Source organism: Amycolatopsis sp. NPDC059235, assembly GCF_042754125.1.
GTDB classification, from domain to species: Bacteria; Actinomycetota; Actinomycetes; order Mycobacteriales; family Pseudonocardiaceae; genus Amycolatopsis; species Amycolatopsis albidoflava.
Window position 1 is genome coordinate 1 of the sequence record NZ_JBHZAG010000035.1, and the last position, 56,228, is coordinate 56,228.

The 56,228-nt window shown below is 67.8% G+C and carries 52 protein-coding genes and 1 tRNA gene (1 of these 53 running past the window's edge); 29 read left to right on the forward strand and 24 right to left on the reverse strand.

From position 1 onward, the window contains the following. Nucleotides 1-167 precede the first annotated feature (167 nt). From ACFXI3_RS22825 to ACFXI3_RS22835, 3 genes are all read right to left on the reverse strand, one after another. Complete coding sequence (locus tag ACFXI3_RS22825; protein WP_344282305.1) at nucleotides 168-554, reverse strand: SCO5389 family protein; 387 nt, start codon at nucleotides 552-554, stop codon at nucleotides 168-170. Between the two features lie 92 nt (nucleotides 555-646). Then, the gene (locus ACFXI3_RS22830) at nucleotides 647-1,372 is read right to left on the reverse strand and encodes an ABC transporter permease (protein WP_378401945.1); all 726 of its coding nucleotides are present in this window, start codon (nucleotides 1,370-1,372) and stop codon (nucleotides 647-649) included. 12 nt (nucleotides 1,373-1,384) lie between these two features. Continuing rightward, complete coding sequence (locus tag ACFXI3_RS22835) at nucleotides 1,385-2,092, reverse strand: ABC transporter ATP-binding protein (RefSeq protein ID WP_378401947.1); 708 nt, start codon at nucleotides 2,090-2,092, stop codon at nucleotides 1,385-1,387. Between the two features lie 168 nt (nucleotides 2,093-2,260). On the opposite strand from ACFXI3_RS22835, the gene ACFXI3_RS22840 reads away from it, so the two are divergent. Both ACFXI3_RS22840 and ACFXI3_RS22845 read left to right on the forward strand, forming a co-directional pair. Then, nucleotides 2,261-4,063, forward strand: coding sequence for a sensor histidine kinase (locus tag ACFXI3_RS22840; protein WP_378401949.1), 1,803 nt, complete (start codon nucleotides 2,261-2,263; stop codon nucleotides 4,061-4,063). Next, nucleotides 4,003-4,659: a response regulator gene (locus ACFXI3_RS22845; RefSeq protein WP_378401951.1), complete on the forward strand. Its 657-nt coding sequence runs from the start codon at nucleotides 4,003-4,005 to the stop codon at nucleotides 4,657-4,659. The genes ACFXI3_RS22840 and ACFXI3_RS22845 overlap by 61 nt, the downstream gene beginning before the upstream one ends. Here the strand turns inward: ACFXI3_RS22845 and ACFXI3_RS22850 are convergent. Further along, nucleotides 4,652-5,245, reverse strand: coding sequence for a TetR/AcrR family transcriptional regulator (locus ACFXI3_RS22850; protein ID WP_378401953.1), 594 nt, complete (start codon nucleotides 5,243-5,245; stop codon nucleotides 4,652-4,654). The two genes, ACFXI3_RS22845 and ACFXI3_RS22850, sit on opposite strands and share 8 nt — an antisense overlap. 62 nt (nucleotides 5,246-5,307) lie before the next feature. On the opposite strand from ACFXI3_RS22850, the gene ACFXI3_RS22855 reads away from it, so the two are divergent. Then, entirely contained in the window at nucleotides 5,308-6,201 is an 894-nt protein-coding gene (locus ACFXI3_RS22855) for an NADP-dependent oxidoreductase (RefSeq protein ID WP_378401955.1), read from the forward strand. 1 nt (nucleotide 6,202) lies between these two features. Here ACFXI3_RS22855 and ACFXI3_RS22860 read toward each other — a convergent pair whose 3' ends face one another. Next, nucleotides 6,203-7,519, reverse strand: a complete 1,317-nt coding sequence (locus ACFXI3_RS22860; protein ID WP_378402043.1) for an FAD-dependent oxidoreductase — start codon at nucleotides 7,517-7,519, stop codon at nucleotides 6,203-6,205. A gap of 110 nt (nucleotides 7,520-7,629) precedes the next feature. On the opposite strand from ACFXI3_RS22860, the gene ACFXI3_RS22865 reads away from it, so the two are divergent. The 6 genes from ACFXI3_RS22865 to ACFXI3_RS22890 all read left to right on the forward strand — a co-directional run bounded on the left by ACFXI3_RS22865 (nucleotide 7,630) and on the right by ACFXI3_RS22890 (nucleotide 12,062). After that, nucleotides 7,630-8,274, forward strand: coding sequence for an aminodeoxychorismate/anthranilate synthase component II (locus ACFXI3_RS22865; protein ID WP_344282282.1), 645 nt, complete (start codon nucleotides 7,630-7,632; stop codon nucleotides 8,272-8,274). A 14-nt stretch (nucleotides 8,275-8,288) separates the two neighbouring features. Next, nucleotides 8,289-9,092, forward strand: a complete 804-nt coding sequence (locus tag ACFXI3_RS22870; RefSeq protein ID WP_378402045.1) for an ATP-binding cassette domain-containing protein — start codon at nucleotides 8,289-8,291, stop codon at nucleotides 9,090-9,092. Then, nucleotides 9,080-9,724, forward strand: a complete 645-nt coding sequence (locus ACFXI3_RS22875; protein WP_378401957.1) for a hypothetical protein — start codon at nucleotides 9,080-9,082, stop codon at nucleotides 9,722-9,724. Before ACFXI3_RS22870 ends, ACFXI3_RS22875 begins: the two co-directional genes overlap by 13 nt. Nucleotides 9,725-9,839: 115 nt before the next feature. After that, nucleotides 9,840-10,199, forward strand: a complete 360-nt coding sequence (locus tag ACFXI3_RS22880) for a hypothetical protein (RefSeq protein ID WP_378401959.1) — start codon at nucleotides 9,840-9,842, stop codon at nucleotides 10,197-10,199. Between the two features lie 5 nt (nucleotides 10,200-10,204). Further along, nucleotides 10,205-11,632, forward strand: a complete 1,428-nt coding sequence (locus tag ACFXI3_RS22885) for a caspase family protein (protein ID WP_378401961.1) — start codon at nucleotides 10,205-10,207, stop codon at nucleotides 11,630-11,632. Nucleotides 11,633-11,732: 100 nt separating this feature from the next. After that, on the forward strand, nucleotides 11,733-12,062 hold the full coding sequence (locus ACFXI3_RS22890) for a hypothetical protein (RefSeq protein ID WP_344282270.1): 330 nt from the start codon (nucleotides 11,733-11,735) through the stop codon (nucleotides 12,060-12,062). Nucleotides 12,063-12,124: 62 nt separating this feature from the next. Here the strand turns inward: ACFXI3_RS22890 and pknB are convergent, their stop codons facing one another. The 7 genes from pknB to ACFXI3_RS22925 form a co-directional block, all read right to left on the reverse strand. After that, nucleotides 12,125-14,107, reverse strand: coding sequence for a Stk1 family PASTA domain-containing Ser/Thr kinase (gene pknB / locus ACFXI3_RS22895; protein ID WP_378401963.1), 1,983 nt, complete (start codon nucleotides 14,105-14,107; stop codon nucleotides 12,125-12,127). Continuing rightward, nucleotides 14,104-15,357 carry a serine/threonine-protein kinase gene (locus ACFXI3_RS22900; protein WP_344282264.1) on the reverse strand — a complete coding sequence of 418 codons (1,254 nt, stop codon included), beginning with the start codon at nucleotides 15,355-15,357 and terminating at the stop codon, nucleotides 14,104-14,106. Before ACFXI3_RS22900 ends, pknB begins: the two co-directional genes overlap by 4 nt. Nucleotides 15,358-15,360: 3 nt before the next feature. Then, complete coding sequence (locus ACFXI3_RS22905) at nucleotides 15,361-16,824, reverse strand: peptidoglycan D,D-transpeptidase FtsI family protein (RefSeq protein WP_370932718.1); 1,464 nt, start codon at nucleotides 16,822-16,824, stop codon at nucleotides 15,361-15,363. After that, nucleotides 16,821-18,308, reverse strand: a complete 1,488-nt coding sequence (locus ACFXI3_RS22910; RefSeq protein ID WP_344282258.1) for an FtsW/RodA/SpoVE family cell cycle protein — start codon at nucleotides 18,306-18,308, stop codon at nucleotides 16,821-16,823. The genes ACFXI3_RS22905 and ACFXI3_RS22910 overlap by 4 nt, the downstream gene beginning before the upstream one ends. Further along, nucleotides 18,308-19,684: a PP2C family serine/threonine-protein phosphatase gene (locus ACFXI3_RS22915; protein ID WP_344282255.1), complete on the reverse strand. Its 1,377-nt coding sequence runs from the start codon at nucleotides 19,682-19,684 to the stop codon at nucleotides 18,308-18,310. The genes ACFXI3_RS22910 and ACFXI3_RS22915 overlap by 1 nt, the downstream gene beginning before the upstream one ends. Then, nucleotides 19,681-20,142 carry an FHA domain-containing protein gene (locus ACFXI3_RS22920; protein ID WP_037718919.1) on the reverse strand — a complete coding sequence of 154 codons (462 nt, stop codon included), beginning with the start codon at nucleotides 20,140-20,142 and terminating at the stop codon, nucleotides 19,681-19,683. The genes ACFXI3_RS22915 and ACFXI3_RS22920 overlap by 4 nt, the downstream gene beginning before the upstream one ends. A 102-nt stretch (nucleotides 20,143-20,244) precedes the next feature. Beyond that, the gene (locus tag ACFXI3_RS22925; protein WP_344282244.1) at nucleotides 20,245-21,480 is read right to left on the reverse strand and encodes an FhaA domain-containing protein; all 1,236 of its coding nucleotides are present in this window, start codon (nucleotides 21,478-21,480) and stop codon (nucleotides 20,245-20,247) included. A 130-nt stretch (nucleotides 21,481-21,610) separates the two neighbouring features. Between ACFXI3_RS22925 and ACFXI3_RS22930 the strand changes: the two genes are divergently transcribed. The 4 genes from ACFXI3_RS22930 to ACFXI3_RS22945 all read left to right on the forward strand — a co-directional run bounded on the left by ACFXI3_RS22930 (nucleotide 21,611) and on the right by ACFXI3_RS22945 (nucleotide 25,035). Beyond that, nucleotides 21,611-21,696, forward strand: a tRNA-Leu gene (locus ACFXI3_RS22930). A gap of 267 nt (nucleotides 21,697-21,963) precedes the next feature. Then, on the forward strand, nucleotides 21,964-22,506 hold the full coding sequence (locus tag ACFXI3_RS22935; protein ID WP_378401966.1) for a hypothetical protein: 543 nt from the start codon (nucleotides 21,964-21,966) through the stop codon (nucleotides 22,504-22,506). Continuing rightward, entirely contained in the window at nucleotides 22,506-22,946 is a 441-nt protein-coding gene (locus ACFXI3_RS22940) for a hypothetical protein (RefSeq protein WP_378401968.1), read from the forward strand. The genes ACFXI3_RS22935 and ACFXI3_RS22940 overlap by 1 nt, the downstream gene beginning before the upstream one ends. 40 nt (nucleotides 22,947-22,986) lie before the next feature. Beyond that, nucleotides 22,987-25,035, forward strand: a complete 2,049-nt coding sequence (locus tag ACFXI3_RS22945; protein ID WP_378401970.1) for a hypothetical protein — start codon at nucleotides 22,987-22,989, stop codon at nucleotides 25,033-25,035. Here the strand turns inward: ACFXI3_RS22945 and ACFXI3_RS22950 are convergent. Continuing rightward, nucleotides 24,997-26,757 (reverse strand): hypothetical protein, encoded by a 1,761-nt coding sequence (locus ACFXI3_RS22950; protein ID WP_378401972.1) that lies wholly within the window; start codon nucleotides 26,755-26,757, stop codon nucleotides 24,997-24,999. The genes ACFXI3_RS22945 and ACFXI3_RS22950 overlap by 39 nt on opposite strands. Nucleotides 26,758-26,795: 38 nt before the next feature. Here ACFXI3_RS22950 and ACFXI3_RS22955 point away from each other — a divergent pair, with 38 nt between their 5' ends. Then, a complete protein-coding gene (locus tag ACFXI3_RS22955) occupies nucleotides 26,796-28,811 on the forward strand; it encodes an NB-ARC domain-containing protein (RefSeq protein ID WP_378402047.1) in 2,016 nt (671 codons plus the stop codon). Here ACFXI3_RS22955 and ACFXI3_RS22960 read toward each other — a convergent pair whose 3' ends face one another. The 5 genes from ACFXI3_RS22960 to ACFXI3_RS22980 form a co-directional block, all read right to left on the reverse strand. Further along, nucleotides 28,812-30,350 (reverse strand): hypothetical protein, encoded by a 1,539-nt coding sequence (locus tag ACFXI3_RS22960; RefSeq protein ID WP_378401974.1) that lies wholly within the window; start codon nucleotides 30,348-30,350, stop codon nucleotides 28,812-28,814. It abuts the gene before it with no gap. Between the two features lie 120 nt (nucleotides 30,351-30,470). Beyond that, nucleotides 30,471-30,806 carry a hypothetical protein gene (locus ACFXI3_RS22965; RefSeq protein ID WP_378401976.1) on the reverse strand — a complete coding sequence of 112 codons (336 nt, stop codon included), beginning with the start codon at nucleotides 30,804-30,806 and terminating at the stop codon, nucleotides 30,471-30,473. Nucleotides 30,807-30,842: 36 nt separating this feature from the next. Beyond that, nucleotides 30,843-31,577, reverse strand: coding sequence for a S1 family peptidase (locus tag ACFXI3_RS22970; protein WP_378401978.1), 735 nt, complete (start codon nucleotides 31,575-31,577; stop codon nucleotides 30,843-30,845). Between the two features lie 125 nt (nucleotides 31,578-31,702). Beyond that, complete coding sequence (locus tag ACFXI3_RS22975; protein WP_344282211.1) at nucleotides 31,703-32,461, reverse strand: trypsin-like serine protease; 759 nt, start codon at nucleotides 32,459-32,461, stop codon at nucleotides 31,703-31,705. 119 nt (nucleotides 32,462-32,580) lie between these two features. Beyond that, nucleotides 32,581-32,955 (reverse strand): FKBP-type peptidyl-prolyl cis-trans isomerase, encoded by a 375-nt coding sequence (locus ACFXI3_RS22980; protein WP_344282208.1) that lies wholly within the window; start codon nucleotides 32,953-32,955, stop codon nucleotides 32,581-32,583. Nucleotides 32,956-33,119: 164 nt separating this feature from the next. Between ACFXI3_RS22980 and ACFXI3_RS22985 the strand changes: the two genes are divergently transcribed. Then, nucleotides 33,120-36,335 carry a penicillin acylase family protein gene (locus ACFXI3_RS22985; protein ID WP_378401980.1) on the forward strand — a complete coding sequence of 1,072 codons (3,216 nt, stop codon included), beginning with the start codon at nucleotides 33,120-33,122 and terminating at the stop codon, nucleotides 36,333-36,335. Here ACFXI3_RS22985 and ACFXI3_RS22990 read toward each other — a convergent pair. Continuing rightward, entirely contained in the window at nucleotides 36,289-37,155 is an 867-nt protein-coding gene (locus tag ACFXI3_RS22990) for an EamA family transporter (protein ID WP_378401982.1), read from the reverse strand. The two genes, ACFXI3_RS22985 and ACFXI3_RS22990, sit on opposite strands and share 47 nt — an antisense overlap. Nucleotides 37,156-37,222: 67 nt before the next feature. Here ACFXI3_RS22990 and ACFXI3_RS22995 point away from each other — a divergent pair, with 67 nt between their 5' ends. The 4 genes from ACFXI3_RS22995 to ACFXI3_RS23010 all read left to right on the forward strand — a co-directional run bounded on the left by ACFXI3_RS22995 (nucleotide 37,223) and on the right by ACFXI3_RS23010 (nucleotide 40,687). Further along, nucleotides 37,223-38,059 carry a LysR substrate-binding domain-containing protein gene (locus ACFXI3_RS22995; RefSeq protein ID WP_378401984.1) on the forward strand — a complete coding sequence of 279 codons (837 nt, stop codon included), beginning with the start codon at nucleotides 37,223-37,225 and terminating at the stop codon, nucleotides 38,057-38,059. A 46-nt stretch (nucleotides 38,060-38,105) separates the two neighbouring features. After that, nucleotides 38,106-39,137, forward strand: coding sequence for a PLP-dependent transferase (locus ACFXI3_RS23000; RefSeq protein WP_344282196.1), 1,032 nt, complete (start codon nucleotides 38,106-38,108; stop codon nucleotides 39,135-39,137). Nucleotides 39,138-39,374: 237 nt separating this feature from the next. Next, nucleotides 39,375-40,091, forward strand: coding sequence for a hypothetical protein (locus ACFXI3_RS23005; RefSeq protein WP_344282193.1), 717 nt, complete (start codon nucleotides 39,375-39,377; stop codon nucleotides 40,089-40,091). Next, entirely contained in the window at nucleotides 40,091-40,687 is a 597-nt protein-coding gene (locus ACFXI3_RS23010; protein ID WP_344282190.1) for a class F sortase, read from the forward strand. Before ACFXI3_RS23005 ends, ACFXI3_RS23010 begins: the two co-directional genes overlap by 1 nt. Before the next feature lies 1 nt (nucleotide 40,688). On the opposite strand, the gene ACFXI3_RS23015 is transcribed toward ACFXI3_RS23010, so the two are convergent. After that, a complete protein-coding gene (locus ACFXI3_RS23015; RefSeq protein ID WP_378401987.1) occupies nucleotides 40,689-41,426 on the reverse strand; it encodes a FadR/GntR family transcriptional regulator in 738 nt (245 codons plus the stop codon). Between the two features lie 77 nt (nucleotides 41,427-41,503). On the opposite strand from ACFXI3_RS23015, the gene ACFXI3_RS23020 reads away from it, so the two are divergent. The 8 genes from ACFXI3_RS23020 to ACFXI3_RS23055 are packed head-to-tail and all read left to right on the forward strand — an operon-like array spanning nucleotide 41,504 to nucleotide 49,818. Next, complete coding sequence (locus ACFXI3_RS23020; RefSeq protein WP_378401989.1) at nucleotides 41,504-42,994, forward strand: ABC transporter substrate-binding protein; 1,491 nt, start codon at nucleotides 41,504-41,506, stop codon at nucleotides 42,992-42,994. Further along, entirely contained in the window at nucleotides 42,991-43,935 is a 945-nt protein-coding gene (locus tag ACFXI3_RS23025; protein ID WP_378401991.1) for an ABC transporter permease, read from the forward strand. Before ACFXI3_RS23020 ends, ACFXI3_RS23025 begins: the two co-directional genes overlap by 4 nt. Beyond that, entirely contained in the window at nucleotides 43,935-44,750 is an 816-nt protein-coding gene (locus ACFXI3_RS23030; protein WP_378401993.1) for an ABC transporter permease, read from the forward strand. Before ACFXI3_RS23025 ends, ACFXI3_RS23030 begins: the two co-directional genes overlap by 1 nt. Further along, a complete protein-coding gene (locus tag ACFXI3_RS23035) occupies nucleotides 44,747-45,481 on the forward strand; it encodes an ABC transporter ATP-binding protein (RefSeq protein WP_378401995.1) in 735 nt (244 codons plus the stop codon). The genes ACFXI3_RS23030 and ACFXI3_RS23035 overlap by 4 nt, the downstream gene beginning before the upstream one ends. Beyond that, nucleotides 45,478-46,245 carry an ATP-binding cassette domain-containing protein gene (locus tag ACFXI3_RS23040; RefSeq protein WP_378401996.1) on the forward strand — a complete coding sequence of 256 codons (768 nt, stop codon included), beginning with the start codon at nucleotides 45,478-45,480 and terminating at the stop codon, nucleotides 46,243-46,245. The genes ACFXI3_RS23035 and ACFXI3_RS23040 overlap by 4 nt, the downstream gene beginning before the upstream one ends. After that, nucleotides 46,238-47,662: an aldehyde dehydrogenase family protein gene (locus ACFXI3_RS23045; protein WP_378401998.1), complete on the forward strand. Its 1,425-nt coding sequence runs from the start codon at nucleotides 46,238-46,240 to the stop codon at nucleotides 47,660-47,662. Before ACFXI3_RS23040 ends, ACFXI3_RS23045 begins: the two co-directional genes overlap by 8 nt. Continuing rightward, nucleotides 47,659-48,417, forward strand: coding sequence for an SDR family NAD(P)-dependent oxidoreductase (locus ACFXI3_RS23050; RefSeq protein ID WP_378402000.1), 759 nt, complete (start codon nucleotides 47,659-47,661; stop codon nucleotides 48,415-48,417). The genes ACFXI3_RS23045 and ACFXI3_RS23050 overlap by 4 nt, the downstream gene beginning before the upstream one ends. A gap of 15 nt (nucleotides 48,418-48,432) precedes the next feature. Beyond that, nucleotides 48,433-49,818 (forward strand): amidase, encoded by a 1,386-nt coding sequence (locus tag ACFXI3_RS23055; RefSeq protein ID WP_378402002.1) that lies wholly within the window; start codon nucleotides 48,433-48,435, stop codon nucleotides 49,816-49,818. Here the strand turns inward: ACFXI3_RS23055 and ACFXI3_RS23060 are convergent. The 4 genes from ACFXI3_RS23060 to ACFXI3_RS23075 form a co-directional block, all read right to left on the reverse strand. Continuing rightward, nucleotides 49,811-51,529: a toll/interleukin-1 receptor domain-containing protein gene (locus ACFXI3_RS23060; protein WP_378402004.1), complete on the reverse strand. Its 1,719-nt coding sequence runs from the start codon at nucleotides 51,527-51,529 to the stop codon at nucleotides 49,811-49,813. The two genes, ACFXI3_RS23055 and ACFXI3_RS23060, sit on opposite strands and share 8 nt — an antisense overlap. 283 nt (nucleotides 51,530-51,812) lie before the next feature. Next, entirely contained in the window at nucleotides 51,813-52,436 is a 624-nt protein-coding gene (locus tag ACFXI3_RS23065; protein ID WP_378402006.1) for a hypothetical protein, read from the reverse strand. Between the two features lie 96 nt (nucleotides 52,437-52,532). Beyond that, nucleotides 52,533-53,393, reverse strand: a complete 861-nt coding sequence (locus ACFXI3_RS23070) for an HpcH/HpaI aldolase/citrate lyase family protein (protein WP_378402008.1) — start codon at nucleotides 53,391-53,393, stop codon at nucleotides 52,533-52,535. After that, nucleotides 53,390-54,460 carry an HpcH/HpaI aldolase/citrate lyase family protein gene (locus tag ACFXI3_RS23075; protein ID WP_378402010.1) on the reverse strand — a complete coding sequence of 357 codons (1,071 nt, stop codon included), beginning with the start codon at nucleotides 54,458-54,460 and terminating at the stop codon, nucleotides 53,390-53,392. Before ACFXI3_RS23075 ends, ACFXI3_RS23070 begins: the two co-directional genes overlap by 4 nt. Nucleotides 54,461-54,880: 420 nt before the next feature. Here ACFXI3_RS23075 and ACFXI3_RS23080 point away from each other — a divergent pair, with 420 nt between their 5' ends. Together ACFXI3_RS23080 and ACFXI3_RS23085 are read left to right on the forward strand one after the other, a co-directional pair. Continuing rightward, the gene (locus ACFXI3_RS23080; protein WP_037718927.1) at nucleotides 54,881-55,543 is read left to right on the forward strand and encodes a hypothetical protein; all 663 of its coding nucleotides are present in this window, start codon (nucleotides 54,881-54,883) and stop codon (nucleotides 55,541-55,543) included. A gap of 41 nt (nucleotides 55,544-55,584) precedes the next feature. Next, on the forward strand, nucleotides 55,585-56,228 hold the 5' portion of the coding sequence (locus ACFXI3_RS23085) for an SDR family oxidoreductase (RefSeq protein WP_378402012.1). It continues 7 nt past the right edge of the window; only the first 644 of its 651 coding nucleotides appear in the window; its start codon is at nucleotides 55,585-55,587; its stop codon lies off the right edge, out of view.

The following is a 56,228-nucleotide window of genomic DNA, read 5'->3' on the forward strand; positions in this document are numbered from 1 at the left end:
CGCAGAAGCGAACAGCGCAGATGACGACCAGTATCAACCATCCACAGTAGACAGTGATCAACGCTGCTTCAGAATCTCTAGGTCGCAGGTTCGAGCCCTGTCGGCGACCAAAGCGGCCTGGTCAGAGAAACTCCCTGACCAGGCCGCACCCAAGGCCGAAACCGGAGTCAGCAGTCCCGCAATTCCGGGCTCTGGTTCAGCAACTGCCCCCGCGGCGAGACAAACGCCCGGTACCGATCCCCGTCCGTCTCGCGGAACACTGCTACCCGGTGGCAGTTCTGGAATGCCAGTTTCACCCCGAAATGCCGCTCCAGCCCGCCGCGGATCGCGTCTGAGGCCAGGGCTCGCAGGAGCTGGCCGCGGGCGGCCTCGCTCGGCGGCGGGGTTTCGTTGTCCGCGAATCCGTCCGCGGCGGTGTCCGCTTCCGCGATCACTCCGGTGATGACCTCCCACGCGTACGGCAGCGATTCCCGCACGCAGGCCACGAACTCGGCGTCGGAGACCTCCCCGCGTTCGGCTTTTTCCAGCAGCGCGGGCGATACGTCCAAGGACAAGACAACCTCCATGGTCAGCGGTACCCCTCAGAGCTACCGGCCCGCCGGACCCGGCCACAAGAGAAAACGAGTTTCATCACCACTTTGGTGGATCACTCCCACCGGAACAGCCGCACGGCGAGCGCCGTTCCGCCCAGCGCGAAGGCGGCCAACGCGACGAACTGCAGTGGCTGCCCGCCGTCGCCGATCCAGGCGTCTTGCAGCGGTTGGGTGCCGGGCGGGAGGTAGCCGCCGATTTTCTGGATCACCGCTGGCAGCAGCGGTCGCGGCAGGTAGACGCCGCCGACGAACATGATGGGGAAGAACGCGATCATGGCCAGTCCGCCGGCGGCTTTGCCGGTGCGGGCGAGGGACGCGGCGATCAGGCCCAGCGCGAACACCGAGACCAGGCCTAGCAGCAGGGCCAGCAGGAAGAGTCCGGGATGGCGGGGGATCGGCACGTCGAAGGCGATGCGGGCGGTCACGAGCATCAGCAGAACTCCGGCCAGTGCGACGGCGGCGTGGATCAGCACCTGGGCGAGCAGGAGATATGGGGGCGGCACGGGGGTGGTGGCTAGGCGGCGGAGAATTCCCTGTTCGCGGTAGGTGGCGACGGCGGCGGGGATGACCTGCAGACCCAGCATCGCCAGCGCGATGACGATCAGCGAAGGCACCCACAGGTCGACAAATCGATATTCACCGGTGACGGGGCTCGGTTCTCGCATGCCGGGGATCGAGCCGACACCCAGCAGGACCGCGGTCGGCAGGAAAACGCCCAGGAGTGCCCACAGCGGCGTGCGCAGGAACAGTTTTGCTTCGGTGATCAGCAAAGTACGCATCGGAAAAGCTCCTTAGCCGCGAGTGAGCGCGACGAACGCGTCGTGCAGGGTGGGTTGGCCGGTGGCGGCGAGCAGGTCGGCGGGGGTGCCGGTGGCGATGACGCGGCCCTGATCGAGCAGCACCAGGCGGTCGCACAGTCGTTGCGCCTCGTCCATGAAGTGGGTGACCAGCACGATCGTCACGCCGGAATCGCGAACGGTCTCGACCAGTTGCCAGGTTTCTTGCCGGGCGTGCGGGTCGAGGCCGGTGGTCAACTCGTCGAGGATGGCCAGTTCGGGGTTGCCGACCAGGGCGAGTGCGATGGACAGCCGTTGCCGGAGGCCGCCGGAGAGCTTGCCGAAGGCGATGTCGCGGTGGGCGTCGAGGCCGAGTCGGGTCAGCAGCGTGTCGATGTCGGCTGGGTTCGGATAGAAGGACGCGAACAGCGAAAGCGCTTCCCGGACCCGCAGTTTGTCCGGCAGGCGCGCGTCTTGCAGCTGGGTGCCGACGCGGCGGCGCAGTTCGGCGGTGTCGCGTCCCGGGTCCAGGCCCAGTACGGAAATCGTGCCGGAATCCGGCGAACGCAGGCCCTGCAGACATTCGACCGTGGTGGTCTTCCCGGCTCCGTTCGTGCCGAGGACGCCGAAGATCTCGCCGCGTTCGACGGAGAACGAGACCCCGCCGACCGCGACCCGGCCCGCATAGGCCTTGCAGAGTTCGGAAACTTCGATGAGTCGCATGCGAACGACGCTAGAAGCGCTCGCGGTCCGGCAGAATGAGTCGGAAACCCCAGTTGAGGTGGGGTTTCGCGGGTGTCGGGGGTGGGGCTGGGGCCACCCTGATCCGGGAGCTGGGGCCAGGGTCCGGGACGGCCGCAACGGCGAGACTGGGACGCGAAAGGGGGTGCCATGACGTCGGTGCGGCGCGCGTGGGCACTTGCCGGTCTCGCGGTGGTGAGCTGGGTCGACGTTCTGCTTGAACTGATCGCGTTCGCGCTGTTGTGCGTCGGTCTCGTGCTTTTCTTCTCCCCGGCGGTCGAAATCGCGCGCGTCCGGTCGCGGCGCACGCGGGAGCTGGTCGGCCGGTGGACCGGGCGGGAGATTCCGAGCCCGTACCGGCCAGCGCCGCCGGAGCCGGAGCGCGAGCGCGACGGCTGGTATCGCGACGGCACCCAGCTCTACCGGCGCGCCTGGTGGATCCGCTGGAATCGACGTTTCACGTGGATCATGGAGGATCCGGCGACCGGCCGGGAGTTCGGCTGGCAGCTGCTGAACCCGCTGGTCGCGCTGGCTTTCGCGGTGTTTTCGCTGGTCGCCGGCCCGGTCGCGCTGCGCGGGTACGCCCGGTGGACCGGGTACTGGCTTGGCCCGCACGCACCGCGGGGGAAGAGCTGGCTTGGTCGCAGGTTCGAGACGCTCGGGTATCAGCTCGGGCTGTGGGCGATCTCGGTGGCGCAGCTGGGCCTGGCAGTCGCCCAGATCATCGTGCTGACCGGCGCGGTGCCGGTGTTCCCGACGGTCACGCGGGCCAGCCGCGCGGTCGCTGACACCTTCCGCCGCGAGGCCGAGCGCTGGACCGGGGTTCGGATCGCCCAGCCGTACGTTCCGCCGCCCGCGCTGCCGGTTCCGCGCGGCGACGGGCTGTACCAGTTCGGCAAGCAGTTGTACGAGGAACCGTGGTGGCCGATGCTGCGCGCCCGGATCCACTGGGTGCTCCACGACCGCGCGACCTGGCGGGACCTGGCCGCCGCGGTGCTGCTGCCGGTGCTGACGCCGGTGTTGTGGATGCCGTCGGCGGCTCTGGTCTTCTGGGGGATTTACGGTCTGGTCGCGCTGTGGATCACCGGCCAGCACAGCTGGTTCGAGATGGTCGGGCTGCCCGCGGTGACCAGCACCGGCGGCGCATTCGCGATGACGCCGGTGGCATTGGCGGCGGTGTTCGCCGGGCTGCTGCCGACGCCGTGGCTCGCTAGGCGGCAGGCGAAATTCGGGCGCTGGCTGCTCGGCCCGACCGAGGCGTCCCGGCTCGCGCAGCGCGTCCACCGGCTGGACCAGACGCGGGTCGAGGTCAACGTCGCACAGGCCGCTGAGCTGCGGCGGATCGAGCGCGACCTGCACGACGGCATCCAGTCGCGGCTGGTCGCGATGGGGATGAAGCTCGGTGCGGTGGAGGCTTTGATCGACCACGATCCGGATAAGGCGAAACAGCTGGCCGCGGAGTTGCGGGAAGCGTCGTCGGAAGCGCTCACCGAGCTGCGGTCGCTGGTTCGGGGCATCCATCCGCCGGTGTTGTCGGAGCGCGGATTGGTCGACGCGGTGCGCGCGGCGGCGTTGGACAGTCCGTTGAAAGCCGAGGTCACGGCTACGGTGCCGGGTCGGCTCGAACAGCCGGCGGAGGCGTGCGCGTACTTCGCGGTGTGCGAATTGCTGGGCAACGCGGCAAAACACGGCGAGGCCCGGCGCGCGACCGTGGTGCTGGAATACCTCGACGGGTTGCTGCGCGCGACCGTCACCGACGACGGCAAGGGCGGTGCCGACGCCGCTCGCGGAACGGGTTTGCGCGGGATCGAGCGGAGGCTGTCCGGATTCGCCGGTAGGTTGGCGCTGACCAGCCCGCCGGGCGGCCCGACGGAGGCGATTGTGGAGGTGCCGTGCCAGCTCGACCCCGGACCGTCGTCGCCGAAGACCAGTACCTCCTCCGAGACGGCCTGACCCACCTGCTCGCCGCGCACGGGTTCGACGTCGTCGCGGCGGTCGGTTCCGGACCCGAACTCGCCGCCGCGCTAAGGGAACACCGGCCTGATGTGTCCATTGTGGACGTCAGAATGCCGCCGACCAACACCGACGAAGGACTGCAGGTCGCCCTCGCCGCTCGGCGGGAGACGCCGGGGCTGCCGATTCTCGTGCTGTCGCAACACGTCGAGCAGCTGTATGCGCGCGAACTCCTGGCGGACGGCACCGGCGCGGTCGGCTATCTGTTGAAAGACCGGGTGTTCAACGCGGAACAGTTCATCGACGCCGTCCGCCGGGTGGCCGCGGGCGGGACCGCCATGGATCCGGAAGTGATCGCGAAACTGGTGGCGGGCAACTCTTCCGATCCGTTGGCGGCCTTGACGCCACGGGAACGTGAAGTGCTCGGCTTGATGGCGGAAGGCTGTTCGAACGCCGCGATCGCCAGCCGGTTGCACTTCAGCGAAGGCGCGGTCGGCAAACACACCGCGAATATCTTCGCCAAACTCGGGATTTCCGCCTCGGACGACACGAATCGCCGGGTGCTGGCCGTGCTGAAGTTCCTCGGTTCTAGCTGAGCGGCACCCGCACGGCGGGCGGAAGCGGTCCGGCGGCCGGATGCGCCCGGAACGACTGGAGCAGCAACGCCGTGAACCGCCGCACCGCTGCGACACGTGCGGCAGCCGGTTCCACCCGGATGCCTTCGTTGGCGACCAATGCCAGCACGAGGTCCTCTAGCACGAAATCCGGGCGCAGATCGCCGCTTTCCTTGGCCCGGTGGATGAGTTCGAGCAGCAGCCGCAGTGTCCGGGCGCGGTCGGCGGCGAAGTCGAGTCGTCGCGGCAGTTGCGCGACGAACGCGCGAAACCCCTGCTCACGAGCGTGCGCCTCGGTGAGCTTCTCCACCGCCAGGACGAAGCCCTGCCACGGATCAGCCGCGGCAAGGCCCTCCTCGACGATCGACGAGCACAACGCCAGTTCCTCGGCGAAGGCTTCGGCGATCAGCGCGTCTTTGGTCGGGAAATGCCGGTAAACCGTCGCGACGCTGACCTCGGCTTGCCGCGCGATCTCCCGCATCGGCACGCGGTATCCGCGGATGGTGAAGGCCGCCCGGGCGGTAGCGAGAATGCGCACGCGGTTGTGCGCGGCGTCGGTCCGTCTCACTTCGGCCGTCACCCCTCTCACTTCCACCTGAACCGCTGACCTGCCGGAATACCTTCGGACGCATGAAAGCCGTCCAGTTTTCCCAGTATGGCCCGCCCAGCGTCGTGCACGTCGCCGATGTCGCCGAACCGCACGCCGGCCCCGGGGAGATCCGCATTTCCGTGTGCGCTTCCGGCTTTTCCGCGGGCGAAACCGCCATTCGGTCCGGTGCGCGCAAAGGTATGTGGCTCCCGTTCCGGACGGGATATGACGCCGCTGGTGTGGTGGACGAAGTCGGCGAAGGAGTAACCGGGGTCGAACTCGGCGCGCATGTCTTCGGCATGACAGCCGCGGATCGTCGCGGGGCCAACGCCGAGTACGCCGTTCTCGTTCACTGGGCAGCCAAACCGGCCGCGTGGAGCTGGGCCGAGGCAGGCGGTGCCGCGGGCGCGATCGAAACCGCCACCCGGGTGTTGGATCAGCTGACTGGCGAAACGCTCCTGGTGCACGGCGCGGCGGGCGGGGTCGGCACGGTCGCGGTTCAGTTGGCAGTAGCGCGCGGTGCCACTGTTATCGGCACCGCGAGCCCGCGAAACCACGATTTCCTGCGTTCACTCGGTGCCGAACCGACGACTTACGGCCCAGGTCTGGTCGACCGGGTCGGCAGTGTTGACGCGGTCTTCGACTGCGCCGGGGGAGCGCTGCCAGACCTGATCAAGATCGCCGGAGATCCCGCGCGAGTCGTGACGATCACCGATGCCGCAGCACCCCAGCATGGCGTGCATTTCTCGCACAGCGCCGCGATCCCCGGTGCCGATCCGCTAGCAGTACACGGCCTTGCCGCAGCGGTAAAACTCGCCGAGGAAGGGCGCTTAAAGATCCCCGTCGCAGCGACCTTCCCGCTGAGCGAAGCCGCCGCCGCGCATGAGCTGAGCGAGAGCAGGCACGCCCGCGGGAAGATCGTCTACGTGAACTGACTCAGGCGCGCGAAACCCGCACCATCTCGTCCCGCTCCACGACCTTCACCCGCTCGCGTCCCTCGGGCTCGCCGAGCGACTTCTCGTGCGCGTCGAGCTTGCCCCACCCTTCCCAGGTGGTGAACGAAATCCCGCGCGCGGCAAGGAAGTCCAGGATCGCGTCCGGCGAGGAATGCCGCGGCGCGGCGAGCGTGTCGGCGTCGGCCAGCAGGTTCGCGACGGTCTCGGCCGCGTCGCCCTTCGTGTGGCCGATCAGGCCGACCGGGCCGCGTTTGATCCAGCCGGTCACGTACACGCCGGGGACCTGGTTCTCGTCCAGGTCCAGCACGCGGCCGCCCTGGTTCGGGATCACGCCCGCGGTGTGGTCGAACGGGATTTCCGGCAGATGCGACGACAGGTACCCGACCGCGCGGTACACCGCCTGCACGTCCCAGTCGTGGAACTCGCCGGTGCCGACGACCTTGCCGTCGCGGTACTCGGTGCGTTCGGTGCGCAGGCCTGCGACCTTGCCGTCCTCGCCGAGCACCTCGGTCGGTGCGTGGAAGAAGTGCAGGTGCAGCCGCCGCGGACGGGTGCCTTCGTCGCGAATCGCCCATTCCTGCAGCGTCTTCACGACCATGTCGGTCTGCTTGGAGGACCGCAGCTGCGCGACGCTCGCCTCGTCGAACTCCATGTCCTCGGGGTGCACGATCACCTCGACGTTCGGCGAATGGTCCAGTTCGCGCAGTTCCAGCGGCGAGAACTTCGCCTGCGCCGGGCCGCGGCGGCCGAACACGTGCACGTCGGTGACCGGGCTGGCCTTCAGGCCCTCGTAGACGTTCGCCGGGATGTCGGTCGGCAGCAGTTCGTCGGCGGTCTTGGCGAGCACCCGCGCCACGTCCAGCGCGACGTTGCCGACGCCGAGCACGGCGACCGAGGACGCGGTGAGCGGCCAGGTGCGCGGCACGTCCGGGTGGCCGTCGTACCAGGACACGAAGTCGGCGGCGCCGTGGCTGCCGTCGAGGTCGATGCCGGGCAGGTCGAGCGCGCGGTCGGCCATCGCGCCGGTCGCGAAGATGACCGCGTCGTAGAACTCGCGCAGGTCGTCGAGCTTCAGGTCGGTGCCGTAGTCGACGTTGCCGAGCAGCCGGATGTTCGGCCGGTCGAGCACCTTGTGCAGGGCGTTGACGATGCCCTTGATGCGCGGGTGGTCGGGCGCGACGCCGTAGCGGATCAGCCCGAACGGCGCCGGCATGCGCTCGAACAGGTCGATCTCAACGTCGGCGTCGGACTTGTCCAGCAGGTCGGCGGCGTAGATGCCGGCGGGACCGGCGCCCACGACGGCGACACGAAGGATTCGGCTCACCGGTCCACGGTAAGTTAGGTGATCCTAACAATCACTGTGATCTGGCGTACGGTCCAGCAGGTGGGAGCCGCTAAGCTGGCGGCATGCGCGTTCTCGTCGTCGACAACTACGACAGCTTCGTCTACAACCTCGTCCAGTACCTGGCGCAGCTCGGCGCCGACTGCACGGTGTGGCGCAACGACGTTGTCGACCTCGACCGCGTCCCGGAATTCGACGCGGTGCTCGTTTCCCCGGGCCCGGGAACGCCGGAACGCGCAGGTCAGAGCATTGAAGTGATCGCGAAATGCGCCGAGACGCGCACGCCGATGCTGGGCGTCTGCCTCGGCCACCAGGCGCTGGGCGTGCACTTCGGAGCCACCGTCGACCGGGCCGACGAGCTGCTGCACGGCAAGACCAGTCAGGTGCATCACACCGGCGTCGGCATCCTCGCCGGGCTGCCGGAGGAGTTCACCGCCACTCGCTATCACTCGCTCACCGTGCTGCCGGAGACCATCGATCCGGCGATTTTCGAGGTCACCGGGACCACTGAGAGCGGCATCGTGATGGGCATGCGGCACCGCGAGCTGCCGCTGGAAGGCGTGCAGTTCCACCCCGAATCCGTACTCACCGAATGCGGGCACCGGATGCTGGCGAACTGGATGGCCTCGGCGGGGCACCCGGTCGCGCCGACCGTCGTCGACGACCTGGAGCGGGCCACCCGCACCCTGCAGAAGGCCGCGACTGCGTGACCGCCCCGACTCCGCTGATCCGGCTCAGCGGAGTCGGAAAACGGTACGGCAGCGGCGAACCCGTCCTGACGCACGTCGATTTCGAGGTGCCCGCCGGACAGGTCGCCGGCATCCTCGGCGCGAACGGCTCGGGCAAATCGACCCTGCTGCGGATCCTCGCCGGGGTGTCGCGGGCGTCGTACGGGGACATCACCGGAAGCCCGGCGGTCGGCTACCTGCCGGACCGGTTCCCTGGCGGCCAGCGGCTGAGCGCGCGGGCGTACCTGCGGCATCTCGCGCGGATCCGCGGGCTCGCCGACCTGTCCGGCATCGACCCGCTGCTGAAGCGGCTCGCGCTGGTCGGCAGCCCGGACGCGCAGTTGCGGACGCTGTCGAAAGGCAACGCGCAGAAGGTCGGCCTCGCCCAAGCCGTGCTGGTGCGGCCGGACCTGCTGATCCTCGACGAACCCTGGTCCGGCCTCGACGTCGGCACCCACGCGGTGCTCGGCGAACTGGTCGCGGAAACCCGGGCCCGAGGCGCGAGCGTCGTGTTCACCGACCACCGGCCGGACGTCGTCCGCGCCCACGCCGACGAGGTGTACCGGCTCGAATCCGGCCGGCTCGCGCCACTGGAAACACATCCGGAGCGCAAACGGATCACGCTGCTGCCGGTGTCGTCGAGCGTCGACAACTGGTCCGCCGAACCCGGCGTGCACACGGTCGCCGACCAGGCAGGCGGCGTGGTCCTGACAGTCGACGCCGAACACGCCGACGCCGTACTGCTGCGCGCCCTGTCCGGCGGCTGGTCGGTGCGGGAGGTGGCGCCGTGCTCGCAGTGAGCCGCTATTACCTGGCGCTGCTGGGACATTCGCAGCGGTACCTGCCGGCCGGGCTCGCGTACCTCGCGTTGTGCTCGATCCTTTACGCAGACCCGAGTTCGCCAGTGATTCCGCTGTATGGCGTTAGCGGGGCGGGGATTCTCGTACTGGGCTGCTGGCTGACGATCGCGTTGCTGGACATCGAAGACCCCGTGCAGCGGTTGATCACCCTCAATCACGCTGGGGGCAACCGGAAAACCATTGGCGGCGCGGTGCTTACGGTTTTCGGCTGCACCTTGGCGAGCACATTGGTGACCGTCGCATGGGCCGCGACGCATCGGAATCAGCTGCATTGGCAGATCGTCAGCGCCGGATTGGCGACCCATCTGGCGTGCGCTCTCGTCGGCATCGCAATCGGCCTGCCGTGCTCGCGGCTGCTGGTGTCGCGTATCGGATGGACGGTGCTCGCGGCAGTTCTCGTGCTTGGCGTGGTGCTGCTGGGAAAGTGGGTTCCGGTGGTGCATCCGCTCCTGGAGGCGCTGATGAGCGGCACTCCGTACGGCGGCCCGCTCACGTTGGCGATCGGCGCGTCGGTGGTGTTGCTGGCGGCCAGCATGACGGTGGTGGGTGCGGTTTCGGCCCGCCGGTCTTGAATCTTTATCAAAGCCTTGAGCGAGACGCATTCTGCACCTCTCGGGCGCAAGCTAGGATATCCGACCTGAGCTGGGCCGAGTGCGGTTTCCGGCCCCATGAGCAAGGGGAGGTCTCATGGCGGATGGCACCATTGCGATCACCATGCCAGGAGCGTCGGACGACGAACTCCGGAAGCTCGCGGCATGGTTTCGGGACGAGGACGACTTGCGCGGCCGGGTCCGAGCCCAAGACGCTCCGGCTGGTCCCGGGGAAATGGGCGGTGCGCTCGACGCGATTACCGTCATCGCCACCAGTGGTACAGCTACCGCGTTTTGCCGTTCGCTATTCGACTGGCTGACTCGTCTCCGCGACGCGCGCAAGGTTTCGCTCAAGCTGACGAGGGACAAGGAGACGCTCGAACTGGAGTGCGGCTCGGGCGACGACTCCGCCCAAGTGCTCGCCGCGGTCCGGAATTTCCTCGAGCGGGAGTCCTGATCGGAGTGAGCGCGCTTCCCGACCCGGAGCGGTCTCGAGCGATCCTCATCGGCACGAGCGACTTCGAGTCCGAGCTGTTCGTGAACCTGCCGGCGGTCCACAACAACCTGGCGGACTTGCGTTCCGCGCTCAGCGACCCGCGGGCCGGGATTCTCGAATGGGACCACTGCTATGTCGTCGACAATCCTGATTCGCCGACAAGCCTGACGAAGCGCTTGCGCCGCTTCTCCCGGGAAGCCGAAGATTTCCTCTTCGTCTACTACGCGGGCCACGGGGTCCGGCACGAACTCCGCGACCGGCTCTATTTGACGACCCGGGAGACCGACCCCGAGGAACCCGACACGACAGCGGTCGCCTTCGACACCTTGCGCGACGCGGTGGAGATGAGCCCCGCTCAGGTCAAGTTGCTCGTCCTGGACTGTTGTTACTCCGGAATGGCGATCGGGGCGATGTCTGATTCCCGGCTGGACTCCCGGGAAATCAAGGTTCGCGGGACAACGGTGATCGCCTCTTCGCCGAAGAACCGGGTGTCGCTCTCGCCGCCCGGAGACCGCAACACCGCGTTCACCGCGGAGTTGCTCACCTTGCTCACCAGCCGTTCTCCCGGACGTCCGCTCGACGTCAACAACCTCTACGGCGCCCTTGACGCGGCTCTCGCGCGTCGTGGAATGCCCCGGCCGAAGATGCAGGCGATGGACACCAGCAGCAGTCTTCTGCTGCGCAGGGAACCATTGACGGATAAGCCCGCTGTGGAGAAGCCGCCCGCGGTTGTCGAACCAAAGAGCCCGGTCGCTTCGGAACCGATCAGAAGCAAGCCGGTCGTCCCGGTGCTCACGCCCGCGGAACCGGTTGTGCCGACAGCGGAACCGAAGCCCGCCAAGCCCAAGCTCGAAGAGGTCTCGAAGGCCTCGCCAGTCGTTCAGGATGACCCGCTTTCGGCCCAGCCGCGCGGTCAGCAAGCAGTGTGGCTGTGGCGGGCGGCGCTTGCCGCTCTGCAGTGGCTGGTCTTCTATATCAGTCTCGGCTACACCGTCGGAGGACTGGCCAATGCGCTGGGCAGCGACGCTTCTGCCAGCAGCAGGCTCGGCGACCTCGCCCTCAGTTTGGTGATGCTGGTGATCGCCGGAGGAACGGGGACTTCTCTGTATCGGCGCATCCGGCACGAAGGTCGACGGATCGTCTTCGCGACAGCTTTCCCCTGGCTCGGCGAAAAGGCGGAAAAAGTACGTGCGGCGCTCCTGTGGGCGCTGCTCGCGTGTTGTGTCGCGATGGCCGCGGCTGGAATATTCTCGCCCATGCGGACCCCGCAGCCGGGGTCGACCGCCTCTGTTCTCGTCGCGAATGTGGGGTTGCCGACCGTTTTCTCGCTGGGCGCGGTGATGTGCGTATCCGCGCTGGTCAAGCAGCATCGCGGACGGAAGCACTCGCTGTAGTTTGCAAATTGCATTCGGCAAATGCCGATTTGGGGGTTCCGGGTTCGGTAGCGAGTCGGTTACCCTCGCGCCGTCTGTTCGGCCCGGGAGGGGAGCATCCGTGACGGCAGGGATCGCCGCGATCAGCGTGGACGGCTCCGCGGACGAGTTGCAGCAGCTGGTTTCCTGGCTCGGCGCCGAGGACGAGCTCGCCGGCCGGGTTCGGCTCGCCGGGCCGGGAAGCGACGTCGTCGTGATGGTGAGCAGCCGGTCGGCGGGCACGTTCTGCCGGTCGCTCTTCGGCTGGTTGCGCGGGCAGCGCGACGGGCGGCAGGTGTCGCTCACGGTGAAGCGTTCCGGGGCCGTCGAAGAGCTGGACGTCGATTGCGGCGGCGGGCACGACGTGGACGAGGTGCTCGCCAGCGTGCGGAGTTTTCTCGACCAAGACTGATCGGCCGGCGCGAAAAAAGGGCCCGCACGGTGCGCACCGTGCGGGCCCTCCTTACGACCGGGTCAGCCGTTGTTGTGGATCCCGCCCGGCGGGAAGATGCCGCCGGAGCTCGACGTCGTCGAGCCGCTGCCGTCGTCCGCCTTGATCACCAGGATGATCGTCTGGTTCGGGCTGATCTGGGTGCCCGCGGGCGGGTTCTGCTTCACCACCGTGTTCGGCTGGCCGCTGCCGCTGTGCGTGGTCTGCGGCTGAATGGTGCCCGACCAGCCCATGTTCTGCAGCTGCTGCGTCGCCTGGTCCTGGGTCATCCCGGTCAGGTCCGGCATCTGGATCTGCTTCGGCCCGGACGACACGGTCAGCCGCACCGGGCTGTTCGGGGGCAGGTTGCCGCCGTTCGGCTGCTGGTCGATGACCTGGTCCTTCGGCTTGTCCGAGGCCTGGTCGGTGCGCTTGACCTGGAAACCGGCGTTCTCCAGCGTCTGCTTCGCCGACGCGTAGTCCTGGCCGACCGTGTTCGGCACCGTCTTCTGGTTGACGCCCGAGCCGACGACGATGTCCACCGGCGTTCCCTCGACCGCCGAGGAGTTCGCGGTCGGGTTCTGCGACACGACCTTGCCGACGTCGCTCGGGTTGTCGACGGGCTTCGAGGTCGTGTTGCCCAGCTTCAGCTTGGCCTGCTCGAGCGCCGACTTCGCCTCGTCCTGCGACTTGCCCTGCAGGTCCGGCACCGTCGCGCTGCCCGGCTTCTGGCCGACGGTGAGGGTGATCGTGGACGTGGTCGCCACCGTCGCGCCGACCTGCGGGTCGATCGCGATGACCTTGTCGATCTGGTCCTCGGTGCAGGTCTGGCCGCCGGGGTTGCTCGCCTCGGGGCCGCACACCACGTACTTGGTCGGCCCGAACGACGAGAAGCCCGCCTGCTGCAGCTGCGACTTCGCCGTCTGCACCGGCGTGTTGACCACCGGCGGGATCTGCGCGGTCTCGTTCTTGTCGCGGAACGATCCGCTCAGCCAGAAGATCAGCAGCACCACGCCCGCCACGAGCAGCGCGGCGATCACCCCGAAGATGATCCGGCGGCGGCGCTTGGCCCGCGGGTCCTCTTCCGGATCGTCGGGGTACTCGTCGTAGGCCTGCGGCTGGCGCCGGTCGGCGTTCATCACCTGGGTGCGCTCGTCGTCCGACATCACCATCGGGGCCGACGGCCGCTGCCCGGACAGCGTCCGGACCAGGTCCGAGCGCATTTCGGCGGCCGACTGGTACCGGTTCGCCGGGCCCTTGGCCAGCGCCTTCAGCACGACCGCGTCCAGCTCCGGCGACACCGCCGGGTTCACCGACGACGGCGGGTTCGGGTCCTCCCGCACGTGCTGGTACGCGACCGCGACCGGGGAATCGCCGGTGAACGGCGGCTCGCCGGTGATCAGTTCGTACAGCACGCAGCCCGCCGCGTAGACGTCCGAACGGGCGTCCACCGACTCGCCGCGCGCCTGCTCCGGCGAGAGGTACTGGGCGGTGCCGATGACGGCCGCGGTCTGCGTCATCGCCGACTGGCCGTCGTGCATGGCGCGCGCGATGCCGAAGTCCATCACCTTGACGGCGCCGTTCTTCGTGATCATCACGTTCGCCGGCTTCACGTCGCGGTGCACGATGCCGTGCCGGTGCGAGAAGTCGAGCGCGGCGCAGACGTCGGCCATGACCTCCATCGCGCGCTTCTGCGACAGCGGGCCCTCGGTCTTGACGATGTCGCGCAGCGTCCGGCCTTCGACGTACTCCATCACGATGTACGGCAGCGGCCCGACGTCGGTGTTCGCCTCGCCGGTGTCGTACACGGCGACGATCGCGGGATGGTTCAGCGCGGCGGCGTTCTGCGCCTCGCGCCGGAACCGCTCCTGGAACTGCGGATCGCGGGCGAGGTCCGCGCGCAGGACCTTGATCGCGACTTCCCGGCCCAGCCGCACGTCGTGCCCGTGGTGGACCTCGGACATACCGCCGTACCCGAGCGTGTCGCCCAGCTCGTACCGATTGGAGAGCAGTCTGGGTGTCGTCATCGCTTCGTGCCGTTCCATTCCGTCCAAGGTGTGGTCATCATGCCTTGCAGGCCCTGGGCCTCGCTCGTACCGGCCGGGGTGGCTGAGGTCGGTCCGCTCCCGCTGTCCACGCTTCGCGGCGTCCCGCCGTTGCCGGCCGACACCACTCTCGCGATCAAGAACGCCACGGCCACCAGGACCACGACGACGACCACCGCGAGCAGCACCCACCAGCCCCATTGGTTCCGCCTCGGCGGCGGGACCGGCGGGACCCGCTGTCCCGGCGGACCCGGCGGAGCCGACAGCGGCCGGAACGCCGGATTGGAGCTGGGCCCGATCGGCGCGCCGGTACCCGCCTGCGGCACTGCGGGCGGAACCGGCGGCACTGGTGGTTGCCCCGCCGCGTAGGCGGCGTTCACCAGGCCGAGCGGGGTGGGCAGCGGGCGGCCGGCCCGGACCGCGGCGACCGCGCCGGCGAACTCTCCGCCGCTCGCGTACCGCTGCCGGGGGTCCTTGACGAGCGTCGCCTCGATGACCGCCCGCGCGCCCGGCGGCACGTCCGGCGGCAGCGGCGGCGGGACGTCGCGGATGTGCATCATCGCGACCGTCACCGCGTTCTCGGACAGGAACGGCCGGTGCCCGGCGAGGCATTCGTACCCGCACACGGCGAGCGAATACACGTCGCTGGCCGGTTCCGCGTCCTGCCCGAGCGCCTGCTCCGGCGCGATGTAGTGAGCCGTGCCCATGACCATGCCGGAGCGGGTGACCGGGGCTGCGTCGGCGGCCTTGGCCACGCCGAAGTCGGTGATCTTCACCTTGCCGGCTGGGGTGACCAGGATGTTGCCCGGCTTCACGTCGCGGTGCACCAGGCCCTGCTCGTGCGCGGCCTGCAGCGCGGTGCCTGCTTGCTCAAGCAGATCGAGGGTGTAGTCCGCGGTGAGCCGCCCGTGCTTGGCGAGGATGCCCGCGAGCGGATCGCCCTCCACGTACTCCATCACCAGGTACGCGATGGACAGATCCTCGTTGACCGTCTCGCCGTAGTCGTGCACCGCGGCGATTCCGGCGTGATTGAGCGACGCGGTCATCCGCGCTTCGGTACGGAACCGGTGCAGGAATTCCGCGTCGCCGGACAGTTCGGCCTTCAGCACCTTCACCGCGACGATCCGGTCGAGCCGGGTGTCGCTCGCCTGCCAGACCTCGCCCATCCCGCCGACGGCGATCCGGTTCGTCAGCTTGTAGCGCTCGGCCAGCAGCTGACCCGAGGACAGCATCGGCTATCCACCCCCGAGCCGGGCGGCGATGGCGGCGCGGCCGATCTCGGCGGCCACCGTGCCGCCGGTCGCGGCGAGACCGCGGTTGCCGCCGTTCTCGACGATGACCGACACGGCGATCTGCGGGTTGTCCGACGGCGCGAACGCGGTGTACCACGCGTGCGGCGCGGTGTTCTTCGAGTCGGCGCCGTGCTCGGCGGTACCCGTCTTCGACGCGATCTTCAGCGCGTCGTTCTTGCCGCCGCCCTTGGTGAAGGACTCCGACGCGATCATCATGTCGGTGAGGATCTTGTCGTTCTCCGGCGACAGCGCGGGCTTGCCGGTGAGCTGCTCCGGGTCGACGTTCTCGACCGTCGACAGGTCCGGGGCCAGGATCGACTGGATCAGCTGCGGCTTCATCGCGTAACCGTTGTTCGCGACGGTCGCCGAGAGCAGGCAGTCCTGCAGCGGGGTGAGCCGGACGTCGCGCTGGCCGATGCCGCTCTGGTAGAGCGCGCCCGGCGAGTCGAGCGGGCCGACGGTCGAGCCGACGACCCGCATCGGCACCGTCAGGTCGTTCTGCCCGATGCCGAAGTTGGCCGCGGCCGCCTTCATCTTGTCCGCGCCGAGCTGGCCCGCGAAGGTCGCGAACGGCACGTTGCAGGAGTGCGCCAGCGCGTCCTTGAACGTGTTGCCCGGGCAGGTCTCGCCGCCGTAGTTCTCCAGCGTCGTGTTCGTGCCCGGCAGCTGCACGTTCGGTGCGGTGCTGACCTGGGTGTCCGGGCCGATCCCGCTCTCCAGCGCCGCGCTGGCGGTGACGATCTTGAACGTCGACCCCGGCGGGTAGTTCTCCGAGATCGCCCGGTTCAGCATCGGGTTGTTCTTGTCCTTGGAGTAGGCGTCCCACGCCTTGTTCTGGTCGGTGCCGTGCGTCGCCAGCTGGTTCGGGTCGTACGACGGGGTCGACACCATCGCGAGGATGCGGCCGGTCTTCGGCTCCATCGCGACCACCGCGCCGGTGTAGCCGCGCTGCGTCATCAGGTCGTAGGCGGCCTTCTGCACCTTCGGGTCGATGGTGAGCTTCACGTTGCCGCCGCGCGGATCGCGGCCGGTGACCATGTCCGACAGGCGGCGCACGAACAGCCGCGGGTCCGACCCGTTCAGCACGTCGTCCTCGGCGCGCTCGAGCCCGCCCGCGCCGTAGTTGATCGAGTAGTACCCGGTGACCGGGGCGTACATCGGGCCGTCGGCGTAGGTGCGGAAGAACTTGAACTTGTCCGTCGAGGGCTTCACGCCGGCGAGGACGGTGCCGTCCGGCGTGACGATCTGGCCGCGCTGGCGGGAGTACTCGTCGTAGAGCACCCGCTGGTTGCGCGGGTCGGTGCGGTACGTGTCGGCCTTGATGACCTGGACGTAGGTGTCGTTGGCCAGCAGCAGCACGATCATCGCGAGCATCGCCATGCCGACCTTGCGCAGGGGGGCGTTCACGCGGTCCTCCCGTTCGGGTCGCCTTCGGCTGGCGGACGCCGCACCATCACGGTGTGCGCCTCGGCGATCGGAGCCTGCGGCTGCTGCGGCTTCGGCCGGGTGGCCGGCCTGCGCGCCGCGTCCGAAATGCGCAGCATCAGGGCGACCAGGATGTAGTTCGCCAGCAGCGAAGAGCCGCCGTAGGACAGGAACGGCGCGGTGACGCCGGTTTCCGGGATGAGCGCGGTGACGCCGCCGACGACCACGAAGATCTGGATCACGATGGTGAAGGCGAGCCCGCCGCCGAGCAGTTTGCCGAACGTGTCGCGCACGGCCAGCGCGCTGCGCATGCCGCGCATCGCGAGCAGCACGTACAGCATCAGCACCGCGGCCAGCCCGATGAAGCCGAGTTCCTCGCCGATCGCGGCGGTGATGAAGTCGGTGCTCGCGGCGGGCGGGATGTCCGGGCGGCCCGCGCCGAGCCCGGTGCCGCCGACGCCGCCGGTGCCGAGCCCGAACAGGCCCTGCGCGAGCTGGTAGCTGCCGCCCAGCACGTCGTAGCGCGGGCCGAGCGGGTCGGTCCAGTTCTCCACGCGCTGCTGGACGTGGCCGAACAGGTTGTAGGCGAGGATGCAGCCGCCGACGAAGAACGTCAGCCCGACGACGACCCAGATCGCGCGCTCGGTCGCGACGTAGAGCATCACCAGGATGATGCTGAAATACAGCAGCGACGTACCGAGGTCCTTCTCGAACACCAGCACGCCGATGGCGACCCCGGCGGCGATCAGGATCGGGCCGAGGTCACGCGCGCGCGGAAGTTCCACGCCGAGGAACTTCTTGCCCGCCACCATGAACAAGTCGCGTTTGGACACCAGGAACGACGCGAAGAAGATCATCAGCAGCAGCTTCGCGAACTCGCCCGGCTGGATCGAGAAGAACGGCAGCTTCAGCCACACCTTCGCGCCGCCCGCCTCGGACAGGCTGGCGGGCAGCACCGCGGGCAGCGCGAGCGCGCCGAGCCCGATCAATCCGGCGATGTAGCTGTAGCGGGTCAGCGTGCGGTGGTCGTTGACCACCACCAGCACGATCACGAACAGCACCAGCGAAACCGCGGTGAACAGCAGCTGCTTGGTGATCTCCGGCGAGTACTCCTTGCCGCGCTGCAGCGCGGATTCGGCCTTCGCCAGGTCGAGCCGGTGAATCATCACCAGCCCGATCCCGTTCAGCAGCGCGACGCACGGCAGCAGCACCGGGTCGGCGTACGGGGCCCACCGGCGCACGGCGAGGTGCGTCGTGGCGAGCACGCCGAGGTAAGCCAGCCCCACCCACAGGATCGAGAGCGTCAGCTCCTGCTCCTGGTTGGCTTCGACGATGACCAGCGCCAGGGTGACGATGCCCGCCGCGAACGCCAGCAGCGCGAGCTCCGTGCCCCTGCGCTTGGGGAGGTCTCGCGGCGGATTCGTGGCGAACTGGGCGGACGTCGGGTCGGCCAACGGCTGGCCCATCAGTTACCGCCCCCTGTCGGCGGCGTACCCGCCGTCGAGCAGTCCCTCCCCGCAGGCTGGTTCGCCGACGAAGGCGTGCCGCCGGGCGGCGCCACGCTGGACGAGGGCGCACCCGACTGCGGGACGCCCGTGGAAGAGGTCGGCTTGCAGTCCGACAGCTTCTTCTTGAGACGCAGGAAATCGTCGATGTACTTGCGCGCGTCGTCGAGGCTTTCGCGCTTCACGCCGTTCTGCACGGCGATCCGCGCGTCCTCCTGCAACGCGGAGACGCGGAGCTTGTCGGTGCACAGCTGGCCCGGCGGGCACGAGCCCTGCTCGAGCGCGTGCAGGTCGATGCCGAGGATGCTGCCCGGGACGCCGCGATAGATCACGACCTCCTGATCGGGGCCTTCTCCGACGTAATACTGGCTGAGCACGAAGTATCGAGTCGCGATCGCGGCGGCGCCCAGCACGATCAGCACCACGACCGCCCCCACGAGCCAGCGGAACCGTTTCCGCCGTTTCGCCTTCGGGTCTTCCGGTGGAGCCTGCTGCTCCGGCCGCGGCTGCGGAGGCGGCTGAGTCAGCGCGCGCGCCCGGGCCGCGGGGGAATCGCCCTGATGCATCTCGTCGCTGCCGTCGCCGGCCGCTCCGCCCACGATCGGGGCGTCGTCGCCGAAATCGACGTCGACCACGTCGGCGATGATGACGGTCACGTTGTCCGTGCCGCCGCCCTTGAGAGCCAGCTCGATCATCCGGTCGGCGCAGTCCTGCGGGTCCGGGATCTGCACGGCCTCGGCGAGCGTCTCGTCGCTGACCATTCCGGACAAACCGTCGGAGCAAATCAGGTACCGGTCACCGGGACGCGCTTCGCGCACGGTGAGGCTCGGTTCGACCTCGTGTCCGGTGAGCGCCTTGAGCAGCAGCGACCGCTGCGGGTGCACCGCCGCCTCTTCCGGCGTGATGCGGCCCTGTTCGAGCAGTTCGTTGACGAAGCTGTCGTCCCGGGTGATCTGGGCGAACTGGCCGCCGCGCATCAAATACGCGCGCGAGTCGCCCACGTGGACCAGACCAAGTCTGCTTCCCGCGAACAAGACGGCGGTGAGCGTGGTGCCCATGCCGTCGAGATCCGGGTCCTGGGACACCAGTTCGGCGATCGCCGCGTTGCCGTTCTGGACGGCTTCGCGGAGCTGGGCGAGGAGGTCGTCTCCAGGCTCGTCGTCGTCGAGCGGGGCGAGCGAGGCGATGACGACCTTGCTGGCCACCTCACCTGCGGCGTGCCCGCCCATGCCGTCGGCGAGCGCGAGGAGACGCGGGCCGGCGTAGACGGAGTCCTGGTTGTTGGAACGCACCAGGCCCCGGTCGCTGCGGGCCGCGTAGCGGAGGACGAGAGTCATGGGCGAAGCTCGATCACCGTCTTGCCGATCCGGATGGGGACTCCGAGCGGGACCCGGAGGGGTGCAGTGACCTTAGCCCGGTCGAGGTAGGTCCCGTTCGTCGAGCCCAGATCTTCCACGTACCAGTCCTCCCCGCGCAGCGCGATCCGGGCGTGCCGGGTCGATGCGTAGTCGTCGTCGAGCACCAGCGTCGAGTCGTCGGCCCGGCCGATGAGGATCGGCCGGCCGTCGAGCGCGATGCGGGTGCCCGCGAGGGCCCCGTGTGTGACGAGCAGTTGCTGCGGGGCCTTGCTGCCCCGCGGCTTCTTCTCTTTGTTGCGGCGGAAGGACGGCACCTGTACCCGGAGGCCTGAGGCGGCGTAGAGGTCCGAGCGCACGACTCGGAGCGCGGCGAACACGAAGAGCCAGAGCAGCACGAGAAAGCCCACTCTGGTGAGTTGAACGACCAGCTCTGGCACTTGTTGTGTCCGCTCCCGCCTGTGCCTGCAAGCCGCGGCGCCACGCGCGCCGCGGATCCCCCCGCACGACAATTCTGCGGGAACCCTGTGGACGGTCTGCGATCAGCCCTGGGTTCGGAACACCAGGGACGAATGGCCCACCCTGATCACGTCGCCGTCGGCGAGCTGCCACGTCTGCACCGGAGTGCCGTTGACCGTGGACCCGTTGGTCGACCCGATGTCGGCGAGCGTCGCGCTCTGGCCGTCCCAGGTGATCTCCAGGTGCCGCCGGGAGACGCCGGTGTCCGGGAGCCGGAAGTCGGCGTCCTGGCCGCGGCCGACCACGTTCGCGCCCTGCTTCAGCGAGTAGGTGCGGTTGGAGCCGTCGTCCAGCTGGAGGCTCGCCTGCAGCTGCCGTCCCGGAGCCGGGGCGCCCTGCTGCGCGTACGGGTCCTGGCCGTAAGCCGCCTGCTGCTGGCCGCCGTACTGGTCGTACCCGCCCTGCTGGCCGTAACCCTGGTCGTAGCCGCCCTGCTGGGGCTGGCCGTAACCCTGGTCGTACCCCTGCTGCGGCTGCCCGTAGCCCTGGTCGTACCCGCCCTGCGGAGCCTGGCCGCCGTAGCCCTGGTCGTACCCCTGCGCCGGGGGCTGGCCGCCGTAACCCTGGTCGTACCCCTGCTGCGGCGGCTGCCCGCCGTAGCCCTGGTCGTATCCGGGCTGCTGGCCCTGGCCGCCGTACTGGTCGTAGCCCTGCGCTGGGGGCTGGCCGCCGTAGCCCTGGTCGTAGCCCTGCTGCGGCTGACCGCCATAACCCTGGTCGTACCCGGGCTGCTGGCCACCCTGCTGTCCGTAGCCGTACTGGCCCTGCTGGCCGTACGGGTCACCCTGGTCGTATTGGCCGTAGCCGGGGGGCTGGCTCATTGGTGGGTCTCCTGCGTTGCTGGGTCGTGCCGACCGTGACGGCCCTTCCCCCGCAGTGTCGCGGGCGTCGGGATCGACGGACGAACGGGTCTTGAACTGTCCAGTATGCAGCGCCTCGTTGCGCTCGAGTGATACGACGACGTCACCATAGGTGTCCCAGCCCTGTGCGGCGAGGTGTTCCGCCACCGCCCTCGCGAGAACCCCGGTGACCCGCTGCTCATCGCCGGCCATGCGATCGTGGTCAGCCGCCCCCAAAGACACGATGTAGTGATTCGGGGCGAGCTGCCGACCGCCTGCCAGCTCACGAACGTTCTCCTCGCCTTCCCTCTCGAGCGCAACCGCCACTTCCTGCGTGACGACGTTGCCGCCGAACATGCGCGCGAAAGTATTCCCCACCAGGTTCTCGAGACGCCTGTCAAAGCGCTCAACGCGACCCACCGGGGACAACCTCCTCACACGTGTGCTTCCGCATCGATCCTATCCGGGGGAGGAAGGGTTGGGCATGCCCCCGGTGAAACCCGTCAGAAGGCCCTGCTAAGCTTTGCTGGCTGCCTCAAGGAAGCAACTCGGGCGAGTGGCGGAATGGCAGACGCGCACGGTTCAGGTCCGTGTGTCCGAAAGGACGTGAGGGTTCAACTCCCTCCTCGCCCACCATGGTCAGAGCCCCAGCCGCTTGCGCGACTGGGGCTCTTTTCCGTTGTCGGTCGTTCCTTTGACCCGGGGGCCGAGCCCCCGGACCCCCGCGGTGCCTTCGGCTGCGGTTGGCGGGTGGGTTGGGCCGTGTGGGGGTGGGCCAGGACACATTTTGGGTTGCTCGGGTGGGTGGGGATTCCCGGATGTGGGTGGCGGGGTGGGTTGCGTTGGGGTGGTTTAGTGGTTGCTGAGAGTTATCGCGTCTTGGGCCTGGGAGGGGGTGAGGCGATGATGAAGCCCTATTCGTTCGTGGCGTCTCCTGGGCGGTGGTTTCCTCCGGCTCTGGTCGAGCGGATTCGTGCTGTCACGATTCGCTGGGGTGCCGCTAGTGCCGGAATTGGCTTGCTCATGGTGGTCGCGGTGCCGGTTTTTGGGTATGGGCTGCCCACTTCTTATGACGTGACTACTGGGCTGACGGTCGTCTTGGGGGTGCTCGCGGCGGTCTGTTTGATGCTTTCCGGGGTGGGGCTGATGGTGGCGCGTTCCTATGTCGCGTCGGGGCATCTCAGGCATCGGAAGGAGTACACCGTCCTGGGGGTCCAGCTGGGGACGGCTGTTCCGGGGTGGGTGACGGCGATCGGATTCGTTCTCTGGTACGTCGTTTCCGTGACGACTTCGGGTAGTTATTCCGGGGTGGAGCAGGTGCACTTCACCGTGCCCGTCGTGCTTTATTTGAGTATCCCTGTCGTCGCGGCGCTTATTAACTCGGTCAACTTGATCATCGCGTTTTCTTTGTTTTTTCCCTCGCCTCGCAGGCTGAGCGGGTACTGATGGGCCAGGAGCTGGAGCGGTACTTCGAGGGCGACTGGCGCGAGCCGGTGCGCGTTGTGGTGCTGGGGCGGGTCAAGGTGCGGCGCGATCGGCGGCGGGCTGATCGGTCCCTCGGGTGTGTGGCGGACACCGTTCTTGAGATTTTCGCGCATCTCGCGTGGCCCGTTATGGGGCTTTGGGAGTTCGTGACGGTTCCCAAGAGAAAAAGGAAACCGGTGGCGGTGCCCAGCGGGCCGGCTCGTGGGCAGGCTTACGAAGCGGCCTCGAGGTTGAAGGGGCGCGGGGAGATAGCCGTGGTGCGCGGGGCGGCGCGGGTGGCGTTGGTCGAGGTGGGGGAGGCCGCGCCGGTCGTGGTGTGGCAGGGACAGGCGCGGTGGAGTCCTTCGCCTGCCTGTTTGTACTGGGAAGACGGCTCGATGTTGCTGCTGGCGCCGCGGTGAATCGGTAAGCTGGCGGTCACTCGGGGTGAGGGGTGGACTGGTGCACAACGAAGTCGGGTCGGTCGGCAGCGGTGGTTCTCTCGTGCAGGCGCAGTACATCGGCACGGTCAACCAGCAGCTGCCCGGGCCCGAACGCGTGGTGCCGCACGAGACGCCGCGGGCGTTGCGGCGGTTGGTCGGGCGGGAAGAGCAGATCAAGGCGTGTCTCGAAGATCGGCGCGCGCCGCTCGTGGTGTTCGACGGGTTGACCGGGGTCGGGCGGCGGGCGTTGGCGCGGTATGTGGCTGAGCAGGTGAAAGACCGTTATCCGGGCGGGGCCTATTACACGGACTACGCGACCCACACGGTCGACGGGGAGACGGTGATTTCGGCGGCGCTGCGGTCCTTGCTGCGCCGGGACGGGGTCCGTGACGAGGTGATGCCCGCCGAACCTGGGCTGGCGAGTCTGTGGCGGAGCCGGTCGTCCGGGGCGGCTGCGGTGATGTTGCTCGAGAACGTCACGGAAGCCGAGCAGTTTCTGCAGTTGATGCCTGGCGGGCAGGATTGGCTGGTGCTCGTCGCTGGACGGGTGGAGTCGCCGATCGAGATCAACGAGGTCGGTGGCAAGACGGTCAGGGTCGCTCCGCTCGACGAAGCACGGTCGGCCCAGTTGTTTCGTGAACTGAGCGGGCTGGACGGCGAGGACGCGCTGCTGGCGGAGATTCTCGGCTACTGCGGCGGATTGCCGCTGGCCATCCGGAACGCCGCGACGCTCGTCGCGGTCGGGCGGTGTCCTTCGTTGCCGGAGCTGGCGGCGCGGCTTCGGCGTTCGCGCGCCGAGCTGATGCGGACCGACCGGGGGCCGAAGAAAGGGGAGCCGGTGTTTGAAGCGACGTATCAGGAAGCGACGGACCCGGCCCAGCGGGCGTATCGGCTGCTTGGCGCGTATCCGGCGATCGACTTCACCGCGGCGGTTTTCCACCTGCTGATCGGGCTCGACGAGGCTACCGCGGGAGACATCCTCGCCGAGCTGGTTCTGCTGAAGGTGCTTCAGGAAGATCGCGGCCAGTACTCCATGCATCCGCTCGTCCACGACCACGCGGCGTCCCTTTCCGGCTTGGGCGACGAGGAGACGCACGAGGCGCTCGCCCGGGTGGTGCGGGGGTTCCGCGACGTCGCGTACTACGCGGACGCGGCGATGATCGAGGTCAATCGGTACCGGGTCGCGGGCGTTCCGGAGATTTCGGATCCCTTCACCGGCGACCGGCGGGCCAACGGGCTTGCCTGGTTCGAGGAGAACCGGCGTGCGCTGCACGAGCTGCTGCCGGTGGCCAGTGAAATCGGCCTGGTGGACGAGATTTGGCAGATCGCCGAGTCGCTCGCGGCCTACTACTTCGATCGCAAGCGGCATGCCGATTCGCTCAGCAGTCTCCGGCACGGCATCAAGGCCGCGGAAGAAGCCGGGAATCGTGCCGCGGAGGCACGATTGCGCAGCCTGGCGTCGCGTCCGTTGACGGATCTTGAGCAGTTCGAGCAAGCCGGGGAGTTCGTGGCACGCTCTCTCGAACTGGCGGATCAGGACGGACATCTGGTGCTGCGGGCGTCGGTGCGGGAGTTCGCCGGTCGGTACCACGATGTGGTTGGGCAGCCGGAACAAGCGCAGCAGCGGTATCGCGAATCGATCGAGTTGAACGAGGTGGCCGGGGAAGCGCGTGGTGAGGCGCTGAGCCGGATGTTTCTCGGGCAGTCGCTCGGCGACGCGGAGGGGTTGCGCGAACTGGAAGCCGCGCATCGGGCGTTTGGCGAGATTGGCGACGGGCGGTTGGCTGCGCGAGCCTTGCTGATTACCGGGCAGGTGCGGGTGCGCATTGGGGTGCCGGGCGGAATTGACGCGTTGATCAAGGCTGCGGAGGCGTTCGAGGCGAGCGGGGCGACGTTCTACGAAGCCCAGGCTCGGGAAGCGTTGCACGCGGCGATGGTCGAGGAGAGCCCGGAGGCGGCGCGTAGCCACCTGGAGCGGGCGATTCGGCTGTATCGAGAGCTGGGCAGTCCGCGGGCGGACAAGCTGGCGTCAGAAAACGACGGTGGTCTCGACGGAGCCGAGTCGTAGGGAGAGCGGACGTTGTGCGCGGCCGGTCGCCAGGCAGGCGTGCAGGGCTGATGCCAGTGCGGCGACGTCGGCAGAGCCGGTCACGGTGAATGTGTTGCCGTCGCGGGTGTGGGCGACGCATCCGTTCGGGATGGCGGCCGCGGTCAGTGTGCAGGTGGGGTGGAGCCGCAATGCGTTGGCGCACCAGGATTCCGGTGCTGGGCGCAGTGCGGTTCTGGTGAGCACGGTGGCGTTGCCGATTCGGCCGAGGTTGTCGTCGCTTTCGTCGGCGACCACGTGTCTCAGGCTGGTCGAGGCTCGTTCGGAGTCCGGTTTCCATTCTTCTACCGAGCGCGGGAATCGGTACAGGGTAAGGGAATCTGGGGCGGTGAACTCCGGATAAGCGGTGAAGGCGAGCGGAACGGCCTGGCGTGGGTCTGGGTCGGGTGCGCGCAGGAGTTCTAAGGGTCGGGCTTCCAGGCCCGCCAGGCGGAGTATGAGCGAGTGCAGCTCAGCGGTCGCGCCGTGCGGGTTGGCGAAGGTGCGTTCGGCGAGATCTTGTTGCCAGGGCTGGGTTTCCGCCGCTTCGATCTGGTCTCGTAGCGGGCGGTCCCAGGCAAGCCGGGAGGCGTGCCGGCCGAGCAGTTCGGCGCTGGTGCCGGGGACGACCTCGGCGCCGAACGCGCCGAGCAGCAAGGGGCGGCCGGTCGCGGCTGCCAGCAGGGAGACCGAGCCGTGGTCGCCGATGACGACGTCCGCGGCGACGATCGCGGCCTGCCATCCGCGTTCCGGCGGGAGAAGCAGGAGCCCGGCGTCTTCGGCGGCGGCGAACCACGAGCGGATCTGGAAGGGGCGGTAGCGCGACCAGACGTTGGGGTGCAGCACGAGGCCGACGGCCGCGGAGTCGTAGTCGAGGGCCGCCAGCAGTTCGGCGGGAAGCCGGGGGCGGCGGCCGATCAGCGAGGTTTCTCCCCAGGTGGAGCTGACCAGCACGAACTTCCGGCCGGTCACGCCAAGGGCGGCGCGGTAGTGGTCGCGGTGCGGTTCGCTCCGGAGCAGTTGCTCGAACTGCGGATCGCCGACGACTACGGTCTGGCCGTAGGTCAGCGGCTCGGCGTCGCGCAGTTGCTTCTGCTGGCTCGGGTGGGAGAGCGCCATCAGGACCCGCCCGGACCGCAGCGCGGTCGACGGGATCAGCCCGGAAAGCCGTGTGCCGGCGGAACCGGAGTCGGGAACGTACTTGTGGAATCCGACGCCGTGCGGAAGGACGAGCACTGGTCCGGAGATGTGGTCGAAATCAATGTTTTCGCTGGCTGTGATGGCGAGTGCGTAATTGAGCTTCGGAACATTTTCCCAGGGGGTGCAATGCGCTTCCGCCCTGGCGAGCAACTCCTCGACGCCCGCGCTGAAGCGGGACCCGCGGTCGACCGTGAAGGTGAAGCGAATCCGCTGGTCATCCTGGAAGAGACGGCAGACTTCGAGCAGCTTGATCGCCGAAGTCCAGGTGCGCACGACTCCGAGCACGACGACTGGGTCGAAAGTCCGCCACCTGCTTTGCTGCTTTGCTGCTTTGCTGCTTTGCTGCTTTGCTGCTTTGCTGCTTTGCTGCTTTGCTGCTTTGCTGCTTTGCTGCTTTGCTGCTTTGCTGCTCAATTCAATTCTACCAAATCCGTTCCTGGAATTCCTGGACAGAACCCTACCTGGCGTGGATACTAGTGACCACGCAGACACAGAGAGTGACATTGGTGGCTGTCTGGTCGGGACCAGTTATCGGGGGAACGATGTGCGGCGGGAGCAACTTCGGCGAGGGGCCGGGCAGCCCCTCCTTCCTCCGTGACGTGTACGGAGACGTGTCTTTCGAAGGTCCGGCTCGGGCTGCGTTGGCATTGACGTCGAGGTTTCAAGCCCCGCCGCTGCACTACCGAAGCGTGCCCCAATTGGAGGAGTTAACCCGGATACACCATGGGGCCGCTGACCAGGTCGCCGTCGTGCTGGTGTTGGGAGTGCCGGGCAGCGGACGCACCACATTGTGCGATTGCTGGTTGTATCGCCATCGGGGTCGATTTGATTGGATGCGCCGCGTGCGGTTGGGCAACCGGCCCGTGGTCGACGTGCTGGCTGAGTTGCTGTCCCAGTTCGGATACCAGCCAGACCAGATGCCGGCGAGTCTCGAAGCCCGCTCAGCGATGTGGCGAGCCTGCACGGCGCCATACCGGGTCGGGTTGCTCGTTGACGACGTGGCGAGCATGGACGATGTGCGCGCGTTGGTGCCGACGCGAGCAGGGTCGTGTGTACTTGTGACCGGCCTGGAGTCTGTTGGGGTTGTGCAGAACCCAGCCAGGGTCGTTCGGCTGGACTGCCTGAGCGACGACGCTGCACGCGGGATGCTTGCCGCATTGGCGGGCGCGAAACGATTGACTGCGGAACCGAAGTATCGGGACGAACTGATTCAGATCTGTGGCTCATCCGCCACCGCGCTCTCGGTCGCAGGTGCGCTGCTCGCGAAGTACCCGTCATGGGAGCTGGGATGGATGGTGGAGCAGATCCGGCAGATCGGCACGTCGGCGACTGCTCTGTTCGACTTCGCCTACGGATTGCTGTCCGAAGTCGAGAAGGCGGTATATCGGTTTTTCGGCGGGCACCCCGGAGAAGGCGATGTACGCGTAGACACCGTTGTCGGCGTGTTCGGCCTGGATCCGCGCGAAATAAAAGGTGCGCTGGCGGAGCTGATGGAGATCAAGCTGATCGCGAAATTTCGTGGTCGCTACCGGATGGCCGACCTGGCTCGTCAGCACGCCGCGACTAAGGCTGACGTGCTGACTTCTGCCGTGATCGACTACTACGCAACAGAAAGCCTGACCATCGCGGAGAGCGCGTTGCCTCGCGGTTGGGCGAAAAGCGTGTGGCGAGAATTCACTGTAGGTTCGCTCGGTCCGACGGAAGCTCGTTCATGGCTGGCTGCTGAGCACGCGAACCTCATAGCTGCTGCCGAGGCCGCTTGGAGGGTGAACGCGTATGACCGCGTAGTACGACTGGCGATGGCGCTCTGGCCGCTGCACAAGGATGGCGGCTATGCAAGCGAAATGGCAGCGGTGAACTGGAAGGCAGTCCGGTCCGCGCATGCTGCCTCGATGGTACTCGCCGAACAGCTTGTTCGTACTCAACTCGGATTCGCCCAGATACAGCGACGAGCGTGGGCTGCGGCGCACGGGCAGTTCGTCGCGGTGGCTGAGCTGGCGGCGTCATTGAACCAACGGGCGTCCGCGTTGGAATCCCTAGGGTTGGTTTGCCTGGAGGCAGGCCTGCTCGCTAGGCAACAGGGACGACCCGATGACGCACCACCGCTGTTGGAACAGGCCGAGCGGTATCTCCGAGCCAACCTCAAGATTGCCGCAGCTATGAACGAAGTGCGCAGGCTCGCCCTTGCCAAGATGCACTTGGCCAAGGTCGTCCGTCCGGAGGAAGCTGCCAGGTTGCTGGACGAGGCTTCGCGGACCCTGCGGCACGAACCGGACAACGCGGTGAAGATCCAGCTGTGGCGAGGTCGGAAACTGGTAGAAGCGGGTGCATACGAGGAAGGTGCGGCCATGTTGGCTGAGCTGGATCCCGTAGCTGAACAGCTCAGCATGCACCGCGAACGGATTGCCGCGTTGTGGTCTCGCGCCGAGAGCGCGCTCGCGCGGGGCTACCGCGACGTGGCGAAGGCGCACGCGAACGATGCGCTGAACATCGCGCGACTACGCGGATACACCGCGGAGGCAGTAGATCTGCTCGTATGGAAAGAGCAACTCGGGTGACTACCGGTGATGGACGGTCAGGTGGACTTCGCGCTTGTATCCGCCCACCGTGAATGGCAACTCTTCTGGAAAGTCTAGGCCCCGCAGATGCCGCGATTGCAGGACAGCCAGCACCAACTGAGGCATGTCGGTACCAGCGAACGACACGACAGCGCCATCACGGCTTCCTGCTAGCCACCCTTGACCCGTTGGGCAGGCTGCCCATTCACAACCGGGGAACTCGCTGAGTGTCACAGCGATCCACCGGCCCGGATCGGGGAATCTCTCGCCGAGAAGGATGTCGGCATGGCGCAACAGGCGCGGATCTGGACCGTCCACGTGGACAACGAGAAGTGCGTCCTCGTGAGCAATCGCGGATGCCGCAGCGAATCTAGTGACCTCGTCGTCCTGCACTTGGACCCATTGCGCTCCTGGCTCTGGCCGATCGACTCGAGGCAGCGGGACTGTGGTGAATCCGATCGGCTGCTCTGGAGGAGGAAGCCGAAGTGCGTCGTAGCCGATTTCGGTAAGCAAAGCGGCTGACTGCCCCGGAACGCTGGTCGCGAGGGCCGTCAGCTCGGCCAGTTCAGCAGGTTGCGTGGCAGTGATCAGTTGATCAGCCAGTGGTTGCTCGGTCAGTTTGGGCGCGGCCCGGAGCAACGCAGCGACCGGGGAGCCCGGATCGACGGCTTCGTGTGGCGCGGAAGCTAGCAGGACTGAGGTGCCCAGGCAGGCGGAGTAGTAGGTTACGGAACCGTGGTCGCCAATGACGACGTCTGCGGCGATTGCGGCTGGCTGCCAAAGATCATCCTCCGTCAGGACTATCACGCCAGCCCTCTCGCATTCCCGCAACCACATTTGTAACTGCCACGGGTAGTGGCCTTGCCCGACATTGGGATGGAGGGCGAGTACCACAGTGAATTCGTCGAGAGGCAGTTGCTGTGCAATTCGCGCAGGCAGATCAGTGCGGGATCCGTACAGTGATTGCGGGCCCCAGGTCGAGGACAGCAAGACCAGTTTCTGTCCGCCGTCTACTCCGAACGCTTGACGGTAGGATTCCCGGAGGCCCTGGGAAGCATGTAACCGGTCAAGGCATGAGTCGCCAGCGATGACTGCGTGTTCAGCGGCCTCCGGACAGTACTCGCGCAATCGGTCGAGTTGCTCGGGATGGGACAGGACGTGATGCTCGGCGATTACCTTCCCGTCATGCATCAGCCACTGCTCGGATAATCCAAAGACGGGCTTCCGGGATCCGAATCCCGATTTTTGTTCACCGGTTTCCAAGAATTTGTTATAACCCATTCCGTGCGGCAAAACCGTCAGCGGAGCGCGTAATTCATGCAATTTTCCGCCGTAACTCGCCGCCAAAGCCCAGTCGAAGTCCTCCGCGACGACGTCTTCCCAAGGCTCCAGCGGGATCCCGCGCGCGGCGAGGTACTCCTGCGTCCCCCGCGTGAACGCGCTCGAATCCGGGCAGGTGAACACCACCTGCACCCGGGGGTCCCCGGCGAACAACGGCAGGACGTCCAGCAGCCGGGTCGCCGCGGTGACGTTGTGCACTACCGCCAGCAGGGTCCGTTCCGTAGGCACAGTGCGCCATCGGGGCGGCACGGGGTAGGACGACGAAGGCACGGAGAGCGATCCTACCGATCGCGCTCCGTGCCGGTCGCTCGAAAAGCCTCAGAGGCTGATATTGCCTTGTACGTCACGCAGCTGGACGACCTTGGCCCCTTCGGCCACGGTGCCCACGTGATTCGTCACCCCGCCGCTGCGCGCCTCTTGATGCACCTCGAACTCGGTGCGCAGCGCGGCGCCGAACTCCGGGTCCTGGCGGCTGGCCTCGTCGAGGCGTTCGGCCAGCGCGGTCACGGTGCCCGGATTCTCCGGGGTGGCCGCCTCCAGTTCCGCGGTCGCCTTGCTGTTGCCGGAGAACTTGCGCTTGACCAGGTCGTACAGCCCGGTCGCGGCCTTCGTGGCCAGCGCGGTGGCGACAGCGGTCAAGATCGGCTCGGGCATGCGACTCTCCTCAGGTCGACGGCCCTTCCACCGTACTCACTTCGCGTGCTCGTCGATCCAGTCGGCGATCACATCGATGCGCGACGTCGTTTCCGCGCCGGTGTGCGGGCAGTCCGGGCCGTTGTTCTCGATCGAGATCAGCTTGCCGTCGGTGAAATACGGCGCGCCCGTGTCGTAGGTGCACGCGCTGGTGGACGCTTCCGGCGCGACGCCGTGAATGCCGACTGTCGTGCCGCCCACCGACGAGATCTTCATCGTGCCCTGCTGCAACTGCTTGGACGGCACCGGATTCTGCGCGGTCCGGCTGCCCCAGCCGGCCAGCGTGACCTGCTGCCCGACGCCCGGCACCAGGTGGTTCGCGCCGAGCGGCGTGATGCCGGGGACCGGACTGTCGAGCTGCGCCAGCGCGACGTCGTTCGGTCCCGCTTGCAGGACCTGCGTGACCTTGCGCTGGACGCCTTTTTCCTTGGTCTCGTCGACCAGGCCCAGCGACACCGTCGTCGGGTACGGCACCGGGCCGGACACCCGGTTCTTGTTGGCGTCGTGGAAACAGTGACCGGTGGTGACGATCCACTGCGGCGCGACGAGCGCTGCCGAACAGAAGCTCGAGTACGTGCTTCCGTTCGGCAGCGGGATTCCGGTCATGCTCAGCTTCGCGGCGAAGCCGAATTGGCCTGCTGGGACGTCAGAGCCGTTCGCGACGGCCAAGGCCGGGCTCGCGGTGAGGATGGGCAGGAGAACTGCTGCGGAGATCGCGGCGCGGACGCGCATTCTGTCCCTTCGTCCGGTGCCACCGGCGGACGCCGATGAACTCGGCCTTCCACGCTAACGACACCGTCCGCGATGCGGAATTCCCTTGATGGGCGACGAAAACCGACCGATCTCGCGACTTGCCCTCACTGGGTGTGCGAGGCGATCCAGTCCTTGAGGATGTCGACGCGCGCGGTCGTCTCCGGGGTGGCGTGGGGGCAGTCCGGGCCGGTCGACTCGACCGAGATGATGCGGCCGGTGTGGTCGCCGTCGTCGACGAAGTACGGCGCGCCCGAGTCGTAGCTGCACGCGCTGGTGTCCTTCTTCGGCGCGACGCCGACGATGGTCGCGGTGGTGGCGTCCGAGCCGACGACCTGCATCTCGCCCTGCTGCAGCTTGTCCGACGGCTTCGGCGAAACCTCGGTGAGGCTGCCCCATCCGGCGAGCAGCACCTTCTGGCCGGTGGTCGGCGCGGCGGGCGAGACGGTCAGCGGCTTGATGTCGGTGACCGGGGAGTCGAGCTTGGCGATCGCGACGTCGTTGACGCCCGCCTGCTGCACCTCGGTGACGTTGCGCCGTTCGCCCTTGCCGGGTTCGTCGGTGGTCGAGCCGAGAAGCACGGAAGTCCCGTACGGCACCGGGCCGGAGACCGGCTTGCGGTTGACGTCGTGGAAACAGTGTCCGGCGGTGATGATCCACTGCGGCGCGATGAGCGAACCCGAGCATCCGCTCGAATAAGTGGTGCCGTCCGCCTTCGGGATGACAGGCATGGACAGCTTGGCCGCGAACGGATACTCGCCGGGCGCCACATCGTTGCCGTTCGCGACCGCGGACGCAGGCGCGGCCACGGCTAGCGCGGCGCCGGCGGCGAGGAAGGCAGCGGAAAGGGCAGCACGCAAACGCATGAAATATCCTCCGGAAGACGACTACTCAATGCGAACGTAGGCGTCTCCGGTTTCCCCCGAAAGGGGGATCAGCCGGGGCTGCCCGATCGGGCTTGCCCGGCTGCCCGCGTTTTCTTGAATCAGCTCACGCCGACGAGATCGACGACGAAAACCAGCGTTTCGTTCGGGGCGATCACGCCGCCCGCGCCGCGTTCGCCGTACGCCAGGTGCGGCGGGATCACGAGCTGGCGGCGGCCGCCGACCTTCATGCCCGCCACGCCCTGGTCCCAGCCCGGGATGACCTGGCCCGCGCCGACCTGGAATTCGAGCGGCGCGCCGCGGTCGTAAGAGGCGTCGAATTGCGCGCCGGTGGAGTGCGAGACACCCACGTAATGCACGCTGACGGCATTGCCCGCCTTGGCCTCGGGGCCGTCGCCGACCGTGATGTCTTTGATCTGCAGCTCGGCGGGCGGCGGTCCGTCCGGGCGCTCGACTAGGGGCTTTTCCACGCTCATGGGGCTCACCGTACCTATCGGTCAAACGCCGCGCCTGATGGACCGCTACCAGGGACGACTACTCCCAACGAGGGGATAAACGCGAAAACTCTTCACATGTGTCCTACTCGTCGGTAGCGTGCGCTGGGTCACCCTGGGGAATCCTTCGTGGACGGAGCTGCGGCATGCGACGACGCATCCCAATCCTGGCGGCGGGCGCGGTAGCCGTGCTCACGGCCGGGCTAGTGCAGATCGGAACCGCGGCACCGGCTTCCGCCGCGTTGCCCGGCAACGACTATTGCGCTGGCCAGTGCAACGACATCCTTCCGCCGGGCGAGAACGGCAGCGCGACGCTCGCCGAGATCCTCGCCAACAAGGCGTTCGGCACGCAGCCCGGGCACGCGGACGACCAGCTCGGCAAATACGCCGACCTTGCGGGCGGATACAAGACGCTGACCACCGACACCATCGGCAAGTTCTTCAACGACTCGTCCTTCGGCGTGCCCGCCGACCAGGTCGCGAGCACGCTGAAACCGCGCGACGACGTGACGATCACGCGCGACAAGGCCACCGGCGTCCCGCACATCCAGGGCACGACGCGGTCCGGCACCGAGTACGGCGCGGGATACGCCGCGGCGCAGGACCGCTTGTGGCTCATGGACATCATGCGCCGGGTCGGGCGCGGCCAGCTGACGTCGTACGCCGGCGGCGCGGAAGCGAACCGCGAGCTGGAGCAGTCTTTCTTCGCCTCCGCGCCCTACACCGAGGACGAGCTGCAGCAGCAGATCGACGCGGTGGCGGCGAGCGGTCCGCGCGGCCAGCAGGGGCTCGCCGACGCGAAGGCGTACATCGAGGGCATCAACAAATACATCACCGATTCGCACAACGGCCGGTACTTCCCCGGCGAATACGTGCTCACCGGGCACGTCGACGCGATCACCAACGCGGGCACCATCGAACCGTTCAAGCTCACCGACCTCGTCGTGCTCGCGTCGGTGGTCGGCGCGCAGTTCGGCGCCGGCGGTGGCGGCGAGGTGCAGAACGCGGTCGCGAAGCTGGCGCTGCAGGAGAAATACGGCGTCGAGCAGGGTGAAAAGGTGTGGCAGAGCCTGCGCGCCGAGGATGATCCCGAGGCCGTGAAGACCCTGCACGACGGGCAGAATTTCCCGTACGGCAACACTCCGGCGAACCCGCAGGGCGCGGCGTTGCCGGACAAGGGTTCGGTGACGAATCAGCAGCTCGTGTTCGACCAGACCGGTTCGGCCGCCGCCGCGCAAGCGAAGGTGAAGGTTTCCGCGCCGAAGGACCAGGAATCCGCGCGCGGCATGTTCGACAACGGCGTGCTGCCGGGCAACATGCTCAAGGAAAAGCACGGCATGTCCAACGCGCTGCTGGTTTCCGGCGCGAAGACCGCCAGCGGACATCCGGTCGCCGTGTTCGGTCCGCAGACCGGGTATTTCGCGCCGCAGCTGTTGCTGCTGCAGGAAATCCAGGGCCCGGGCATCAGCGCGCGCGGCGCGTCGTTCGCCGGGCTCAGCATGTACGTGCTGCTCGGGCGCGGCCAGGACTACTCGTGGAGCGCGACGACCGCGGCGCAGGACATCATCGACACCTACGCGCTGCCGCTGTGCGACCCGAGCGGCAAACCGGCCACAAAGGACTCGAACTACTACCTGTACCAGGGCAAATGCCTCCCGATGGACACCGTGGAGCGCAAGAACGCCTGGTCGCCGACGGTCGCGGACGGCACCGCGGCCGGGTCCTACACACTGCGCAGCTACCGCACGAAGTACGGCCCGGTGACCTCGCGGGCGACGGTGGACGGGAAGCCGGTGGCGTACTCGTCGCTGCGGTCCTCGTACTTCCACGAGGTGGATTCGCTGATCGGGTTCCAGGAGTTCAACGACCCGGGCTACGTGAAGTCGGCCGCGGACTTCCAGCGCGCCGCTAACGACGTCAACTTCACCTTCAACTGGTTCTACGCCGATTCGAAGGACATCGCGTACTTCAACTCCGGCGCGAACCCGGTGCGCAATTCCACTGTGGACCCGACGATGCCCGCGTGGGGCGATCGCGGCTTCGACTGGAAGGGCTGGAACCCGGTGGGCAACAAGGCCGACTACACGCCCGCGTCCCAGCATCCGCAGTCGGTGAACCAGGACTACTACGTCAGCTGGAACAACGCGCAATCCAACGGCTACGCCTCCGGCGGCGCGGACAAGTCCGCAGTGCACCGCGCCGATTTGCTCGACGCGCGGGTCAAGGGCCTGCTTTCCAGCGGCACCAAGGTGACTCGGGTCAACCTGACCCAGGCGATGGAGGACGCGGCACTGGCCGACCTGCGGGCGGAAAAGGTGCTGCCGTTGCTGCTGCAGGTGCTCGACAAGGCCCCGCTCACCGGTGCCGCCGCGGACGCCGAGGCGAAGCTGAAGACGTGGATGGAGCACGGACACCAGCGCGTCGAGTCCAGCCCCGGCAGCAAGACCTACAACGACGCCGACGCGATCCGGATCATGGACGCGTGGTGGCCGCTGCTGGTCACCGGCGAGTTCAAGCCGTCGATGGGCGACGACGCGTTCGGCGCGATGACGAACGTGCTGCAGATCAACGAAAGCCCGTCCGGCTTCCAGAACGAGACGCCGGGCAAGCACGTCGGGCAGCCGCACCAGGGTTCGGCCTACCAGCACGGCTGGTGGGGTTACGCCAGCAAGGACCTCCGCACCGTGCTCGGACAGCCGGTGGCAGGCCCGCTCGGCGCGAAGTTCTGCGGCGGCGGCGACCTGACCGCGTGCCGGCAGACGCTGGTCGACTCGCTGACCACGGCCGCCGGTCAACCGGCGAACACCGTGTACCCCGGCGACAGCGACTGCTCGGCGGGCGACCAGTGGTGCGCCGACTCGATCGTCCAGCGTCCGCTGGGCGGCATCGGGCACGGCAAGATCAGCACACAGAACCGGCCGACGTTCCAGCAGGTCGTGGAGTATCCCGCGCATCGCGGGGACAACGTCTCGAACCTCGCGGCGGGCAAGCCGGTGAACGCCTCCAGCGCGGAAACCGGCTTCTACAACTCGCCCGCTTCGAACGCGGTCGACGGCAACGCGGGTACGCGCTGGGCGAGCGATTGGAGCGACAACCAGTCGATCACCGTGGATCTGGGCTCGGTGCAGCAGGTTTCGCGGGCGGTGCTGTCGTGGGAGAAGGCGTACGGGAAGGGATACAAGATCCAGCTGTCCACGGACGGCACCGACTGGCATGACGCCGCAGTGGTGACGGACGGGAACGGCGGGGTGGACAACGTGTCGTTCGCGCCTTCGGACGCGCGATTCGTTCGGATGCAGGGGGTCTCGCGCGGGACTAAGTACGGGTATTCGCTGTATGAGTTCGAGGTTTACGCGCACTGAGTTCTGCTGCTACTGACGTGATGACGAGAACCGCTCCGGCCAGCATGATCGGCCGGGGCGGTTCTTTCATGAACAGGACGCTGATCAGGCAGGCGAGGATGGGGACGGCGTAGGCGTAGGTGCTGACTAGCGCGGCGGAGGTCGTGCGCAGGAGCCAGGTGTAGAGGCCGAAACCGGCCAGCGAATCGACCAGGGCGAGGTAGCTGAGCGCCAGCCAGGAAGCAGTGGTGGGCTGGTCGACCACTTCGCCGGTTGCCACGCCGACGGTGAGGAGGACGGTTCCGCCGCTCAGCAATTGCACGGTGGTGGTCGCGTATGGCCCGGGGAGGTTGATTGTGCGGGCGGTCAGGACAGTGCCGATCGCCCAGACGAAACCGGCCGCGGCTACGACGAAGGTCCATGGGTTGGCCTGCGCGCCGGTCAGCAGGGCGACGCCGGAGAAACCAACGAGCACTCGCAGCAAACCTGCTCGGCTCGGGCGTTCGCCGAACGCGGCGTTCAGCACGGTTACCCACAGCGGAAGCGCGGCGACCACCAGCGCGGCGGTTCCGGCGAAGGTCGTGCGTTCGGCTAGTGCCACGGTGCCTTGCGCGCCGAGCAGGCAGATACCGGTCGTCGCGGCGGCGGCGATCTGCCGGAAGTGCAAGCCGCGCAACGCCGTTGGCCGGAGCGCGAGTAGCGCCAGACCCGCGGCGAGAAATGCGGTGCCGGAAGCTGACAGTGGCGGCAGGGTGTGCGCCATGACTCGCATCGCGGGAAACGACGTTCCCCAGCACAGCCAGAGGCCCGCCAGCGCGAGATAGACCATGTACTTCAGCACAGCTCACCTGCGGTTATGCGTCCAACAACTTCTCGTCATCTCCCGGATGCGGTGAGATCATCAGGCGGTGGACGTGACGGTGGCTCAACTCGAAGCCTTGCTCGCGGTGGGGGAGCACGGCAGTTTCACCCGCGCCGGGCAGGCATTGGGGCGGACGCAGTCGGCGGTCAGCCGGGCGATTGCCGCGTTGGAAAGTGCGCTCGGCGGACCGGTCGTACACCGCGGAGAAGCTGGGTTCACCGAACTTGGGCGCGCGGTGGCGACGCATGCATCGTCAGTGCTGGGTGGGTTGCAGGCGATCAGCGATCTCGCCGCGGACGTTCGCGCGCCGACGCTGCGGGTAGGCGCGGTCGCGAGCGCGTTGGTGCGTTTCGTACCGACGGCAGTGCAGCGGCTGCGACAGGATTGGCCGCGAAGTGAGGTGCTCACCTTGCAGGGCGAGGACGACGAACTCCTCGCTTGGCTAGCCGACGGAACCATCGATCTCGCTGTGACCACCCAGCCCGGACCGGATTCGCAGCGGGTAATCGACGACGAATTCCTTGCCGTAGTGCCGAAGGAGCATCCGGCCAGCCGTCGGGAACGGATCCGGCTTGCTGAGTTGATCCGGCTCGGGGTCGCTGATCCCGGCGGAACGTGCGGGCCCGCCTTGGCAGAGGGGTTCGCGGCGCACGGAGTCGAATGGCGGCCCGACCATGTGGTTCGCGACGTCGGGACGGTGGTCGCGATGGCCGCCGCCGGGATTACCGCCGGGGTCGCGCCCGCGATGGCGTTGCCGGATCCGCCGCCGCCCGGCGTCGTGGTCCGGCCGCTGGAACCGCGGCTGTTCCGGGCCGTCTCCCTGCATTACCGGCCCGCCGATCAGGATGTCGTCCACTTTGTGGAACACCTGACCACCTGGTGATATTCGTCGCCTGCCGTTCAGACGGTCGCGAAGTTACCGTGTCCGCATGGACGACTGGACTCCGCGGACCCGCGCGATCGCGGCGGGTCGGCCGCACGGCCCTGGCGAGCCGCTGACTACGCCGATCGTTGCGACGAGCACCTTCGAGGCCGGTGGCGACGCGGTGTACGCGCGTTCCGACGGCACGGCTACCTGGGCTGCTTTCGAGGAGGTCGTCGGGTCGCTCGAGGGTGGCACGGCGGTCGCCTTCGCGTCGGGCGTTGCCACGTTGTCCGCGGTGCTGGATTCGTTGCCGGTGGGGTCGACGGTTGCGGTTCCGTCTTTCAGTTACGCCGTCACGCGCGGAGCGTTGAAGCACGCGCAGGAGATCGGTCGCCTCACGGTCACCGAATTGGAGCCGACGGACACGCAGGCGTGGCTCGACTGCGACGCCGATCTGTTGTGGCTCGAATCGCCGACCAATCCGACGCTCGACGTGATGGACATCGAAACCATCGCGCGCGGCACAAGGGGACGCGTAGTCGTCGACAACACCTTCGCGACTTCGCTGCATCAGCAACCACTGTCGCTCGGCGCGGACATCGTCGTGCACAGCGCCACGAAGCTCATTGGCGGACACAGCGATCTTCTGCTCGGCGTCGCGGTCGCAGCCGAGCAGAACATTGTGGACGAGCTTCGTGCGGCGCGGACTCGGGTCGGTGCGACGCCGGGTGCGCTCGAAACGTGGCTTGCGTTACGCGGATTGAGGACGCTTCCGGTGCGGCTCGCCGAGCAAACGCGCACCGCCGAGTTGCTGGTGTCCCGGTTGGCGGAACACCCGGCGGTAACAAAGGTTCGCTACCCCGGTTTCGGGATGATGGTGGCGTTCGAGGTGGACGGCGCCGATGCCGCCGACAAGGTGTGCGCGACCGTCCGGCTGATCCGGCCGGCGACGAGCCTCGGCGGGGTAGAAAGCCTGATGGAGCGGCGTGCGTGGCTTCCCGGCGAGGAGCGCGTGCCGCCGGGGCTCATCCGGTTTTCCGTCGGGCTGGAGGATCCGGAGGACCTGTGGCGGGATTTGCTGACCGCACTCGGCTGATTTCCGCCATTCTTTAACGAGGGCTGTGCGGGTTGCCCGGCAACTGTTACGGTATGGGCACGACAAGCCGGATTCCCGGCAATCGGGCGAAATCATCGCCGTCGACAAGGCGTTCGTTACGTCTTTCCCTCGTGTCATTAATCACCAGCTAAAGGGTTACCCCTATGGGCTGAATCTTCGGCAGGATCAGCGGGCGCGGTGGGGGTCATCGCGCTTTTCCTCAGAGGGGTAATCATCTTGAAGAAGACCCTGGGCAGACTCGCGGGCGCTGTGCTCGCGGGCGCCCTGATCAGCCTTGCCGTCGTGCCCGCCGCGAACGCGGAGACCGCGCCGGAACCCTCCGCCTCGGCTCCGGCCACCACGAGCGAGACGGCTCCCACCTCGCAGCCTCCGGCCAGCGAGACCGGCAAGCCGAGCGAGCCGGGCAAGCCCAGCGAGACGGGCAAGCCGACTGAGACGGGCAAGCCGACCGAGACCGGCAAGCCGACCGAGACGGGCAAGCCGACTGAGACCGGCAAGCCGACCGACACCAGCAAGCCGACCACGCCGACCTCGTCGACCTCCACTCCGGAGGAGCCGCCGTACGTCGACGACACCGGCTGGGGCCTCGACCTCGACGACGGCTACGGCTACATCGAGATCGCGTGCGCCGCCGGCGAGCCGACCGGCCTGCACTCCAACGACTTCGACATCGTCGAGGGCCCGCAGCAGGACGAGACCGACGGCCGCTACTGGTCGTGGATCGTCAAGCGCCACGAGGGTGTCACCTTCGACAGCGGCACCGTGCGCGCGGTCTGGACCTGCGGCGGCAAGAAGACCGACGACGGCAAGGTTCCCCCGGCGGGCGGCGCGGGCGCGGGTTCGGCCGGCACCACCGGCGGACACGGCAACTCGCAGGTGAAGTACACGCCGAAGCGCGGCGTTGAGACCGGCTTCGGGGGCATGGCCGCCTGATGTCCAGGAAGTTCGGGCAGGGTGCCGCCGTCGCGGGCGCCCTGCTCCTCTCCCTCTCGCTGAGCGCGTGCGGTTCGGACGCCCCGGCGGCTCCGGCCGCGCAGGCCCCGGCCAGCGCGGCGGTCCCGGTGACCAAGCCGTTCAGCGGACTGCGGCCGACGTCGGTCGAGATCCCGAAGATCGGCGCGAAGTCGACGCTGATCACGGTGATGCCGAACAAGGACGGGCAGATCTCGGTCCCGTCGGTGAAGAACCCGATGCAGGCCGCGTGGTACCGGCTTTCGCCGGTGCCGGGCGACGTGGGCCCGGCGATCGTGCTCGGGCACGTCGACGGCGACCACAAGCCGGGGATCTTCTACAAGCTCAAGGACGTGAACCCGGGCGACGAGGTCGACGTCGAACGCAGCGACGGCAAGAAGCTGAAGTTCGTGGTGGACCGCAAGGAACAGGTCCCCAAGGACACGTTCCCGACGCAGGCCGTCTTCGGCAACACGGACAAGCCGCAGTTGCGCATCATCACCTGCGGCGGCGTGTTCGACCACGCCGAGCACAGCTACAAGGACAACATCGTGGTGTACGCGAACCTGGTCTCCTGACTCAGGTCAGCAGCGGAGTGAGCAGCGTGCGCTGGTCCTTCGGCACGTATTCCGCGTAGTTGTCATACAGCGCTTGACGCGCCAGCCGCGCCGCCGACTTCCCGTCGGCGGCGCGGATCGCGTTCAGCACCTCTTCGTGGTGCCGCAGCCACGAGCGCATCAGCGTGCCGCGGTCGTTGGCGTGGCTGAGTTTGTCCTCGATCAATTCCAGCACCACCCCGCGGACCACTTCTCCGCTGACTACCAACAGCGGATTCCGCGACACTTGGGCAATCACGTCGTGGAATGCGACGTCCGCGCGGCTGAATTCGGCGTATCCGTCCGCTGTCGCCATTCCTTCCAGCGCGGTGTCGAGCGCGGTCAAATCCTCGGTGGTGCGCAGTTCCGCGGCCAGCAGGTGCGACGATCCGTCCAGCACCATCCGGAATTGCAGCAGTTCCGCCAGTCCGACGTGGTCCGCCCGCGCCAGCCGGTGCATCGACCGGTGCAACGCGCCCGGCGAAGCCGCCAGCACCTCGGGCCCGCGCGGATCGCCTGGTCGCGACCGGATCAGCTCGGCGGCCTGCAGCACCCGCAGCGCCTCGCGCACGGTCGAGCGGCCGACGCCGAACTGCGTCATCAGCTCCCGTTCCCCGGGCAGCCGGTCACCGGGTTTGAGGCGGCCGCTCACCACGGCCTCCTCGATCTGCTCGACGATCCGCTCGTAGGCGCGGACCGGAGCCACCGGTTCGAACTTCATCTTGACCTCGGTGTCTGCCGGATGCGAGTCTGCTGTCAGAGTTACTGGTCTGACCAGTGTACTGAGCAGGAGGCGGAATGAAAGCCCGGAGCACTGCGGTGGCACTGGCGCTGCTGCTCGTGACATCCGGCTGCTCGGCAGGCTCCAGCGCGAGTGTTTCCCCAGGTCCGGACACGCTTTCCGTCGGGTACACGGCGGAGCCGGCGAACTTCGACTTCACCCGTTCCGACGGCGTGGCCATCCCGCAGGCGCTGCTCTACAACGTCTACGAGGGCCTGGTGAAGCTCGATCCGCAGGGCCGGATCGTGCCGCTGCTCGCGAAGTCCTGGACGATCAGCCCGGACCGCAAGACGTACGACTTCCAGCTGCAACAGGGCGTGAAGTTCGCAGGCGGTGCGCCGTTCACCGCCTCCGACGTCCAGTTCTCGCTGATGCGGGTGAAGACCGACTGGACGATCTCGCTCAAATCGGCGATGGACGTCGTCGATCACGTCGAAGTCGTCGCGCCGGATCACGCTCGCGTGGTGCTGTCGAAGCCCAGCAACGGCTGGCTGTTCAGCCTCACCAGCCGCCTCGGCGCGATGTTCAGCCCGACCGGCGTCGCGGATCTGGCGAACCATCCGGTCGGCACCGGACCGTACGAGGTGGCTTCGCGCCGCCGTGGCGATTCCATTGTGCTGCGCCAGAACCCGCAGTACTGGGGCCGGAAGCCGGCGTATCGCACGGTGGTGCTCAAGTACTTCGCCGATCCGACCGCGCTCAACAACGCCTTGCTGTCCAACGGAATCGACGTGATCTCCAACCTCACGTCGGCCGATTCGATCCCGCAGTTCCAGGGCGACGACCGGTTCACCGTGCAGCAGGGCACCACGAACAGCGAGGTCACGCTGGCGTTCAACGGCCGTCGCGCGCCGCTGAACGACGTGCGCGTCCGGCGCGCGCTCACCTACGCCATCGACCGGAAAGCCGTGCTGGACCTGGTCTTCAGCGGTCGCGGCACGCTCATCGGCAGCATGGTTCCGCCCACCGACCCGTGGTACGAGGATCTGTCGAAGGTCTATTCCTACGACCCGGCGAAGGCGAAGCAACTGCTTGCTGAGGCGGGGGTGCACGATCTCAAGCTGCGGCTGCGGATCCCGAACCTGCCGTACGCGGTGTCGGCGGCGCAGGTGGTGCAATCGCAGCTGGCGGACGTCGGCGTCACCGCGACGATCGAGCCGCTCGACTTCCCGGCGGTGTGGCTCAAACAGGTCTTCACCGACCACGACTACGACCTGTCGATCATCCAGCACGTCGAAGCCCGCGACATCTCGACGTTCGGAAAACCCAAGTACTACTGGGGCTACGACAACAAACGCGTGCAGCAACTGCTCGCCGCGGCGGACAGCGGCACGCCGCAGGAGCAGGTGAGCGACATGAAGGAGGTCGCGCGGCAGCTGAACACCGACGCGGCCGCGGACTGGCTGTTCCTGTTCCCGAACGTCGTGGTCGCCAAGAAGAAGGTGACCGGGCTCGCGCGCAACCAGGTCAGCGAGTCGTTCGACCTGACCGCGGTGTGGCCGGCATGACCGCGCGCGTGCTGCGGCGGGTGGCCGTGTTCGCGGTGAGCCTGTTCGTGGCGTCCATCGTGGTGTTCCTGTTCATGGCAGTGCTGCCGGGCGATCCGGCGCAGGTCGCTTTGGGTGTCAACGCGACCCCGGAGCTGCTCGCGAAGACCCGCGCCGAATTCGGCATCGACCGGCCGCTGATCGAGCAATACCTGAGCTGGATGGGCGGAGTGCTGCACGGCGACTTCGGCCGGTCGTACGTCACGCGCGAGGCGATCAGCCCGCAGCTGGTGGACCGGCTCGGCGTCACGTTGTGGCTGGTCGGCGCGGGAATGATCGTCGCGCTGGTGATCGCGTTGCCCGCCGGCGCGTTCGCCGCGGTGCGGCACCGGAAGGCCAGTGGTGTCGCGGTTTCCGGGCTGTCGCAGGTCGGCGTCGCGATCCCGGCGTTCCTCGCGGGCATCATCCTGGTGCAGATTTTCGCCGTACAGCTGCGCTGGCTGCCGAGCGGCGGATGGACGCCGCCGGACCAGAATGCGGGCGAGTTCCTGCGCGGACTGATCCTTCCGGCGTTGTCGCTTGGTCTGGTGCAGGGCGCGGTGCTCACGCGGTACGTCCGCTCGGCCGTGCTCGACACGCTCGGCCAGGACTACCTCCGCACCGCCCGATCCAAGGGTCTATTGCCTGGTCAGGCGCTGTTTCGGCACGGGCTGCGCAACGCGTCCGTCCCGGTGGTCACCGTGCTCGGGCTGCAGCTGACGACGCTGCTGATCGGCGCGGTCGTGGTGGAGCGGGTGTTCGTGCTGCCCGGCCTCGGCAGCATGCTGCTGGACGCGGTCGCGCAGCGCGATCTGCTGACGGTGCAAGGGATCGTGCTGGTGCTGGTGGCCGGGGTGCTGCTGGTGAACTTCGTGGTCGACGTGCTGTATTCGGTGCTCGACCCGAGACTGCGGGGGTCCTGATGCGCCGCAACGGAAATCTCCTGCTCGGCGGGACGCTGGTCGCGCTCGTCGTGCTGGCCGCGCTGGTGTCGTTCGTCTGGACGCCGTACGACCCGGTGCAGGTCAACGCGGCGGACCGGCTGCTGGGCTTCTCGGCCGAGCACGTGTTCGGCACGGACAAATTCGGCCGCGACGTCTTCAGCCAGATCCTCGTCGGCGCGCGGACCACGCTGTACGTCGGCGTTGTCGCGGTCGGCATCGCGGCGGTCATCGGCACGCCGCTGGGCGTGCTGGCGGCGATGGCGCCGCGGTGGCTCGGCGAGTTCGTGATGCGGGTGAACGACCTGGTGCTCGCGTTTCCCGCGCTGCTGCTGGCGATCATGTTCGGCGCAGTCTTCGGTGCGGACACGCTCACCGCGATGGTCGCCATCGGCATCGCGACCATCCCGTCGTTCGCCCGGATCGCGCGGTCCGGCTCGCTGCAGGTGATGAGCAGCGAATACGTGCTGGCCGCCCGTGCCGGCGGCCGGTCGCGGACGCGGATCGCCTGGTCACACGTGTTGCCGAACATCGGCGGGCTGCTGATCGTGCAGGCCTCGGTATCGTTCGCGATCGCGGTGCTGGCCGAGGCGGCGCTGTCGTTTCTCGGGTTCGGCACGCGGCCGCCGACGCCGTCGTGGGGCCGGATGCTGCAGGAATCCCAGGAATTGCTCACCGCGCATCCGCGGCTCGCGCTGGTGCCGGGCGTCGCGATCGCGGTGGCAGTGCTCGGGTTCAACCTCCTCGGCGACGGTCTGCGCGACCGTCTCGACCCCCGATTGGCGGCGCGGGTATGACGCTGACGGTGGAAAACCTGCGGGTCGCGGACCTCGTGCGCGGGGTTTCGTTCGAGTTGGGCGCGGGCGAGCGGGTCGGGTTGATCGGCGAATCCGGGTCCGGGAAATCGCTCACCGCGCTGTCCGTGCTGGGCCTGCTGCAGGAAGAACTGTCGGCCACCGGCTCGGTGCGGCTCGACGGCCGGGAGTTGCTCGGCGCGTCCGAAAAGGAGCTGTCCCGGTTGCGCGGCAACGGGATGGCGATGGTGTTCCAGGAGCCGATGACCGCGCTGAACCCGGCGATGCGGATCGGACGGCAGGTCACCGAGCCGTTCCGGGTGCACGGCCGCCGCGGGCGTCCGGCGGAGGAACTGCTGGCCGCGGTCGGGTTGCCGGGGGTCGCGCGGGCGTATCCGCATCAGCTGTCCGGCGGGCAGCGGCAGCGGGTGGTGCTGGCGATCGCGCTGGCCAACGACCCGGCGCTGCTGATCTGCGACGAGCCGACCACCGCGCTGGACGTCACCGTGCAGGCGCAGATCCTCGGCCTGATTCGCGAGCGATTGTCGGCGGAGAGTTCGTTGCTGTTCATCACGCACGATCTGGCGGTGGTGGCGCAGATGTGCGACCGGGTGCTCGTGATGCTCGACGGGTCCATTGTGGAGCATGGCTCGACACGGGAGGTGCTGACCGCGCCCAAGCATTCCTACACGCAGCGGTTGCTCGCGGCTTCTGATCTGGAGGGCGCGCGATGATCTCCGTACGGGATTTGGAGCGGCGGTATACGCGGCGGGACGTGCATGCGTTGCGTGGCTTGAGTTTCGATGTTTCCGCTGGTGAGCGCTTCGGGATCGTCGGCGAATCCGGCTCCGGGAAGTCCACGTTGGTGCGGTTGCTCGCTGCTTTGGATCGACCGACTGCGGGCACGGTGTCCTTCCAGGGGAAGCGGATCGATTCGCTGCCCGAGCGGAAGCTGCGGTTCCTGCGCCGGGAAATGCAGATCGTCTTCCAGGACCCGATGGGCTCGCTTGACCCGCGGATGCGCGTGCGGGACATCGTGTCCGAACCGCTCGGCCGCCGGTCGCCGGCGCGGGTGGCCGAGCTGCTGACCGCCGTCGGGCTGCCTGAGGACGCGGCGACGCGGTATCCGCACCAGTTTTCCGGCGGGCAGCGGCAGCGGATCTCGATCGCCCGCGCGCTCGCGCCGAACCCGAGTGTGCTGATCGCGGACGAACCGGTGAGCGCGCTGGACGTTTCGGTGCGCGCGCAGATCCTGGACCTGCTGGCCCGGCTGGTGGACGAGTTCTCGCTGACGTTGATTTTCGTCTCGCACGACCTCGGCGTGGTGCGGCACGTGTGCGATCGCGTCGCGGTGATGCGGCGCGGGGAGATCGTGGAAATCGGTGCGGTCGAGCAGGTTTACGCCGAACCGGAGCACGAGTACACCCGGGAACTGCTGGCCGCCGCGCCGAATCTGCGGACCGAGCTGGCCCGGCTGAAGGGAGAAACGGATGCCTGACTACCCGGACGGCCTGCCGATCGGTCCCGGCTGGGTGTCCACAGTGGATACCGCGGACGTCGTGTTTCCCTACGATGGCAGCGTGGTCGGCACCGCTCCGGTCGGCACGGCTTCGTTGGCTTCGCGGGCCATCGATGAAGCAGTAGCGGTGGCTCACGAAGTTGCTTCGCTGCCTTCGCGGACCCGTCGGGCGTTGTTGAACGAAGTGGCTTCGGCGGTGCGCGAGCGTCGCGAGGAGTTTGAGCGGCTTCTCGTGCTGGAGACGGGGAAACCGCTGGTCGACTGCCAGGTGGAGGTCGCGCGGACGATTGTCACTTGGGAGGCCGCGGCCGAGGAAGTGTCGCGGCTGCACGGCGAAACCGTGCCGCTCGATCTGCTGCCGTCCGGGGACGGGCTGGTCGGGTTCTGGAAGCGCAAGCCGATTGGCGTGGTCGTCGGGATCGCCGGGTTCAACTACCCGCTGCTGCTCGCGTCGCACAAGGTCGCGCCCGCGATCGCCGCCGGCTGTCCGGTGGTGGTGAAGCCCGCGCCGCAAACCCCGTTGGCGACGCTGTGGCTGGTGCACCTGGTCCGCTCGCTGACCGATCTTCCCGCGATGGTTCAGCTGGTGACCGGAGACGCTTCGGTCGGATCGGCGCTGGTCACGGACCGGCGGGTCGGTGCGGTGTCGTTCACCGGCTCGGCCGCCGTCGGCCACCGGATCGCCCGCGACGCCGCGCCGACGAAGACCCTGCTGGAGCTGGGCTCGAACGCCGCGCTGGTGGTCGCCGAGGATGCTGACCTCGACGCTGCCGCCGATGCCGTGCTGCGCGGTGGGTTCTATGCGTCCGGTCAGGCCTGCATTTCCGTACAACGCGTGCTGGCGGTGTCTTCGGTGGCCGCGGAATTCACCGACAAGGTGCTCGCGCGGCTCGGCGAAGTGACCGTTGGTGATCCGCGTTCTGCTACCACGAGGGTGTCCGCGCTGATCGACGAACGCTCGACCGCCCGGGTCGCCGAATGGGTCGACAAAGCGATCGCGGCAGGCGCTCAGCTGCTGGCCGGTGGCTCCGTTCGTGAGGGCGTGCTGGAGCCGACGGTGCTCGCGGACGTTCCGGACGGCGTCGAATGCTGGGACGAGGAGATCTTCGGCCCGGTGGTCTGCCTGCGCACAGTGTCCGATGTGGACGAAGCGTTCGCCGCGGTCAACGCGTCGCGGTATGGGTTGCACGCGAGCGTGTACAGCCGCTCGCTGAAGACCGCGTTCCGGGCGCTGGACGAGTTGGAGGTCGGCGGGGTAGTGGTGAACGAGGTGCCGGGTTTCCGGTCCGACACGATGCCGTACGGCGGGGTCAAGGACTCCGGGATCGGCCGCGAGGGGCCGCGATTCGCCGTCGAAGAGCTGACTGTGACCAGGATGGCGGTGCTGCGCCCGTGAACTACGCCGGACTGTTCCGCATGGACGGCCGCCGCGCCGTCGTGCTCGGCGCGGGCAGCGGGATCGGCCGCGAGGCCGCCCGAGCCTTGGACGCGCACGGTGCGTCGGTGATCTGCGCCGACCGAGACCTTGCCGCGGCTAGGGAGACAGGCGTCGGCGAGGCGTACGAGATCGACTTGCTTGCGCCCGGGGCCATCGCTTCCGCTGCCACCGACCTGGGACCGCTGGACGCCGTCGTGCTGACCGCCGCCACGAACGTCCGGAAACGGCTGCTGGACTACACGCGTGAAGAGTTCGACCGCGTGGTGGAGCTGAATCTGGGCGTCGCCTTCGAGGTGCTGCGCGCGTTCGGCGCGCCGATGGTCGAGCAGGGCCGGGGAAGCATCATCGGCTTCTCCTCGATCCGCGGTACCACCGTCGAACCCGGTCAAGGCCCCTACGCAGCAACGAAAGGCGGCTTGGTGCAGCTCTTCCGCACTGCCGCCGCCGAGTTCGGACCGTCCGGCGTACGCGTCAACGCCATCGCCCCTGGCGTTGTGGAGACGCCGTTGACCGCACAGATCAAAGCGCGCCCCGACTGGTACGACGCCTATGCCCAGAAGGGCGCGCTCGGCCGCTGGGCGCGCGCGGACGAACTGGCCGGCGCCGTCGTGTACCTCGCTTCGGACGCTTCGACCTTCGTCACCGGCTCCGTGCTGGCTGTCGACGGCGGCTGGACCGCGGTCGACGGCCGCTTTGACCCACCCGCTTCGTGAATCGGAGGTTCCGCGATGACCGAATTGGCCGACCTGACCGCTAACGAGCTGGTAGCCGGGTACCGCGCGCAAACGTTCTCGCCCGTCGAAGTGACCGAAGCCGTCCTCGCGCGCATCGATGCCCGCGAACCCGAACTGCACGCCCTGTACGCGTACGACGCCGCTTCAGCCCGCGAAGCCGCGAAGGCGTCTGAAGCACGTTGGCACGCTGGCGAACCCTCCGGCCCCATCGACGGCGTCCCGTTGACCCTGAAGGAAAACATCGCCTCCGAAGGCGTCCCCACCCCGCTAGGCACCGCCGCTACCGCTCTGACACCCGCAGCCGCCGACGCCCCCGCCGCAGCCCGCGTACGCGAGTCCGGCGCGGTACTGCTGGCAAAGACGACCATGCCCGACTACGGCATGCTCACCTCAGGCCTTTCAAGCTTCCACACTGCTTCGCGCAACCCGTGGGACGTCACGCGCACTCCCGGCGGCTCCAGCGCGGGTGCCGCCTCCGCGGCCGCCGCAGGCTACGGCCCTTTGCACGTAGGCACCGACATCGGCGGCTCAATCCGCCTCCCCGCCGGTTGGTGCGGACTAGTCGGCCTGAAACCCAGCTTCGGCCGCGTACCAGTCGACCCGCCCTTCCTGGGCCGCGTCGCCGGACCGCTGACCAGGACCGTCGCCGACACCGCCCTGCTAATGAGCATCCTGGCCCAACCCGATCCGCGCGACCACCTCAGCCTGCCGCCAGCTTCGATCGACTGGCGCTCCCTGACCGGTTCCCTCGCTGGCCTGCGCGTCGGCCTGCAACTGGACCCCGGCGTCGGCCTCCCCGTCACTCCGGAGATCGTCGACGCAGTGACCGCCGCCGCCACCCTGTTCTCGTCCGCAGGCGCGATCGTGGAACCTGTCGCCCCGTTCCTGACCCGCGACCACCTGGACGGCCTGGACACCTTCTGGCGAGTCCGCGCCTGGTCGGACATGGCCGGTCTGTCGGAGGACCGCCGCGCGCAAGTCCTGCCGTACATCGCGGATTGGGCGGCCGGGGGAGCGGATGCGTCCGGTGTGGACACTTATCGCGGGTTCGCCGCCATCGACGCGATCAGCGTGGCCGCCTTGCGCGCGACCGAACCGTACGACGTGGTCCTCTCGCCGACCTGCCCGGTCGGACCGCCGCCCGCGGACTGGCCGTCCCCGACCAACGACCCGACGCGGCCGTTCGAGCACATCGCGTTCACCGTGCCGTACAACATGTCCGGACAGCCCGCGGTGTCCCTGAACTGCGGCTATACCCCGGAAGGCTTGCCGATCGGCCTGCAGATCGCGGGTCGCCGGTTCGCCGACCTGGAAGTGCTGCGAATCGCGGCGGAGTTCGAGAAGCTGCGCGGGGAACAGCGCCCGTGGCCGGTCAGCTGAGCGGGTTTCCGCTCAGCACGGCCAATTCGTCGGCCACCTCGGCGATGGACAGCTGCAGCTTGCTGAACTCGGAGCGAAGCTGCGTCTGAAGTGGCCAGGCGAGTTCGTGGGCGTGGCTGCCTACGTCCGATGGCCGCAACTCGTGGTGGTCACTGAGCCTGGGGTGCCAGTAAAGGAGGAACGGTCGCAGAATGTCGTCCTGCAGGCGGCGGGTCAGAGTTGCCAGGCCCGGCCGCACTGGCGTTGACGGGCGGAGCGTGTCTGGGTCGACCTCGCCGCAGATCTGTCGAATCCGGTCGAACAGCGTATGAAGAGAGGACAGCGCGTCCCGCAGCAGACCTTCACCGTCCGGGAGTTCATGGAGCGAAACCCGGCTGGTCAGCTCGTTGAGAATCCGGTGCGCAGTGCGCCGCTCCTCGTCGTCGACTGTCGAACGGCGCCGGGCGACGCCCGTGCGCCGCGGACGCGCTCGGCTCGCCAGGATTTGTACGGCCGTTTCGCGGATCTCTTCCGCTCGGGCCGGCCGTGGATCCGTTTGCCGGAGCGCGAGTTGAAACGCCCTGGGCAGCCTGAACCCTCCGAGTCCGTCGTCGACAAGTACCCCGCTGGCCAGGAGATCGGAGACAGTGCGCTTCACGGTGTCGAGCCAACTATCGCCAACCTGCCCGCGCTCACCTGCGAGGATGTCCGCGATCACATCGAGCGGAAGCGGGACCGGACTGGTCGCGCCAAGTGCTCGGACCACATCCCAAGCCGCCTTGCCCAAACCGGTGACGATCGGTTCGAGCCGGTCTGCCACTGGAGCAAGGAGCGGCGTTCGGGATTGGTGTAGCCGATCGAGCATTACGGCGGTGCTGCTGGAAAACTGCTCGGCGAGCCTCCTGGCCAGCCCGGTGCTGCCTTCGGCCGCGAGGCGTAGCGCCGGGTCCAGGTCTAGCTCGTCCTCGCGGAGGTCGCCCAGTTCTATGCCAGTACCGAGTTTGGCCAGGCGCGGGTCTCGCGTCAGCAGGAGACGCGCGGCAGGAACCTTGAAGTCGTCGAGCGGTGCTGTGACGTCTTCGACCACTACCAGGTCTCCGGCTTGCGCGGACGACCAGTCGTCCAGGAGAACCCGGTAATAGGTACGACCGAATTCCTGCACGTACGCGCGGGCGAGTGTGCTTTTGCCGCTGTCGACCACCCCGTGCACTACTGCGGTTCCGCCGTGGCTGAGCACCGAGTGGAGCTGCCACAGTTCGGTCCATCGCCCGGTGAATTTCGTGGGGGCGGCCAACTCGTCGAGGCGTTCGGGCGCAGGCTTCGATCCGATGGTTCCGGACACCGTCGCGACGCGCTCGCGCACTGCTTCGACCAGCGCGGACAAGGCTGGCTTCAGCGAGGGGTGTCCCGGAAGCAGGACGTCGAGGATTTCGCGGGGAGCCAGGTGGTCGGTGCCTGGCTCGGGGTTCACGACCAATACGTGCTCCGGGCCAGCCAGATACGCGGTCGTGAACTCTTCTTGGCACGCACGCCGGGAGCCGTAGCTGCGACTGTAGTACGCGAGCAGGGTCCGGGACTCGCCGAGCGCGAGGCGTAAGCGATCTGAGATCGACTCGAACTGCCGGATCTGCTCGACGTCGAGGAACACTCGCAGGCCGGCGGCCTCCAGCGCGGACACGATGCGTTGGACCGCGGCCGCGTCCGCGCGGTCGTAGCTGATGAAGACGTCCACGATCTCGAGGCTCCCTCCTGCGTTTATCGGACAGCTGATCGTGCCCCCTCCCCTCTAGAATGCCGAACGCGAGTGGGTCCGAGCGACCGGACCGGTCCCTGTCCTGGAACGTGCACGGCGAACTGGTCAGCCCGCCGCCTCAAGTTCGAGCGAAGGACCACGGCCGTTACTCGCCGCCCCATCTTGAGTGCTTCTCCCGAAGATGTCCCAGTTCGACCACGAACGGGCTTGGAGCAGAGAGCGGGCAAAATGCAGGCGAATGTGTCGTCGGTGCCTTTGCCAGTCATCCGATGGTGCCTGGAGTGGCATCGCCAGGACTGCGCTCGGTGCGAAGGTTTTCCACCGACGGATAATTGTGCGTCTCGGCGTTGCGAACCCATCGGCGGATCGCGGCTGAAATCTTGAAGTACTTTTGTAGTTGTTCTTCTTCGTCTTGCCCAAAAGAGCTGGGGGTGTCCAGCATTCGTCGGCGAAGGTCCAGGTAGTCGGATTCGCCGTTGCGGAATGATTTGTGGTTTTCGTCTACCCGGAACGCTCGCGCGAGTGCCAGCAGGATAAATCCGTGCGCGCCGATGACCGTGACCGCCCACTTGGAGGTGGGGTCGCTGGTAATCGCCTGGCTGAGGAAGGGCACAAGCGCGGTCGACAGAGTGACCCAGACTAGGCAGTAGTGGCGAAACGATTGTGCCTTTTCGGCCCTCGATTTCCAGTAGGTCAACGCTCCGCGGATCCGATCCTCATGCTGGATCAAGCGTATTTTTGCTGGATCGGAAAAGTGCGCAGATTCTTGGAAAGAGGGTTCTCCGGGCAGTGGCGTTGTTTTCCGGAAGAGGGAGGCTGCGGTCGGGGCAAAGGATGCGATTGCGGCAGCCGAGTAGAGAATGAGTGCGATAGTCCAGCCGGACACAAGTACCTCCCCGTGCTTGATTAACCGGTCAGGGGGAGGTTACCTGTAAATTGTTGAAAACAACTTACAGTTGGATCACCTCAGTGTGTCGGTTCTTTACTTCGCCCCGATCGCCTCCGCCAACGCCAGCACTCGCCGGGCGTTCTCCACATGCAGGTTCTCGATCATCCGTCCATCCACAGTCACCACACCGCGTCCCTCGGCCGAAGCCTCCTCGAACGCCGCGATGATCCGCTGAGACCGGTCGATCTCCTCCTCCGAAGGAGCGAAAACCCGGTTGCACGGCTCCACCTGCGAAGGATGGATCAACGTCTTCCCGTCGAACCCGTACTGCCGCCCCTGCAAGCACTCCGCCTCGAAACCGGCCGCGTCCTTGACGTCGTTGTAGACCCCGTCCAGGATCACCTTCCCGGTCGCGCGCGCGGCCAGCAGACACAGCGAAAGCCCGCCCAGCAACGGTCCCCGGCCCGGCACGAACTCCGCGTGCAGTTCCTTCGCCAGGTCGTTCGTGCCCATCACCAGCACGGTCAACCGTTCCGACGCGCCCGCGATCTCCGCGGCGTGCAGCATCGCGATCGGTGTCTCCACCATCGCCCAGATCTTCGTGTGTTCCGGCGCTCCGCCGAGCTCCAGCGCGCGCTCGATGTTGTGCACCTCAGCCGCCGAGTTCACCTTCGGCACCACCACGGCGGCGGGGCCGGCGGCAGCCGCGGCGCGCAGGTCGGCGTCGTGCCATTCGGTGTCCAGGCCGTTGACTCGGATGGTCACTTCGCGCGAGCCATAGGTACCAACAGCAGCGCAGACACGTTCCCGTGCGGCTTCCTTCGCGTCCGGCGCGACGGCGTCTTCCAAGTCCAGGATCAAGGCGTCCGCCGGAAGCGTCTTCGCCTTCTCCAACGCGCGTTCGTTCGCACCGGGCATGTACAGCACGGACCGCCGCGGGCGGAGTTCGGTCATGACTGGATCTCCTTCGTCGCGGCGTCGTACGCGGCGGCCAGTTCGGGGTCGGTGGCGGCCAGTTCGTCGGCCAGTTCCACGACCACCCGGCACTGCTTGACCGAGGCGTCGTCCTGCATTTTCCCGTCGATCATCACCGCGCCGGTGCCGTCGCCCATCTCGGCGATCACGCGCCGGGCCCACGCCACATCCGCGGGGGACGGCGAGAAAACCTTCTTCGCGATGTCGATCTGCACCGGGTGCAGGCTCCACGCGCCGACGCAGCCGAGCAGGAACGCGTTGCGGAACTGGTCCTCGCACGCCACGACGTCGCGGATGTCGCCGAACGGCCCGTAGTACGGAAGGATTCCGTTCATCGCGCACGCGTCGACCATCCGCGCGACCGTGTAGTGCCACAGATCCTGCTGGTACGTCGTCCGGCCCTCGTTGAGGTCGTCGCCGACCGGGTCGGTGCGCACCAGATAACCCGGGTGGCCGCCGCCGACACGGGTCGTCTTCATCCGGCGGCTCGCGGCCAGGTCGGCCGGGCCCAGCGAGATGCCCTGCATGCGCGGTGACGCGCCGGCGATCTCCTCGACGTTCGCCACGCCGCTCGCCGTTTCCAGGATCGCGTGCACCAGCAGCGGTTTCGTCAGCCCGGCGCGCGCTTCCAGCTGCGCCAGCAACCGGTCGACGTAGTGAATGTCCTGTGCGCCTTCGACCTTCGGGACCATGATCACGTCGAGCTTGTCGCCGATCTCGGTGACCAGCGTGATCAGGTCGTCGAGCACCCACGGCGAGTCGAGGCTGTTCACCCGCGTCCACAGCTGCGTGCGGCCGAAGTCCGTCGCCTTCGCGATCGACACCAGCCCGGCGCGCGCGGCTTCCTTGCGATCCGCGCGGACCGCGTCCTCCAGGTTGCCCAGCAGCACGTCGGTCTTCTTCGCGATGTCCGGGACCTTGGCGGCCATCTTTTCGTTGCCCGGATCGAAAAAGTGGATCATGCGCGACGGCCGCACCGGGATCTGCCGCGGCGGCTGCGGCGCTCCGACGGCGAGCGGGGCGAAGAAGTCCTTCGGCGAGCGCATCCTGGTCCTCCCGGCGGGTACTTGACCGACGGGTAACCCTAAACCGGAGACCCGAACCCCCGCTGCGGCGAAGCTCACCCGCCATCCGGGTGACGCCCGTGACCAGGGAAAGTCCACTGTGGAACCCGGTTGATTAGGCCGATCGGAGTAAGGCGTTGCGCCGCCTGCCTCGCCCCCGCGCGGGTGGCGCGCTACCCAGGGGAAGCGCTCCGTGCGCACCACTCACCCCCGTCTCACTCGGTTGGCCGCACGGTCGGGCTGAAGTCGAACGACCGCCTACCGACCGGTCACCGACCGCTGAGCGCCGCCGATCGCACGCGGCCGGGCAACCCGGAGACCTCGCGTCTTTGCCCTGGTACTCAGTTCATGTACCGGTTTTCGCCGGTGCATGAGGAACAGGTGCTTGAAGGAGGCGGACTCGTGGCGGCTACCCCACAGAACACCGAGCGCTCGACGGTCGCCGGCGGTGCGAAGCGCAGCCGGACGACGGCGAGCCGGGTGCTGCCGCCGATCGAGCTCCCCGCGAGCGTCGACGAGCTGGCGCGCAAGGCCGCGGCCCTGCTGGGCTGGAACGGCGTAGTGCTGCCCGCGACGACCCTGCTCGGCCGCAAGGTCAGCATCGTCGCGAAGCTCAAGACCGACGTGCACGCGGAGCGGATCGCGATGGGTGTCGGTCCCGTCGCCGATCGCGCCCTCGTCGACACCTGGACCTGGCCAGAGCTGGCCGCGACCGCACCCGCGCCGGCCGCCGAGATCATCGGCGTCCTCGCGGTCGCCCGGCACTGGCGGACCGCGATGGCCTCCGCGGTGCCCTTTTCGCGCTACGGCGAGGCCGCGATGGTGCTCCCATCGCCTGCCGTGCTGACCGATGACTACGTGACGAACTGCCTGCCGCGCGCCCGCGCCTACGGCCTCGCGGTCGTCACCGCCGACCCGTACGCCACCACCGACCTCGACCTCGACACCCACCACGACCGGGTGCTGCTGCAGGAGGACCCGGTTTCGCGCTGGGTCAACGAGATGGCCTACGACCTGCTGCTGCGCGAGGACTCCGACGCCCCAGTCCCGGCCGAGGCGGACTGAAGCACCGGCGTCGGTGCTCGCGCGGCGATAGAGTCGGGTTCATGCGAGTCGTCATTGCTGGCGGACACGGCCAGATCGCCCTGCACCTGGAAAAGCTGCTCGCGCAGCGGCACGACGCGCCGGTCGGCATCGTGCGCAACCCGGATCACGAGGCCGACCTCACCGCTGTCGGCGCCGAGACTGTCGTGCTCGACCTCGAGAAGTCCGATGTGGACGCCGTCGCCAAGGTGCTCGAAGGCGCGGACGCCGCGGTGTTCTCCGCCGGTGCCGGCCCGGGCAGCGGCGAGGGCCGCAAAGACACTGTGGACCGCGGCGCGGCCGTGCTGTTCGCCGACGCCGCGCAGCGCGCAGGCGTCCGCCGGTTCATCCAGGTCGGTTCGATCAACGCGGACAAGGCGGACGACCCGGGCTTCGACCCGGTTTTCGCCGCCTACCTGCGGGCCAAGCGCGCCGCCGAGGAAGACCTCAAGGCCCGCGACCTCGACTGGACGATCCTGCGTCCCGGCCGGCTGACCAACGATTCCGGCACCGGCCAGGTGAAGATCGCGGAGAAGGTCGGCAGCGGGGAGATCCCGCGCGAGGACGTCGCCGCGGTGCTGCTGGCGCTGCTCGACACTCCGGCGACGGCCCGGCGCACGCTGGAACTGGTCTCCGGCGACGCGTCCATCGCCGACGCGCTGACCCG

Excerpts from the sequence above, each read along its gene's own strand:
- ACFXI3_RS22935 (WP_378401966.1), top strand. The coding sequence starts at position 21,964 with ATGATGAAGCCCTATTCGTTCGTGGCGTCTCCTGGGCGGTGGTTTCCT.
- ACFXI3_RS22840 (WP_378401949.1), top strand. The coding sequence starts at position 2,261 with ATGACGTCGGTGCGGCGCGCGTGGGCACTTGCCGGTCTCGCGGTGGTG.
- ACFXI3_RS22965 (WP_378401976.1), bottom strand. The coding sequence starts at position 30,806 with ATGCCCGAGCCGATCTTGACCGCTGTCGCCACCGCGCTGGCCACGAAG.
- ACFXI3_RS22880 (WP_378401959.1), top strand. The coding sequence starts at position 9,840 with ATGGCGGATGGCACCATTGCGATCACCATGCCAGGAGCGTCGGACGAC.
- ACFXI3_RS23025 (WP_378401991.1), top strand. The coding sequence starts at position 42,991 with ATGACCGCGCGCGTGCTGCGGCGGGTGGCCGTGTTCGCGGTGAGCCTG.
- ACFXI3_RS22830 (WP_378401945.1), bottom strand. The coding sequence starts at position 1,372 with ATGCGTACTTTGCTGATCACCGAAGCAAAACTGTTCCTGCGCACGCCG.
- ACFXI3_RS23000 (WP_344282196.1), top strand. The coding sequence starts at position 38,106 with ATGGACGACTGGACTCCGCGGACCCGCGCGATCGCGGCGGGTCGGCCG.
- ACFXI3_RS23075 (WP_378402010.1), bottom strand. The coding sequence starts at position 54,460 with ATGCGCTCGCCGAAGGACTTCTTCGCCCCGCTCGCCGTCGGAGCGCCG.
- ACFXI3_RS22980 (WP_344282208.1), bottom strand. The coding sequence starts at position 32,955 with ATGAGCGTGGAAAAGCCCCTAGTCGAGCGCCCGGACGGACCGCCGCCC.
- ACFXI3_RS22915 (WP_344282255.1), bottom strand. The coding sequence starts at position 19,684 with ATGACTCTCGTCCTCCGCTACGCGGCCCGCAGCGACCGGGGCCTGGTG.
- ACFXI3_RS22975 (WP_344282211.1), bottom strand. The coding sequence starts at position 32,461 with ATGCGTTTGCGTGCTGCCCTTTCCGCTGCCTTCCTCGCCGCCGGCGCC.
- ACFXI3_RS23030 (WP_378401993.1), top strand. The coding sequence starts at position 43,935 with ATGCGCCGCAACGGAAATCTCCTGCTCGGCGGGACGCTGGTCGCGCTC.
- ACFXI3_RS22950 (WP_378401972.1), bottom strand. The coding sequence starts at position 26,757 with ATGTCACTCTCTGTGTCTGCGTGGTCACTAGTATCCACGCCAGGTAGG.
- pknB (WP_378401963.1), bottom strand. The coding sequence starts at position 14,107 with ATGACGACACCCAGACTGCTCTCCAATCGGTACGAGCTGGGCGACACG.
- ACFXI3_RS22835 (WP_378401947.1), bottom strand. The coding sequence starts at position 2,092 with ATGCGACTCATCGAAGTTTCCGAACTCTGCAAGGCCTATGCGGGCCGG.
- ACFXI3_RS23055 (WP_378402002.1), top strand. The coding sequence starts at position 48,433 with ATGACCGAATTGGCCGACCTGACCGCTAACGAGCTGGTAGCCGGGTAC.
- ACFXI3_RS22955 (WP_378402047.1), top strand. The coding sequence starts at position 26,796 with ATGTGCGGCGGGAGCAACTTCGGCGAGGGGCCGGGCAGCCCCTCCTTC.
- ACFXI3_RS22970 (WP_378401978.1), bottom strand. The coding sequence starts at position 31,577 with ATGCGCGTCCGCGCCGCGATCTCCGCAGCAGTTCTCCTGCCCATCCTC.
- ACFXI3_RS23045 (WP_378401998.1), top strand. The coding sequence starts at position 46,238 with ATGCCTGACTACCCGGACGGCCTGCCGATCGGTCCCGGCTGGGTGTCC.
- ACFXI3_RS23035 (WP_378401995.1), top strand. The coding sequence starts at position 44,747 with ATGACGCTGACGGTGGAAAACCTGCGGGTCGCGGACCTCGTGCGCGGG.
- ACFXI3_RS22910 (WP_344282258.1), bottom strand. The coding sequence starts at position 18,308 with ATGGGCCAGCCGTTGGCCGACCCGACGTCCGCCCAGTTCGCCACGAAT.
- ACFXI3_RS22855 (WP_378401955.1), top strand. The coding sequence starts at position 5,308 with ATGAAAGCCGTCCAGTTTTCCCAGTATGGCCCGCCCAGCGTCGTGCAC.
- ACFXI3_RS23020 (WP_378401989.1), top strand. The coding sequence starts at position 41,504 with ATGAAAGCCCGGAGCACTGCGGTGGCACTGGCGCTGCTGCTCGTGACA.
- ACFXI3_RS22940 (WP_378401968.1), top strand. The coding sequence starts at position 22,506 with ATGGGCCAGGAGCTGGAGCGGTACTTCGAGGGCGACTGGCGCGAGCCG.
- ACFXI3_RS23070 (WP_378402008.1), bottom strand. The coding sequence starts at position 53,393 with ATGACCGAACTCCGCCCGCGGCGGTCCGTGCTGTACATGCCCGGTGCG.
- ACFXI3_RS23040 (WP_378401996.1), top strand. The coding sequence starts at position 45,478 with ATGATCTCCGTACGGGATTTGGAGCGGCGGTATACGCGGCGGGACGTG.
- ACFXI3_RS22985 (WP_378401980.1), top strand. The coding sequence starts at position 33,120 with ATGCGACGACGCATCCCAATCCTGGCGGCGGGCGCGGTAGCCGTGCTC.
- ACFXI3_RS23015 (WP_378401987.1), bottom strand. The coding sequence starts at position 41,426 with ATGAAGTTCGAACCGGTGGCTCCGGTCCGCGCCTACGAGCGGATCGTC.
- ACFXI3_RS22900 (WP_344282264.1), bottom strand. The coding sequence starts at position 15,357 with ATGCTGTCCTCGGGTCAGCTGCTGGCCGAGCGCTACAAGCTGACGAAC.
- ACFXI3_RS22865 (WP_344282282.1), top strand. The coding sequence starts at position 7,630 with ATGCGCGTTCTCGTCGTCGACAACTACGACAGCTTCGTCTACAACCTC.
- ACFXI3_RS23010 (WP_344282190.1), top strand. The coding sequence starts at position 40,091 with ATGTCCAGGAAGTTCGGGCAGGGTGCCGCCGTCGCGGGCGCCCTGCTC.